This is a genomic window from Agromyces selenitireducens, from assembly GCF_052748465.2.
Map to the genome: position 1 here is coordinate 3164412 of NZ_CM188259.1, position 57081 is coordinate 3221492.

47 protein-coding genes and 1 pseudogene (2 of these 48 running past the window's edge) are annotated in these 57081 nt (G+C 68.8%); 22 read left to right on the top strand and 26 right to left on the bottom strand.

Translation table 11 applies throughout. From position 1 onward, the window contains the following. Both ACULK4_RS14865 and ACULK4_RS14870 read left to right on the top strand, forming a co-directional pair. Nucleotides 1–1144, top strand: partial view of a M14 family zinc carboxypeptidase gene (locus tag ACULK4_RS14865; protein ID WP_445966360.1) — the 3' portion only. 356 nt of this gene lie to the left of the window's left edge; the window shows 1144 of its 1500 coding nt (coding positions 357–1500); its start codon lies off the left edge, out of view; it ends in the stop codon at nucleotides 1142–1144. 128 nt (nucleotides 1145–1272) lie between these two features. Continuing rightward, on the top strand, nucleotides 1273–1542 hold the full coding sequence (locus ACULK4_RS14870; RefSeq protein ID WP_445966361.1) for a DUF1876 domain-containing protein: 270 nt from the start codon (nucleotides 1273–1275) through the stop codon (nucleotides 1540–1542). Between the two features lie 33 nt (nucleotides 1543–1575). Here ACULK4_RS14870 and ACULK4_RS14875 read toward each other — a convergent pair whose 3' ends face one another. After that, nucleotides 1576–2307 carry a M23 family metallopeptidase gene (locus tag ACULK4_RS14875; RefSeq protein ID WP_445966362.1) on the bottom strand — a complete coding sequence of 244 codons (732 nt, stop codon included), beginning with the start codon at nucleotides 2305–2307 and terminating at the stop codon, nucleotides 1576–1578. Nucleotides 2308–2535: 228 nt separating this feature from the next. Here ACULK4_RS14875 and ACULK4_RS14880 point away from each other — a divergent pair, with 228 nt between their 5' ends. Continuing rightward, complete coding sequence (locus ACULK4_RS14880) at nucleotides 2536–3558, top strand: zinc-dependent alcohol dehydrogenase (RefSeq protein ID WP_445966363.1); 1023 nt, start codon at nucleotides 2536–2538, stop codon at nucleotides 3556–3558. Between the two features lie 63 nt (nucleotides 3559–3621). Here ACULK4_RS14880 and ACULK4_RS14885 read toward each other — a convergent pair whose 3' ends face one another. The 6 genes from ACULK4_RS14885 to ACULK4_RS14910 all read right to left on the bottom strand — a co-directional run bounded on the left by ACULK4_RS14885 (nucleotide 3622) and on the right by ACULK4_RS14910 (nucleotide 16919). Next, a complete protein-coding gene (locus ACULK4_RS14885) occupies nucleotides 3622–5262 on the bottom strand; it encodes a S8 family peptidase (RefSeq protein WP_445966364.1) in 1641 nt (546 codons plus the stop codon). Nucleotides 5263–5543: 281 nt separating this feature from the next. Further along, on the bottom strand, nucleotides 5544–7652 hold the full coding sequence (locus ACULK4_RS14890) for a GmrSD restriction endonuclease domain-containing protein (protein WP_445966365.1): 2109 nt from the start codon (nucleotides 7650–7652) through the stop codon (nucleotides 5544–5546). 54 nt (nucleotides 7653–7706) lie between these two features. Continuing rightward, nucleotides 7707–10862, bottom strand: coding sequence for a restriction endonuclease (locus ACULK4_RS14895; RefSeq protein WP_445966366.1), 3156 nt, complete (start codon nucleotides 10860–10862; stop codon nucleotides 7707–7709). Nucleotides 10863–10866: 4 nt separating this feature from the next. After that, on the bottom strand, nucleotides 10867–12966 hold the full coding sequence (locus tag ACULK4_RS14900; protein ID WP_445966367.1) for a site-specific DNA-methyltransferase: 2100 nt from the start codon (nucleotides 12964–12966) through the stop codon (nucleotides 10867–10869). A 9-nt stretch (nucleotides 12967–12975) separates the two neighbouring features. Next, nucleotides 12976–13641, bottom strand: a complete 666-nt coding sequence (locus tag ACULK4_RS14905; RefSeq protein ID WP_445966368.1) for a DUF4391 domain-containing protein — start codon at nucleotides 13639–13641, stop codon at nucleotides 12976–12978. Next, entirely contained in the window at nucleotides 13638–16919 is a 3282-nt protein-coding gene (locus tag ACULK4_RS14910) for a helicase-related protein (RefSeq protein ID WP_445966369.1), read from the bottom strand. The genes ACULK4_RS14905 and ACULK4_RS14910 overlap by 4 nt, the downstream gene beginning before the upstream one ends. 517 nt (nucleotides 16920–17436) lie before the next feature. Here ACULK4_RS14910 and ACULK4_RS14915 point away from each other — a divergent pair. From ACULK4_RS14915 to ACULK4_RS14930, 4 genes are all read left to right on the top strand, one after another. After that, nucleotides 17437–17871 (top strand): (deoxy)nucleoside triphosphate pyrophosphohydrolase, encoded by a 435-nt coding sequence (locus ACULK4_RS14915; RefSeq protein ID WP_445966370.1) that lies wholly within the window; start codon nucleotides 17437–17439, stop codon nucleotides 17869–17871. A 94-nt stretch (nucleotides 17872–17965) separates the two neighbouring features. Then, a complete protein-coding gene (locus tag ACULK4_RS14920; protein ID WP_445966371.1) occupies nucleotides 17966–18838 on the top strand; it encodes a YDG/SRA domain-containing protein in 873 nt (290 codons plus the stop codon). 57 nt (nucleotides 18839–18895) lie between these two features. After that, entirely contained in the window at nucleotides 18896–20044 is a 1149-nt protein-coding gene (locus ACULK4_RS14925; RefSeq protein WP_445966372.1) for an NERD domain-containing protein, read from the top strand. Nucleotides 20045–20085: 41 nt separating this feature from the next. Then, nucleotides 20086–20820 (top strand): hypothetical protein, encoded by a 735-nt coding sequence (locus ACULK4_RS14930; RefSeq protein WP_445966373.1) that lies wholly within the window; start codon nucleotides 20086–20088, stop codon nucleotides 20818–20820. 134 nt (nucleotides 20821–20954) lie between these two features. Here ACULK4_RS14930 and ACULK4_RS14935 read toward each other — a convergent pair. Then, nucleotides 20955–21620: pseudogene (locus ACULK4_RS14935) on the bottom strand (RtcB family protein); the annotation flags it as partial. Between the two features lie 55 nt (nucleotides 21621–21675). Between ACULK4_RS14935 and ACULK4_RS14940 the strand changes: the two are divergent. From ACULK4_RS14940 to ACULK4_RS14950, 3 genes are all read left to right on the top strand, one after another. Beyond that, the gene (locus ACULK4_RS14940) at nucleotides 21676–22584 is read left to right on the top strand and encodes a restriction endonuclease (RefSeq protein ID WP_445966374.1); all 909 of its coding nucleotides are present in this window, start codon (nucleotides 21676–21678) and stop codon (nucleotides 22582–22584) included. Nucleotides 22585–22709: 125 nt separating this feature from the next. Next, a complete protein-coding gene (locus tag ACULK4_RS14945) occupies nucleotides 22710–23519 on the top strand; it encodes a nuclease-related domain-containing protein (RefSeq protein WP_445966375.1) in 810 nt (269 codons plus the stop codon). Nucleotides 23520–23691: 172 nt separating this feature from the next. Beyond that, nucleotides 23692–25362: an exonuclease domain-containing protein gene (locus tag ACULK4_RS14950; protein ID WP_445966376.1), complete on the top strand. Its 1671-nt coding sequence runs from the start codon at nucleotides 23692–23694 to the stop codon at nucleotides 25360–25362. Between the two features lie 176 nt (nucleotides 25363–25538). Here ACULK4_RS14950 and ACULK4_RS14955 read toward each other — a convergent pair whose 3' ends face one another. Further along, entirely contained in the window at nucleotides 25539–26012 is a 474-nt protein-coding gene (locus ACULK4_RS14955) for a hypothetical protein (RefSeq protein ID WP_445966377.1), read from the bottom strand. A 271-nt stretch (nucleotides 26013–26283) separates the two neighbouring features. Between ACULK4_RS14955 and ACULK4_RS14960 the strand changes: the two genes are divergently transcribed. After that, nucleotides 26284–27342, top strand: a complete 1059-nt coding sequence (locus ACULK4_RS14960; protein ID WP_445966378.1) for an NAD(P)H-dependent flavin oxidoreductase — start codon at nucleotides 26284–26286, stop codon at nucleotides 27340–27342. A gap of 39 nt (nucleotides 27343–27381) precedes the next feature. On the opposite strand, the gene ACULK4_RS14965 is transcribed toward ACULK4_RS14960, so the two are convergent. Together ACULK4_RS14965 and ACULK4_RS14970 are read right to left on the bottom strand one after the other, a co-directional pair. After that, nucleotides 27382–28113, bottom strand: coding sequence for a hypothetical protein (locus ACULK4_RS14965; protein WP_445966379.1), 732 nt, complete (start codon nucleotides 28111–28113; stop codon nucleotides 27382–27384). Further along, nucleotides 28110–28763, bottom strand: coding sequence for a helix-turn-helix domain-containing protein (locus ACULK4_RS14970; protein ID WP_445966380.1), 654 nt, complete (start codon nucleotides 28761–28763; stop codon nucleotides 28110–28112). Before ACULK4_RS14970 ends, ACULK4_RS14965 begins: the two co-directional genes overlap by 4 nt. Nucleotides 28764–28863: 100 nt before the next feature. Between ACULK4_RS14970 and ACULK4_RS14975 the strand changes: the two genes are divergently transcribed. The 4 genes from ACULK4_RS14975 to ACULK4_RS14990 all read left to right on the top strand — a co-directional run bounded on the left by ACULK4_RS14975 (nucleotide 28864) and on the right by ACULK4_RS14990 (nucleotide 33433). Continuing rightward, nucleotides 28864–29976 carry an epoxide hydrolase family protein gene (locus ACULK4_RS14975; protein ID WP_445966381.1) on the top strand — a complete coding sequence of 371 codons (1113 nt, stop codon included), beginning with the start codon at nucleotides 28864–28866 and terminating at the stop codon, nucleotides 29974–29976. Between the two features lie 24 nt (nucleotides 29977–30000). Next, entirely contained in the window at nucleotides 30001–31593 is a 1593-nt protein-coding gene (locus ACULK4_RS14980) for an SLC13 family permease (protein ID WP_445966382.1), read from the top strand. Beyond that, nucleotides 31566–32162: a nucleotidyltransferase domain-containing protein gene (locus ACULK4_RS14985; protein ID WP_501043323.1), complete on the top strand. Its 597-nt coding sequence runs from the start codon at nucleotides 31566–31568 to the stop codon at nucleotides 32160–32162. The genes ACULK4_RS14980 and ACULK4_RS14985 overlap by 28 nt, the downstream gene beginning before the upstream one ends. An 86-nt stretch (nucleotides 32163–32248) precedes the next feature. After that, the gene (locus ACULK4_RS14990; RefSeq protein ID WP_445966384.1) at nucleotides 32249–33433 is read left to right on the top strand and encodes a DUF2510 domain-containing protein; all 1185 of its coding nucleotides are present in this window, start codon (nucleotides 32249–32251) and stop codon (nucleotides 33431–33433) included. A gap of 63 nt (nucleotides 33434–33496) precedes the next feature. Here ACULK4_RS14990 and ACULK4_RS14995 read toward each other — a convergent pair whose 3' ends face one another. Then, the gene (locus tag ACULK4_RS14995) at nucleotides 33497–34864 is read right to left on the bottom strand and encodes a hypothetical protein (protein ID WP_445966385.1); all 1368 of its coding nucleotides are present in this window, start codon (nucleotides 34862–34864) and stop codon (nucleotides 33497–33499) included. 58 nt (nucleotides 34865–34922) lie between these two features. Here ACULK4_RS14995 and ACULK4_RS15000 point away from each other — a divergent pair, with 58 nt between their 5' ends. Further along, on the top strand, nucleotides 34923–35360 hold the full coding sequence (locus ACULK4_RS15000) for a hypothetical protein (RefSeq protein WP_445966386.1): 438 nt from the start codon (nucleotides 34923–34925) through the stop codon (nucleotides 35358–35360). Between the two features lie 3 nt (nucleotides 35361–35363). On the opposite strand, the gene ACULK4_RS15005 is transcribed toward ACULK4_RS15000, so the two are convergent. After that, nucleotides 35364–36731, bottom strand: a complete 1368-nt coding sequence (locus ACULK4_RS15005; protein ID WP_501043324.1) for an MFS transporter — start codon at nucleotides 36729–36731, stop codon at nucleotides 35364–35366. Nucleotides 36732–37053: 322 nt separating this feature from the next. Between ACULK4_RS15005 and ACULK4_RS15010 the strand changes: the two genes are divergently transcribed. Next, complete coding sequence (locus ACULK4_RS15010; protein ID WP_445966387.1) at nucleotides 37054–38445, top strand: HNH endonuclease signature motif containing protein; 1392 nt, start codon at nucleotides 37054–37056, stop codon at nucleotides 38443–38445. Nucleotides 38446–38553: 108 nt separating this feature from the next. Here the strand turns inward: ACULK4_RS15010 and ACULK4_RS15015 are convergent, their stop codons facing one another. The 7 genes from ACULK4_RS15015 to ACULK4_RS15045 form a co-directional block, all read right to left on the bottom strand. Continuing rightward, nucleotides 38554–39555, bottom strand: a complete 1002-nt coding sequence (locus tag ACULK4_RS15015; protein WP_445966388.1) for a glycoside hydrolase family protein — start codon at nucleotides 39553–39555, stop codon at nucleotides 38554–38556. 80 nt (nucleotides 39556–39635) lie between these two features. Then, a complete protein-coding gene (locus ACULK4_RS15020) occupies nucleotides 39636–40697 on the bottom strand; it encodes a LacI family DNA-binding transcriptional regulator (RefSeq protein ID WP_445966389.1) in 1062 nt (353 codons plus the stop codon). Nucleotides 40698–40801: 104 nt separating this feature from the next. Beyond that, entirely contained in the window at nucleotides 40802–42217 is a 1416-nt protein-coding gene (locus tag ACULK4_RS15025) for a NosD domain-containing protein (RefSeq protein ID WP_445966546.1), read from the bottom strand. A gap of 26 nt (nucleotides 42218–42243) precedes the next feature. Further along, nucleotides 42244–43083, bottom strand: coding sequence for a carbohydrate ABC transporter permease (locus ACULK4_RS15030; RefSeq protein ID WP_445966390.1), 840 nt, complete (start codon nucleotides 43081–43083; stop codon nucleotides 42244–42246). Next, nucleotides 43080–43964: a carbohydrate ABC transporter permease gene (locus ACULK4_RS15035; protein WP_445966547.1), complete on the bottom strand. Its 885-nt coding sequence runs from the start codon at nucleotides 43962–43964 to the stop codon at nucleotides 43080–43082. The genes ACULK4_RS15030 and ACULK4_RS15035 overlap by 4 nt, the downstream gene beginning before the upstream one ends. Nucleotides 43965–44148: 184 nt before the next feature. After that, entirely contained in the window at nucleotides 44149–45471 is a 1323-nt protein-coding gene (locus ACULK4_RS15040; RefSeq protein ID WP_445966391.1) for an ABC transporter substrate-binding protein, read from the bottom strand. Nucleotides 45472–45797: 326 nt separating this feature from the next. Then, nucleotides 45798–47540 carry a hypothetical protein gene (locus ACULK4_RS15045; RefSeq protein WP_445966392.1) on the bottom strand — a complete coding sequence of 581 codons (1743 nt, stop codon included), beginning with the start codon at nucleotides 47538–47540 and terminating at the stop codon, nucleotides 45798–45800. Between the two features lie 414 nt (nucleotides 47541–47954). Here ACULK4_RS15045 and ACULK4_RS15050 point away from each other — a divergent pair, with 414 nt between their 5' ends. Together ACULK4_RS15050 and ACULK4_RS15055 are read left to right on the top strand one after the other, a co-directional pair. Beyond that, entirely contained in the window at nucleotides 47955–48461 is a 507-nt protein-coding gene (locus tag ACULK4_RS15050) for a hypothetical protein (RefSeq protein ID WP_445966393.1), read from the top strand. A 14-nt stretch (nucleotides 48462–48475) separates the two neighbouring features. After that, nucleotides 48476–48850 carry a hypothetical protein gene (locus ACULK4_RS15055; protein ID WP_445966394.1) on the top strand — a complete coding sequence of 125 codons (375 nt, stop codon included), beginning with the start codon at nucleotides 48476–48478 and terminating at the stop codon, nucleotides 48848–48850. A gap of 30 nt (nucleotides 48851–48880) precedes the next feature. On the opposite strand, the gene ACULK4_RS15060 is transcribed toward ACULK4_RS15055, so the two are convergent. Continuing rightward, complete coding sequence (locus ACULK4_RS15060) at nucleotides 48881–49312, bottom strand: DUF1761 domain-containing protein (RefSeq protein WP_445966395.1); 432 nt, start codon at nucleotides 49310–49312, stop codon at nucleotides 48881–48883. Between the two features lie 181 nt (nucleotides 49313–49493). Here ACULK4_RS15060 and ppk2 point away from each other — a divergent pair, with 181 nt between their 5' ends. Continuing rightward, a complete protein-coding gene (ppk2, locus tag ACULK4_RS15065) occupies nucleotides 49494–50309 on the top strand; it encodes a polyphosphate kinase 2 (protein WP_445966396.1) in 816 nt (271 codons plus the stop codon). On the opposite strand, the gene ACULK4_RS15070 is transcribed toward ppk2, so the two are convergent. Continuing rightward, on the bottom strand, nucleotides 50267–51622 hold the full coding sequence (locus ACULK4_RS15070; RefSeq protein WP_445966397.1) for an MFS transporter: 1356 nt from the start codon (nucleotides 51620–51622) through the stop codon (nucleotides 50267–50269). The two genes, ppk2 and ACULK4_RS15070, sit on opposite strands and share 43 nt — an antisense overlap. 55 nt (nucleotides 51623–51677) lie before the next feature. Here ACULK4_RS15070 and ACULK4_RS15075 point away from each other — a divergent pair, with 55 nt between their 5' ends. Beyond that, complete coding sequence (locus tag ACULK4_RS15075; protein WP_445966398.1) at nucleotides 51678–52082, top strand: MerR family transcriptional regulator; 405 nt, start codon at nucleotides 51678–51680, stop codon at nucleotides 52080–52082. A gap of 528 nt (nucleotides 52083–52610) precedes the next feature. On the opposite strand, the gene ACULK4_RS15080 is transcribed toward ACULK4_RS15075, so the two are convergent. Together ACULK4_RS15080 and ACULK4_RS15085 are read right to left on the bottom strand one after the other, a co-directional pair. After that, nucleotides 52611–53240, bottom strand: a complete 630-nt coding sequence (locus ACULK4_RS15080) for a response regulator transcription factor (protein WP_445966399.1) — start codon at nucleotides 53238–53240, stop codon at nucleotides 52611–52613. Continuing rightward, nucleotides 53237–54502 (bottom strand): sensor histidine kinase, encoded by a 1266-nt coding sequence (locus tag ACULK4_RS15085; protein WP_445966400.1) that lies wholly within the window; start codon nucleotides 54500–54502, stop codon nucleotides 53237–53239. The genes ACULK4_RS15080 and ACULK4_RS15085 overlap by 4 nt, the downstream gene beginning before the upstream one ends. 145 nt (nucleotides 54503–54647) lie before the next feature. Between ACULK4_RS15085 and ACULK4_RS15090 the strand changes: the two genes are divergently transcribed. Further along, entirely contained in the window at nucleotides 54648–55142 is a 495-nt protein-coding gene (locus ACULK4_RS15090; RefSeq protein ID WP_445966401.1) for a hypothetical protein, read from the top strand. Between the two features lie 10 nt (nucleotides 55143–55152). Here ACULK4_RS15090 and ACULK4_RS15095 read toward each other — a convergent pair whose 3' ends face one another. Together ACULK4_RS15095 and ACULK4_RS15100 are read right to left on the bottom strand one after the other, a co-directional pair. Then, nucleotides 55153–56250 carry a LacI family DNA-binding transcriptional regulator gene (locus ACULK4_RS15095; RefSeq protein WP_445966402.1) on the bottom strand — a complete coding sequence of 366 codons (1098 nt, stop codon included), beginning with the start codon at nucleotides 56248–56250 and terminating at the stop codon, nucleotides 55153–55155. 34 nt (nucleotides 56251–56284) lie between these two features. Beyond that, nucleotides 56285–57081, bottom strand: the 3' portion of a protein-coding gene (locus ACULK4_RS15100; RefSeq protein ID WP_445966403.1) for a PfkB family carbohydrate kinase. 94 nt of this gene lie beyond the right edge of the window; the window shows 797 of its 891 coding nt (coding positions 95–891); its start codon lies beyond the right edge, outside the window — the gene reads right to left on this strand; the stop codon is at nucleotides 56285–56287.

Consider the following 57081-nt stretch of genomic DNA (forward strand, 5'->3'; position numbering starts at 1 on the left):
GCGCGTGCACGTGATGACGGTCGACGACATGTGGCGCAAGAACCGGGCGACGAACGCCGGCACTTCGTGCATTGGCGTCGACCTCAACCGCAACGCCGACTTCATGTGGGGCGTGACCGAGGGCCAGACGTCGTGTTCGCCGTGCACCGATATCTACGCCGGGCCGAGCGCGTTCAGCGAGCCGGAGACCCGCAACGTGAAGCACCTGCTCGACACGCACCGGATCGCGACGTTCGTCGACGTGCACTCGTTCTCGGAGCTCATCCTCTGGCCCTGGGGGCACGCCCCAACCCAGACGACCGACCCGAAGAAGCGGTTCACCACGCTGCCGCAGCCGAAGTGCAAGCCGATCCAGGTCACCGGCTATCAGGAGTACATGCCGCCGCGCGACCTGCAGCGGTTCCAGACGGTCGGCGCCCGCATCCGCGACGCGATCGCGGCCGTTCGCGGTCGCACGTACACGAGCGAGGCGGGCATCGGCCTCTACCCGACCACCGGCACGTGGAGCGATTACGTGTACAGCCGTCACATCGCGAGCTCGGCGCTCGAGAAGACCTACGGCTTCACGTTCGAGACCGGGCCACGCGTGGAGACCGTCGAGGACTCCTTCCATCCCGCCGATCCTCGGCCCGTCATCCGCGACGCGAAGTCGGGCATGGTCGCGCTGCTGCAGCAGAGCATCTGCGCGATCGAGCTCATCGGCGCGCAGTTCTTCCGCGCGCAGACCGAGGTCAGGGCGCTCCAGAAGGTGCGCGACAAGCTCCTGTCGACGACGGATGCCGGGCGGGAGTGGATCGCACTGTTCGAGCGCATCGAGGCGCCGGCGGTCGTGGCGATGCTCGGCGACCGCGAGCTGCTGTCGGACACGGCAGAGCTCGTGAAACGCGCGTCGGCGCTGTCGAAGGATGACACGACGAAGCTCACGGACGACGAGGTGGATGCCGGCCTGAAGGTCGTGCGCCGCCTGCGTTCGCGCGTCGAGGATGCGGACCTTCGGAAGGACCTTCGGGCGATCGAGGTGCAGCTCGACGGCCTGCGCGGGACGGGCATGTCGAAGGCGGTGGAACGGCTGATGACGACGCCGCCGGGTGCGAAGGCGCCGGCCCGCTCGGGGTCGAAGGGGAAGGCGCGCGCTCGGGGCTGAGCCTTGCCGCCGATGGCCGTTGCGCGTGCGCCGGCGGCGTGCGCCCAGCCGTCCCGCGACCCTCGCCGCCCCTGCGGCAGGTCGGTACCCTGAAGGTTGGAACCGAACCGGGGAGGGTGGTGGGTTCCATGGATGCAACGAAGCAGTGGAATGTCACCGTCGAGATCGACGAAGACGAGAACACCACGATGGCGAACGCCAGCCTGCGCACGCCCGCGGGCCTGGACGTGACCGGCGTCGGGAAGGCGGATCGCAACCCGCTCGATCCGAACGTGCCAGAGATCGGCGACGAGCTCGCGGTCGCGCGCGCCCTGCGCAACCTCTCCGAGCGGCTGCTGCACGCCACGGAGAAGGACATCACGAGCGTGACGGGTGAGCCGTCGCACGTGCATCGGTAGGGCAAGCGTCCACTCTGCCCCAGCCGGCCGCGATCAGGTGTCGGTCCAGCGGATCCGGTCGCGCCGGCCGGGAATGCCGTCCGCAACCGGCACCCACGCACCATCCGCCTGGACCTCGTAGGTGCGGAACGCGCACGGGATGGCCTTCGCCGTCATCAGGTCGGCGGAGTCCATGAGCTGGAAGTGCAGGTGCGGCGCGGTCGAGTTGCCGGTATGGCCCACGCGGCCGAGGATGTCACCGGATGCCACCTGCTGACCGGCGGCGACGGCCACGCTGCCGGGCACGAGGTGCGCGAACCCGGCGAAGACGTCGCCGGGCCAGGTGTCGCCTCCGGCCCGACGAGCGGCGCCGGCAAGGGCTCGGAGCACGACGTGGTTCCCCAGGATCTGCGGAATCTTCTCGGGCGAGAACGTCACCGCGTTCTTCACCGCCCGCGCGATCTCGCGGGCCGGGTGGATCCATTCGCGCTCGGGCATTTCGTCGGATGCCGCCACCACCTCGGCGTCGAACGGCGCGTGGATCGGCGCGCCCCACGCGTAGCACTCCCGCGTGCGCCCGCCGAGCAGCTCACCGCGCAGCGTGCTCGCGGGGTGGAAGTGCACACCGCGACGTCCATCGACCTTGAGCAGATCGTACGCGTAGCGCTGCCCGAGCAGGTCGGTGCCGTGGCTCGGCACGCGGTGGGCAGGCGTCGTGACGGCCATCCACCCCTCGCCGCGCAACGGGAAGTCCACCACCACGGGGTCGTCCAGTTCGCCGGCCATGCGCGGCAGCCTAGCGATTGGTGGCGACATCGGGGCGAGCGGATGCCGCGGGGCCGGCCGTCCCGGCGATCGCCTCGGCCCTGACCGCCCGTCCGGCCGGCAGCGCCTCGTGCCGCCCGACGCCCGAAGGGACCAAGTTCCCGCCGGGTCCGGCGCGCTCAGCGAAGACTGGGAGCCGGGCGCCCGCACGGCGGATGCGCCGACCACGGGACCCTCAGGAGGAACATCATGCGTGCAGCCGTCGTGACGGCGTTCGACCGGCCCGTTGCGCTGGAGGACCGGCCGATTCCGGAGCCGGGGCCGGGCCAGGTGCTGGTCCGGCTCGAGACCTGCGGACTCTGCCACACCGACATCCACGCCATGCGGGGCGACTGGCCGGTGAAGCCCGGCCTGCCGTTCGTGCCAGGTCACGAGGGCGTCGGCATCATCGAGAAGCTCGGCGAAGGCGTCACTTCCCGGTCAGCCGGCGAGCGGGTCGCGATGCCGTGGCTCGGGCACGCGTGCGGCGAGTGCCGGTTCTGCGTCTCAGGCCGGGAGAACCTGTGCGAGCAGCAGCAGAACACCGGGTACTCGATCGACGGCGGCTTTGCCGAGTACCTCGTCGCCGACGCTCGGTTCGCGGCGCCCGTGCCGGAGGGCGTCTCGGCGATGGATGCCGCGCCGCTCACGTGCGCGGGCGTCACCACGTACGCAGCCGTGAAGAACGCGCGCGTCGTGCCCGGCGAGCGCGTCGCGGTGTGGGGCGTCGGCGGGCTCGGCCACCTCGCGGTGCAGTACGCGCGACTCGTCGGCGCCGAGGTGATCGGGGTCGACATCACGCCTGAGAAGCTCGATCTCGCGCGCGAGCTCGGAGCCGACCACGCCGTCGACGCGTCGGCCGGCGACCCTGTCGCGGCGATCGCCGAGCTCGGCGGTGCGGATGTCGCGATCGTCCTCGCCGTCGCGCCCCAGGTGTTCGACCAGGCGTTCGCGTCGCTGAACCGCGGCGGCCGGATGGTGCTCGTCTCGCTGCCCGCGGAGGGCTCGCTCACCGTGCCCGTGTTCGACACCGTGCTGAAGGGCATCTCGATCATCGGCTCGATCGTCGGAACCCGCCAGGACCTCGCCGAGGTCTTCGCCCTCCATGCCCTCGGCCGCACGCGAGTCGTCTCTATGCCGCGCGACCTCGGCGACGTCAACTCGGCGGTCGACGAGGTGCTGCACGGCGACGTGCCGGCGCGACTCGTGTTCGAATTCGGGTCGGCGGGGTAGCTCTTCACCCGCCGTTCGCCGTCGTCGGGTGCCCCTCCGGCGGCGAAGGCGGGCATTCGCCCCTCACCGCCCGAGCCGCCTGAACGCGTTCTCCGCGATCCGATCCAGCTGCTTCGCGGTCAGCCGCCCGTCGAACGCCCGCGCCTCGCGCGCGATTGCCGCGACCAGCTCCCGCCGTCCGCGCACCGCCTGCGACCGCCAGTCCGGATCCACCGGCACCGGACCCTTGCCCGGCACCCAGATGAGCCCAGGCGCATCGTTGAGGACGCCGAACAGGATGTACACCCAGTACACGAACCGGTCGTCGATCCTGAATCGCTCGTTCTTCTCGATGCGATCGAAGATCGCGCGCAGGTCCGGCATGACCCCGATGCGGTCGGACGCCGGGTCGGCGCTGTGCGTGTTGAGCGAGGATGACAGCCACGACCGCACGGTCGCCGGGTCGAACGGATGCCCCTTCCGCGCCTTCCGCCAGCTCTGCAGCAGCACCGCGGCGCCAGTGACGATCGGGGAGGCACCCGACGTTCCGCCGAACGACCCGGTGTACGCCGTGGGCGAGGTGCCGGTCCATCCGTCGCCCGTGGTGTCGACGTTCTGGCCCCAGGCGTAGCAGTCGATGCGGCTGCCGTGGTTCGAGAACGACAGCCGCGAGTGGGGCGCGGCGGATGACGCGGCGCCGACCATGATCGCCCCGGAGTCGCGGTAGTCGTCGTCGCCGACCTTCAGCAGGTGGCGGCCGGAGGCATCCGTCCAGTCGTCGAGGTCGTTGCCGCCGTTGCCGGCCGCCTCGACGACCACGATGCCGGCGTCGACCGCATCGCGGATGGCGTCGAACACCGCCTGCTCGACCTCGACCGGAAGGTACGTCGTCGACGACCCGGCCGCGGTGGTCTGCGCCTCGAGCAGCATCACGTCGCCGGGCGACATCGCGTCGGCCGCCGAGATGATGGCCGCCGCGGTGCTGTAGCTCGTCGACGTGCGGTACTGCGACACGACCCGAGCGGATGCCGCGGGCGCGATGCCCACGCCGCCCCTCGTGTTGTCGACCGAGACGACCTCGCCGAGCACCGCCGTGCCGTGCCCGTGGTACGCCTGGCTCACGCCCGAGATGATCGTGATGCCGGCCGCCGCGAGGTCCTCGTGGTTCAGCGTCCACCCCTGCTCGAGGTCGACGAACCCGATGCCCGCGCCATCCGTGGCACCCCACGCCCACCGCGCGTCGATGCCGTCGGGCGCGGCATCCAGGTACCCCTGGTTCCCGCTGCGCGGGTCGTCGCCCGCGTCCACCGGCGGCGGCGTCGGCCCGCCCTCGACGTAGGCGGTCTCGACGTCGTCGCGCGCGTCGAGTTCCTTCGCGAGTTCGGCAGCGGATGCCTCGTCCCGCACTGTGATCGCCGCATACCCGTCGAACCGGGCCCGCCGCCCCCGCCCGAGCCGCTCCCGCTCGTCGCCTCCGACCATCGGCTCGAGGTACGCCTCCCCGGCCACCCGCCGCTGGTACTCCGCGAGCACATCCCCGAGATACCCGACCGCATCGACCAGCTCGCGCCCGACGTCGTCCTCCTGCTCCCCCGCCCGTCGCTCACCCGGACGCTCCTTCAGCGCCCGCTCGCGCCGCGCCGCATCGGTGACCTTCACGACCACCCGCCGCTGCACCTCCGGCGCCTCGACCGGGTCGAGCTCCTTGCCGTCGATCATGCCCATGATCCGCTCCCCTCCATTGCGGATGGCGGTCGTGCGCGCGCGTGCGCTGGGCGCCGCGCGCGGGCGGCCGGCCGGTTTCGATGGTTACGTGGGGATCATGCGCCGAGGTGGGGGCGGATGCATCGGGGTGGGCCCGGAGGCAATGCGTCGACTCATCAGCCGATCGAACCGCGGCCCGAGGCGTTCTGTTGAGCCGCCGGACAGCGCGTTCAGTCCCACGCGATCTCGGACGAACACTGCACCACCTAGATCGCTCAGCTGTCCCTCGCCGCCGAACTTCTCTACTCCTCACCGTCGCCGAGCTGGTATTCATACGCCTGGCGCACCAGGCCGAGGATGTAGCTGAAGTCAGAGTTGTCCTCGAACGGCACCTGAGTATCGCCAACTCCCCAATGGCCGATCTGACTCACGTCACGAGCGATCCCACGCTCGTCGCGGAGCGCCGAGATCGGGATGTTCAGAACGAGGACCAGACGTGCCGCCTGCGGAATGATGTCCAGGAAAGTCGTGTCCGCCTTGAACGACGCGCGAATCTTTAGGAACTCGATGGCCACCACCGGATCGAAGGCAAGCACTTCCTCGCTCAAGCGCTCGAACTGGGCCCTTCGTGCGGGACGCAACAGGTTCGGGTGGTCTTCGATGGTCCGCTCGGACTCGGCGCGCGGTGCCTGATACGTCGCCAGGGCATCCGCGGCAAGTGTCGGCCTTGCCCAGATGCTTAGCGCCTCACCGGCCAAGCGCGTGGCACGCGCCCGGATGGTCGACTCGTCCCACGCATCGAGCTGTCCGATGCCCTGGTTCAGTCGGAGCGGGCTCTCCCGGAACCCACCGATCATTTCTCGCTTCTCGGCGAACGGACGGTCCGAGTACTCGGAGTTGTACCCGGTGAGCGTGAGGTTTCCCAGGGTGTGGAGGTACTTGCCCTGGAGTTCCACCCAGTCCGCTCCGAGGTCCACCTGCCACTCGGGCCTGAGGTCTTCGTTCTGCGGAAGGATGTGCTCGATCGTGTACTGATCAGTCGGCACCGGCTCCTTCCGCCCGAAGTTCTCGAGCGAGCGGAAGAAGTACGAGCGACGCTTGAAGTGGTAGGCGTCGAAGGTCTTGAGCTTCTCCTCGAACTCGGCGTCGGTCGGGAACGCGCGGTACCCCTGCAGCCGGATGAACTGGGCCTTGACGCTCTCGAGGTAGCGGTCCTTGCGAATCGCGCGTGCGAAGGTCTGGAACGTGGTGTTGAGAGAGTTGGTCGCGTAGCCGGTGACGGCGCGGCGCACGATGTACGAGATGACGAGCCGCACGATCTGGAGCAGCTCATCGGCGGTGACCACCCCGAGTTCGTAGTCCGTGTACACCTCGAGGAGGAAGGGGTACACGACGTCGGCGCGAATCTGAGTGAGCTCGTCGAACGCGTGCTGGAGCGCCGAAAGCCGCTCGCCGCCAAGTGCGATCGCGTTGTAGCGCTTCGAATACTCGCGGAGTTCGACGACAATCGCGTCGATGCTCTCTCCGTGCTTCAGGCGACCCGCGGCGTAGTCCTTGAACGCGTCGTAGATGTCATGGACGCGAGGGATGCGCCCCGTGACGACGGTCAAGTAGTGGCGGACGAACTCGTCAAACACGCCGTCTCGTCCGGCCCCTGCGAAGTCCTCCTCCATCGGTCGCCAGTAGCTCTTCCAGAGTTTCGCCTGTTCGGAAGCGGGAAGGTCCATCAGTACGAAGTTGCGAATTAGGTCCGCCTGGGAAAGCTTCTTGCCGGTCGAGTTCATCGCCTCGAAGACGAGCTGTGGGTGATCTATCCCGAGCTGCAGGTGCACGTCGACGACCTGGAGCTTGTCGAGACCCCGACAGATGACAGCCAACTCGGTCTTCGAGTCGTTCAGCTTCTCCTGGAAGTAGGCGAAGTTCACGAGTACCTTGCTGGTCGAGTCGCGAGGCGCGTCCGTGCCATCGAGCACCGAGAACAACGCTTCGCGGTCGCCTTGCGAGAGCAGGAGACGGTAGCGCCGCTCGTCGGTCTTGAACCGGTTGAGGAGATACGACTCGCGGATCTCCTCCGGCGAAAACCCTTCAATCGGCTCTCGCTGCTCGCCCGATTCGCCGTCGAGGCGCGCGGCGAGCGCGGCGAGGATGAGGCTGACCGTCGTGACACGCTGCTGGCCATCGATAATGAGGTTCGGCGACTGGCTCGTTTGCGTACCGGCGGCCTTCTCGACGTAGACGACGGAGCCGGTGAAGTGCGCACCGAGCGAGCTGTTCTCGCCGGCGCGCACGATGTCTTTCCAGAGCTGCTTGCATTCGGCCTCACCCCAGGCATACGCGCGCTGGTAGATCGGCACTTCGAACTGGCTCGTGACTTTGAGCAGGTCAAGCAGGTTGGTATCGACGGCCTTCACGGCCACCTCCTCGTGGACACCGACGTGTCGTCGTATGCGTCGGACTTCTCGGGATCAGGCCGAGACGAGCTGTAGCAGATGGTCGTAGCCGGTCACGCCGTTGAATCGAATGCCTGAGGCACCCGCCACCTCGTTGAGTTTCTCGAAGAGCTTGTTGGCGCAATCGATCTTCGACTTCTCGGCGCCGCGAAGTTCCAGCGACGAGAGCGAATACTTGGTCTCGGCGACGAAGTAGACGTGCTTGACGGCGCCTTCCTGGAAGGCAATCGCCCAGTCCGGGTTGTAGTCATCGAGCGGCGTGGGGATCTTGAAGCCACGTGGCAGCTTCGTGAAGACGGACACCTCGTCACTGACATCGAGCGCAGCGCCGAACTCACGCTCGACCTGTGAGTCATCGAGGACGAACTCGTAGACGCCTTTGTTCGGGGTATGGACGGCCTTTGAAAGGTCCTGCGCGGTCTGGTTCTCGGTGAAGATGGCGGCGTCGTAGCGGTCTTCGAGGATGTTGTACTCGATGTGTTCGACCATTGTTGCGGCGGCTTGCTCGCGGATGAGGCGGGCCGCCTCCGTGATGAACTGCTCCGGGTTCTGCTTAAACTTCGCGAACGTCCCGGGAGAAACGCCACTGAGAATGGTGGCAACGGTGCGTCTGGTCAGCTTGGTCTTCTCGGCGATCTCGCCGAGAAGGTCGTACGGCACCGTGGAGCTTGCACTCAAGGTGGACTCCGACGACTTCGTCCGGGTCACGTTGAAGCTCTCCCCGGACTCCAGGTGCTCTGCCTCGATGAGATCCCGTTGTACCCCTTCGGTGACGACGTACTGGAGCCTGGCAACTTCAAGCGAGGTGTCGAGGACCCGAATGCAGTTATCGATGAGCTCTTGCGAATCGAACTCGACCTGGTACACGACACGGTGGTTGATCCGCGCCCAGAGTTCCTGGAACTCCTTCTTGTTGAAGTTTGCCTTGTTCATGGGCACGACCTTCGTCTTGCGCCCGTCGTCGACCTTCGGCGCCGCGACGTGGAGCGAGTCGATCAGCTCCGCAACTTGATAGAAGTACGGGTGGAGCGCAGGCGGCATAGCCGGCATCTCGGGCAGGTCAGCGCGTCGGATCCACTTGTCAGTAAGGTGCTGGTCGTAGTCAATGAAGTCATGCTTGATGAGCCAGTGCTGGAGCTGCTTCGCGTCGTCCAGCGTGACCTTGTGCTCGGCTCCGGCGATCGCGTCGCGGAAAGTCGCGCCAACGAAGAACTCCGGCGTTGCCTTTCGCGGCCGCGCGCTGAGCAGCCCCAGCGTTTCCTTCTGGAACCCTGCGACGAAGTCTACGTAGGACTCTTCGGTCACGACTGTGAGAACGTTGATGTCGTGGACCGTCACGGGGTTGTCGGCCCGGTCGCCGTTGTGGTCAACTGCGAGGCGAAGGCCGCGTCCGACTTCCTGACGACGAGAGTCTCCAGCGGTTGCCTTCTTCAGAAACCCGAGCGTGAAGACGTTCGGGTTATCCCATCCCTCGCGCAGCGCGGAGTGACTGAAGATGAAGCGGAGCGGATAATCACGGTCAAGGAGCTTCTCTTTGTCGCGGAGGATCGCGTCGTACGCTTCGGCGTCCTTCGAAAGGCCTTTTCCCTTCTCGTCAGAGGCATCCGAAGCATCGCTATCGACCCAGCGCCCGGTCTTGTCGACGGAGAAGTAGCCGTTGTGGATGTCGCGAACGTCATCTCGCTGCAGGAATGTCCGATACGCTGCCGCTGACTCGTCAAGGTCGAGTTCGCTGAGTCGCTCAGCCTTGAGCGCTTCGTACTCCTGCTCGAACACGCGGGCGTACTCGCCCCGTCGGTCCGGCTGGTCGTAGTCACGGTACTTCAGCACTTCGTCGATGAAGAAGAGCGAGAGCGCCTTGATGCCGTACCCAAAGAGTTGCCGCTCCTTGTCGAGGTGGGCGCGGATGACCTCTCGAATCTGGAGCCGTCGCTTTTGCTCGTCAGTCACGTCGTTGGTGACCTGACCGCCCTGGAGCACCTGACCGTCAATGAGCGTGACGGTGTTGGTGATCGCGTCGATATCGTCGATGACGAGGCCGTTGTATGCTTCGATGCCGCCGGAGATGTCATGGAGCCGATCGCGCTTCTTGACCTTGACGGTCTTGAGGGTGATGTTCCCGTTCTTCGGCTGGTGTTGGATCTCGATGCGTGCTTTCGGAAAATCTGCACCCTTCCCGAGTTCGATGCCGTCGACGTACAGGTATGCGCTGCTGCCGGCAAGGCCTTTTACGCTGATGCCGCGCGCGGAGATCTTCTTGACGAGCTTCTTGTTGTACGCGTCGAGGGCATCCAGGCGGTGAACCTTGTTGTGCTCGATGGCGTGGGTAGCTGAGTAGCGAAGGGCGAAGAGCGCGTTGAACCGTCCGAGCGCTTTGAGGGTCTCGCTGGGCCTTGCAGCGTTGCTTCCGAGGCGCTGTGGCTCGTCGATAATTAGAATCGGGCGGTTCGCAGCGATTACATCGATGGGGCGACGAGACTTGAAGCCGTCGAGCGTCTTGAACATCTTCAGTCCGGATGACTTGCCAGTCTGGCCGAGATCTTGGTCGGCTTTCTTCGCATCGCGGTTGAAGTTCTGCGCGTTGATGATCATCACCTGAATGCCTGTGTCCGACGAAAAGGTTTCGACATCTTCGAGATGGTCGGAGTCATACACGAACGCCCGGGCCTGGGTTTCGTATTCGGCGAGGAAGTGGTCGGCAGTAATCTCGAAAGATTTCTTCACGCCTTCGCGGATCGCAACGCTCGGGACCACGACGACGAACTTCGACCAGCCGAATTGTCGGTGAAGCTCCATGATCGTCTTGATGTAGACATAGGTCTTGCCGGTGCCGGTCTCCATCTCGACGTCGAGGTTCAGCCCGGCCGCGGGGCTGGCGATCAGTTCTCCGGACAGCGGGAGTCCGCTCGTGCGTCGTTGAACGGCATGAAGGTTGTCGAGAACTTGGGAGGGTGTCAGGAGCAGGGTGCTGTTGCCATAGCCGGTTTGCACACCGGCGTCATCGACACCGTGGGCAAGTTCGGGTTGTCCGCGCCGACCAGCAGTACGCCCAGGGTCGATCTTGTAGATGACGTTATCTGCGAACGGCTGGCGGTGCTTCACACGGAAGCAGTCCACAACGGCGTCGACGGCAGCGGTTTGGTAATCCTGAACCTTGAAGTGCAACTTCATCGAATTAGATCACCTTCAGCGTGGTGTCGGGCGAAAGCTGCTCGAACACCTGGTGTGCGTTGATCGCTGCGTCATCCGAGCCGAAGCCGGTGTCTTTGACGACGACCCTCTGTGTCGCATCCGCCGCCGCACGCTGCGCGAGTGCTCGGATCAATTCGTCGTCGAGCTGGTCATCGAAGCAAGCAAGCAGGAACCCGTCATCGACGGAGTAGACCTGATGACCCTCGATGGTCTCGAGGCCTATCGGCGCGGACAGGTCCAGCCCTGAGGCGATGAAGGTTTCGAACAACACGTCCAGGCCGGTTCGGTCGCTCTTGATACTCTCAACCAGGTCAAACATCGTCTCCTGGTCGGCACCATCTGGGGTCGTCGTGACATCGGTGAAGTTGCTCGTATCAACCGCGAACGCGCGGAATCCAACGTCCCCGTTCCAGTCTGAAGGCTTTCGGTTCGCCAGGATCTGAGCGCCTGCCTTCTGGATACGGATTTTGGTCAGCTCAGCGATGTTCAACGGCTTGTCGAGCTGCTGCAGGAGTTTGATCGCATTCTGGATGGTCGTCTTCGCTGAGCCTGTTGCCGACTTGAGGTTGTCCTCCAGCAACTCAGGGAGTTGCACAAGAATCACCGGGCAGTTCAGGCCGGTGCGGGCGCAGAGATCAAAGGCGGCTTCGGCAGTGGTACCGGAACCGGCAAAGAAGTCCATGACGATGCCTCCCTTACCGCCGAGGACATACTCGAACAGACGGGACAATACGTCGTGATCTTTCGGGTTGTTGAACACTTGAACCCCCATAAGGGCCCGCAAGTGCTTCACCGAGGTCTGTGACTGGCGGTAGAAGTAGGTACCTCGAACCTGGACGGCGAGTTCAACCTCGTCTCCCACACTCTGATCGTAATCCTCGGCATCCTCCTCACCTGCGACCGGACGTAGATGCGACTTCCTGAGCGGTGGCTCCGTGTGGTCATCCCGGAACACAACGATTCCGAGGCGGATCTTCTCTTTCATCGTCTCCGGATCGGGCCAAATCCATCCGCGCTCAGGCACCTTGCACGGCTGGCCCGTAACTGGATGAATCACGTCGTATCGAGGTCCGCCGCCGCCCGGCCAGGAGATATTGTCGTCACGCCACGGCCCATTGGCATCAACACGCTTGTACCTAGCCCACTTCTTCGACGGATCCGTCCGAGGCAGGGCAGAGAACCACGCTGATAGGTCGCCTTCGATTGCCGCGTCGTCGTCACCGTGCAGCCCGCGCAGACGGACATACTCGTCCCATATCTCACGCGCGCCCGGCTTTTCCTCACGCCAAACTGTCTTGAGCTCCTTAAGCGCCGACTTCGATTTCGCATAAACCATGACGTACTCATGGCCGATCGAGAAGAGCTTCGCATCGTTTTTGCGCCCCTTCTCCCACACAAGCTGCGCGATGAAGTTCTGCTCGCCGAAGACCTCATCCATGAGCCGGCGGAGCGATGCTTGCTCAGCATCATCGATGCTGACCATGATCACGCCGTCCTGAGCGAGGAACCGCTTGGCGAGCCGGAGGCGCGGGTAGATCATGCTCAGCCAGTCCGAATGGAAACGTCCGTTCGCCTCGGTGTTCGATCTCAGCTTCTCGCCAGCGTCGTTGATCTGACCCGACTTCCAGAGAAACTCCTGCGTCGACGAAGAAAAATCGTCACGGTAGACCAGATCGCCGCCGGTGTTGTAGGGAGGGTCGATGTAGATGAGACGAACTTTGCCGAGGTACGACTCCTGGAGCAGTTTCAGCGCTTCGAGGTTGTCGCCTTCGACGAACAGGTTCTGCGTGGTGTCGAAGTCGACCGAGTCTGCACGGTTGGGGCGCAGGGTCTTTGAGATTGGCGCGTTTGAGGCGAACTCGGCAGCGAGCTTGCCCGGCCAGTCGATCTGGTAGACCTCTTTGCCATCTGCGACATAGTCGCTCAACTCCTGCCGGAGCGCCTCGAAGTCGACCGCATGGACAAGGGTGCCATCTTCCGCTCGATCTTCAGTGACGATGTGCGGAAACAACGCGGCCAGGGCCTCAACGTTCTTGCGCGTCACGTCGGCCGACTGCAGTTCCAGTTTGTCCGGCTTCGTCATCTCTCCCTTTCACAACAATGCCGCGAGCGCGGCTTGGCGTACTTTCAGTTCTCGGCGCAGCTCGATTTTGCGGTTGAGCTGGGGCTCTGTGCGGAGCTTGCGCTGCAGCGCACTGATCTCACGTTCAAGCCTTCTCGCCCGGTCTATCCTCTCGGTTGCTTCCGACACCGTTTCTCCGGGCCTCGACGTGCCAGGCAGCATCGTGGAGCGCAACGCGTCGTACAGTGCAGGCAAGTCCAATGCGCTCGGCAGCGGCAGGCGCTCCGTGTCCGAAGGCAACCATTCGGATCTGAGGTATGTGCCGATCTTCGGGGCACTACCGGAGAGAGACTTCTGCGCTGCCGTCATCCGGAGCTCGCCGTGCATGCCGTCCCCACGTCGGATCTCGAAAAGGATCGGATAAGGCACGGCGCGGTCGATCGCGGTAAATACCGAGCCATCCACGTCAGTTGCCTTTGCAACAATCGTGAAGACCTGGAACTCGGGCACCTGCGGAGAGCCGTCCAGCCGGATGGTCGACGGCGAAAGTTTGGCCGTCCACGACATCGACTCCACGTCATCCACGAAGTGCGCGCGCACCGCCGAGCTGACGTCGGCATTGCGGTAGAAGTCGACCTTCTTCAGCGGGCGATCAACCCGCGCGCTGGCGGGCCACTCGAACAGCGCGCCCGTCATGCGGCCGGCTCCGCGACGACCGCGAGGAACGCGATGAGCTCGAAGTCGTCGAGGCCCGCGATGGTCTGCTCCAGGGCCGTCGTTCCGCCCGGGCTGAAGAGACTGTCGATGTCGCGCTCCTCGGTGACATCGATCATCGAGCGGATCGCGTCGGTGAGTAGACCGCTGTAGCGGCCCATCTCGGCGCCGTCCTTCGTCATCGCGTTGAAGACGCGGCAGACCTCCCATGCCGGTTCGCTCCGCGTGCGGCAGCCCGCTCGGATGAGGTCGAGGAGCCGCTTGACCTCGGTGTGGTCGGCGATGACGTCGCCATGTTCGTCGAGATAGACGAGATAGTGCGGGTGCAGGCGGTTGCCGCGGTTGATGTGCTCGTCGGCGTTGACGTTGCGCAGAGCGAAGAGCACTCCGGGCACGAGTCCCTTCTCAGGCTGCGCCGGAACGACCGCGTGCAATCCCTTCGGGGCATAGGCGAGGTCACCGTACTCCTTGACGTACCCGAGCAGGTCCATGCGGAAGTCGTTGAGTCCGAGATCGGTAATGGACACACCAGTGCGCACGTCTTCGAGCTCGATGACTTCCGACTGGAGCTTCCGCAGCTGCTCCTTTCGGAACTGCGCGTCGCTCGATTCGAGGGTCAACACGTTGTCGTCGGCCGTTCCTGCAAGGTCGGCGATGACCATCCGGCTCTCGACGCGGTCCTTGAGGTTGATGTACTCATCAAGCGAGATGTCCGGCCAGAAGTTGACGAGCTGGATCTGCGCGTTGGTTGAGCCGATGCGGTCGACTCGACCGAACCGCTGGATGATGCGAACCGGATTCCAGTGAATGTCGTAGTTCACGAGGAAGTCGCAGTCCTGAAGGTTCTGTCCCTCGCTGATGCAGTCTGTACCGATCAGCACGTCGATTTCGGATGACTCCGTCGGCATCACGAGGTGACGCTGCTTCGATCGCGGGGAAAACAACGTCAGCGTCTGCTGGAACCCGTAGCCACGGCCCAGGGTCGTCGACGGATTGCCCTTGCCGGTGACGAGCGCCGAATCAATGCTGCGCTGCTTGAGCCACGGAGCAAGCTCACGGTACAGGTAGGCCGCGGTGTCGGCGAACGCCGAGAACAGCAACACCTTGCTGTTGTTCGGGTTGATCGGGTACTCGATCTTGTTCGTAATGAGCGACTTCAACTCACGGAGCTTGAGGTCGTGCTCCGGCGTGATGTGACGTACCCCGTCAAGCAGACCGCGGATGATCTGGCGGTCGGCGCTGAGCGCGGCGAGCCATGCCTCGACGTCCATGTCGGCGAGCGCGATCTGCACCTTCGTACCAACCGTCCCGGAGCCGCCGGTTCCTGGGATCTCGAAGTCATCGTCGTCCGCGTCGATGTCACCGAACTGTGAGCTGAGATCTCCGATGCTGCCTGCGTGCTGTTCGACCGTGTCAATGGCGGTCTGCACCGTCGCTTCGAGCTTGCCGAGCGTCAGCCGGAAGGCCTCAATCGAGCTCTCAAGCCGCTTCAGCAGGTTGACCGTCATGAGCTTCTGAATGCCCTTTTCGCGGCTTGCCTGTCCCAGGTTCGACGTTGCGCCGCCGAGTGCGTTCAGCCCACCGCCGACGTTGCCGTAGAGCTCTTCGTACTTTGGGAGACGGCTCGGGAAGACGTACGACAGCGGCGCGTAAACCGCGAGGTTCAGCGACGAGAGCGCGTCAAACATCTCGTTGAAACTCGGTGCGCCGGGCAGATCGGTGAGCGCCGGCCGCAGTGACACCGGCCGGAGGCGCTCTGGGAACGCACCGATGTCGCTCGTGTCGTAGAAGGCCTGAATGTGCTTGCGGGACCGCGCGATCGTCACCGAGTCGAGCAGCTCGAAGAAGTCGAAGTCGAGACGCCGAAGGATCGCGTCAGTCGTTCGCTGCTCGGCCGGCAGCTTCGACCACTCGTTGAACACGCGCTGTGCCTGTCGGAAGATCTCCTCGACAGAGCTCGAGAGGTTGAGCTTGCTCGAGAGCTGCTCCGACTCCCCCTCGTAGGCGAGCTGCAGCTGGTTCTTCAGGTCGTTGAATCGGTTGTTCACCGGCGTCGCCGAAAGCATCAGCACCTTGGTCTTCACGCCCTCGCGGATGACCTTGCGCATGAGGCGCTGGTAGCGCGTCTCCTTCTCTTCCGCGAAATCGGCGTTGCGGAAGTTGTGCGACTCGTCGATCACCACGAGGTCGTAGTTGCCCCAGTTCACGCGGTCAAGCGGGATGCCCAGCGACTCACCTCGGTCGCGCGACAGGTCGGTGTGAGCCAGCACGTCATAGTTGAAGCGGTCATCTGCCAGGACGTTCGTTGTCAGGTTCGCGTTGTAGTTAGTCCAGTTCTCGGCGAGTTTCTTCGGCGCAAGTACGAGCACCGATTTGTTGCGCAACTCGTAGTACTTAATCACCGCGAGCGCCGTGAACGTCTTCCCCAGGCCGACGCTGTCGGCGAGGATGCAGCCGTTGTAGGTCTCGAGCTTGTTGATCACGCCCGTCGCGGCGTCACGCTGGAAGTTGTAGAGCGACTGCCAGATTTTCGATTCCTGGTACCCAGTGCGGTCGTTCGGTAGCACGTCGTCATTGATGTCATCGAGGAAGTCGGCGAAGAGGTTGTACAGGACCAGGAAGTAGACGCGTTCGGGAGAGTTCTCGGCGTAGACGCTCGCGATGTGGTCATGCACGGCTTGAGTGACGTCTTCGAGTCGTTCGGAGTCGTGCCAGAGTTGCTCGAAGAGCTGCACGTACTGGCTCGCCATGGGGGCGTCATCGATCTTGTGCACGAAGTTCGAAGCTGCAGGCCCCCGCTCAAACCCAAGATCGGAGGTAGTGAAGCCCTGAAGAGGTGCGTATGCCGCGCTTTCGTCGACGACCGCGAACGACTGCATCGGGGCGCCGGTCCGGTTGGAACGGAACGTGACCTTCTGGCGTATCCACTCGGCGCACTCGCGAGCGATAGCCCGCTGCGTGAGCTTGTTGCGGAGTCGAATCTCGAACTCCGACCCGTACAACGTGGCGTCGCGCTGAGGGTCGTTCGGAATGAAGAACTGTCGGCGTTCCGGTGTCGGCTTGTCCGTGGCCATTGCTGCGGTGAACGATGGCGCGGTAAAGACGAACTCAAGCTCCTCGAGCTGCGACAGCTCGTCCTTCAGCACTTCGAAGGCGAAGATCGAGAACGTCGATGCCGCAATGCGCAGCTTCGAGCCTGCCTTGAGTTCAGCTTTCAGGTCATCCCCGAGCAGTTCGTTCAGGTTGTCGATAATGCGCATCAGCGAATAGCACCGCTTTGCCGCACTGCCATTCGGAACTCCAGATCGATCGCGAGGTGAGGGCTCGGACGTACGTAGCCTAGTCGGCGGGCTTCATGTCCCCACAGAGAGCGCATGACCCCCGTTTGGGGCCAGCGAGCGCGCTGCGGGAGTCGGTCGCGGGATGCCCGCTCGCCCTTGCGGTCGAGGCGTGGCATGCCCCGCAGTGTCGTTCTACACGCTGCAGGGTGCGCTCCACGCGAGAGCCACGGCGAAGGATCTCAATCGCGCCCGTGTCGCCGCGTTGCTCGCAACGTTTGCCGATTCAGCTCACCACGCAGGTCGTGTTGGTGGGCAAGGGACGAGGGGCGAGGCTCTGGTCTCAGTAGAAGATGCTCCGACACTCGGTGATCTCGATTTCGAGGCGATTTCGAGACCAGCGCCCGCGTGAAGTGCTCCAGGCAGCGTTCTCGGGGGCGCGAAGCTTCGTGAGCGCGGTCGCCACTCTGAGCTTGTCCAGGACCTGTAGATTCCACGCATGGGACCAGTGATTCACGTCGTCGCGGCCGCAATTCGGGACCACGACCTCGTGTTCGCGTGCCGCCGCGCGCCAGGCAAAGCTGCTGCGGGTCAGTGGGAGTTTCCAGGTGGCAAGGTAGAGGACCGCGAGGACCCGGTGTCGGCGCTGCATCGAGAGCTCGACGAGGAACTGAGTCTTCGCGTGACGATTTCCGGTCTCCTCGACAGATCGCGCACCCAGGTCGGAGACGTCGTCATCGATCTCGCGACCTATGAGGCTGTGCTTGTGGGAGAGCGCCCGGTCACCAGCACGGATCATGATCGGCTCGGCTGGTTCGAAATCAGAGAACTCGGCGAACTGAATTGGGCTCTGCCCGACCTCCCTGCACTCGCGGCCGTTATTCGGCGGCGCGAGGAGGAAGCGCTGAGCGACGACCCGGACCGAAATCGGTAGTCCCGACCTACCTCGTCGCCGGAATGCTGCAGCAACTGAGCGTCGACCGCGCGGCGCGAGAGATGCTCAAGGAGATGCTCCCTATCGTTGCGGCGTGGCACGATTCTTCGGGACCCCAGACGGCGTACATCCAGGGCAGTTCTTCATCGATCGCCGAGAGCTGCATGATGCTTTCGTACATCGACCGCTCCAGGCGGGCATCAGCGGAACTGCGGCAGAGGGAGCGGACTCGATCGTCGTGTCTGGCGGATACGTCGATGACGAAGATCACGGCTCCTACCTGATATACACCGGCCACGGTGGGAACGACCCAAATACCCGTCGACAGATTGCTGATCAGTCACCTGATGCTCCCGGCAACGCGGGCTTGATCACCAGCATGATTCGAGGTCTTCCTGTCCGCGTCGTTCGAGGACAGCACAAGGGATCACCATTCGCCCCAGCACGGGGGTATGTGTATTCCGGCCTCTACAGTGTGGTCTCGTGGTGGACGCGTAAGGGCCGCGACGGATACCGGGTCGTCATGTTCCGCCTCGACGCCATTGAAGACCAGGCACACGTCGAGCCTGCGCCCGCGATCACGCCGGACCCAGAGTTCCGAACCGCAGTCGTCTCACGCCGGGTTCGAGACACCGCCATGGCGCGCACAATCAAGGAGCTCTACGAGTATACGTGCCAGGTCTGCGGCACCCAGATTGACGCGTTTGAAGGGCGGCTCTACGCAGAGGGTGCCCACGTCCGCCCATTGGGCCGGCCACACCTCGGAGAGGATGCCGCAGCGAACCTGCTCTGCCTCTGCCCCAACCACCACACGCAGCTCGACGTGGGCGGAATGGTCATTACCGACGACATGGTGGCGCTGAACGCCGGCTCGGATGCCCCCATCGCGCAGCTGCGATGGCGAAAGAGTCACCGACTGGATCTGGCAAACGCCGCCTACCATCGCACTCTTTGGCTTGCCGGGTAGGGACTGCGAGATTTCACCGTCCGCGGCTCGGCGGTCGCGACGAACTTTGCGGTTCGCGTGACCGACGTGCGGCGCCGCCCGCCCGAATGCGCCGTGATCTGGGGACAGCGAGACCCGCCTCACGGCGGCTACCGTGACCGAATGTCCCCTACGACACCGGACGCTAAGCGATCGCGCCGAGCCGTCACACCTCCGCCTGCACCGAAAGGCTGGTACGTCGACTGGGAAGCGGAGCAGTGGCGTTGGTGGTCCGGGACGTCGTGGACCGAGCACGTACACCCACGTCATCCCGATGCGCTCGAGATGTACCTTCCAGAAGGTGCGACTGAGACCCGGCTGATGACCGACCTGCGCGGCCGACTCCCGGCACAATCCCTGCTCGAACACCTCGCCTCGTCGGACGCCGTCGCTGCCGGTGCTGCCTCACCCGTCGAGGAACTCCGCTCCTGGTACACCGGTGCGGTCGGTGAGCGGCATGTCGGATGGCTGCTCCAACAGCTCGGCGCGGAGTGGACCGTGCTCCATTCCGTACCGGTGGGCACGGAGGGGAGCGACATCGATCACGTGATCGTCGGTCCGCCGGGGGCGTTCACGATCAACGCGAAGCACCACGCCGGCAAGTCGATCTGGGTGGCGGGCAATGTTCTACAGGTCGACGGCCAGTACCAGCCCTATATCCGCAACGCCATTCACGAGGCTCGGCGCGCCCAACAACTCCTCTCTCGGGAGAGCGGGCTGACCGTGGAGGTGACCGGACTCATCGTGCTCGTCGGCGCACGTCAGGTCACCATCAAGCAGGAGCCTGACCCGAGCAACGTGCGGATCCGGGTCGTTCGCGACTCTGAACTCCTCAGTGCACTGCAGCAGCGCAGGGCGTACAGCGACGCTCAGGTGCAGCGCATCGTCGAAGCTGCAGTCCGGCCGCACACGTGGAGCCCTCGCCGGCTCGTCGCATCCGACCATGCCACGCTGCTCACCGCGTTCTCCTCGCTCGAGCAGCGTCTGAAGCAGAGCCACGCGACCAGCGGATCGCGGCTCCGTACCAGGCCGGTTGCAGCTGCTCGCCCGTCGCGCGCCGCACCGTCCGCCCGCAAGATCAACCGACGCAGGAAGCTCTGGGTCGAACTCGTTCGAACCGCGCTGCTCGTCAGCGCCGCGATCGTCGGGCTGAACCTCGTCTTGGGCCATCTCGGAGGCGGGCAGTGACAACCGAAGCCGATGTTCCGAGCCCCGAGGAGTCGATCGCGGTGCTGCACCGTCTGCTCGGCATCTGGCACGCACGTGACGGCGGCGCGAGCATTCCATGGCTCGATGGGACTCCGATGCCCGGCATGGCGATCCACGTGCAGGTCGAGCACATCGCCGAGCTGACCGCCTCCGTCATCGAGCTGATCCGCAGCAACATCTACCTGTCTACCGCGCCCCTCATCAGGCTCAGCCTCGAGTGCGCGGTCAACGCCGTGTGGTGGGCGTCGGACCCGACCGGAGTTCGCGCTTCGGTCCATGAGGCTGCCCGCCAAAGCCGCCATCTTGCGAGTGCGATGGCGCGCCTCCGACCGGACGCTCACGCGGACACCGCCTCGATCGATGGGATCCTCAGCGCCAACGCGGACTTTGTGAAGACAGAGGCTCGCGTGTTCGAGCGTCGATGCAGGGCGATTCCTGATGGTCAGCGCCTGTACACGTACTACCGGATTCTCTCCGAGGCGTCCCATGGCGGCGTGCCACTCCTGAACGAGTACTCCAGACAGGTCCCGGCGACGGCATCCAACCCTGAGGGCATCGCGCTCGTCCAGCGGCCGCACTACGACCACCTCGAGTTCGCGCTCGGAACGCAGGTGATCAGCTTCGCGCTGGCGCTCGCTGCATGGGATTCCGTGCTCCCGTCGCATCCGGATGAGGCTGAGATCTACGAACTCGCCGACTCGATTGGGCTCGGTGAGATGTTGCGTAGAGCGACCGGGAGAGCCGCGACCGCGTAGCGAGCCGGCGAGCAGTTCTGCTCGCCCACGTTCCGCTGCGGTGGGCGACGGAACGCCGCGGCTCGCGCCCGCCCGTCTCCGAGCGGGCGCGAGCCGCGGCATCCGTCACCATCTGTTGAGCGGCGTACGGCGCCTCAGTCCCCCTTCACGTTCACCACCTGCCGCAGCGTGTGCCGCACCCGCACGAGCGACGCGGCATCCGCCATCACCCGATCGATCGGCTTGTACGCCGCCGGGATCTCATCGATGAACGCGTCGGCGTCGCGGAACTCGATGCCGGCCATCGCCTCCCGCAGCTGATCCTGCGTGAAGGTGCGCCGGGCGGCGGAGCGCGAGTACGTCCGGCCCGCGCCGTGCGGCGAGGAGTTCAGCGACATCCGATCACCCAGGCCCTCGACCACGTACGACGCGGTACCCATCGAACCCGGGATCAGGCCCGGCCGGCCGGCATCGGCCTGGATCGCGCCCTTGCGCGACACCCACACCCGCTTGCCGAAGTGCTCCTCGCTCTCGGTGAAGTTGTGGTGGCAGTTGATCCGCTCCCGCTCCTCCACCGGCGCGCCGACCCACTCCGAGACCTGTCGGATGACCCGGTCCATCATCTCCTCCCGGTTGAGCAGCGCGAAGTGCTGCGCCCACCGCAGCTCCGCGATGTACCGCGAGAACTCCGGCGTGCCCTCGACGAGGTACGCGAGGTCCCGGTCGGGCAGGTCGATACACCACTTCCGGCAGAGCTCCTGCGCGACCCGGATGTGGTGCTGCGCGATCTTGTTGCCCACGCCCCGGCTTCCGGAGTGCAGGTGAGACACGGCGAGCAGGTGACCGGCTGAACGTTCGATCTGCCAGAATTCGTCGATGAGGTCCGTCAATTCGGCCAGGGACGCCGGCACGAGAATTGGTCGCTCTTACCCTGATGTGTGGGTCCCGGACGAGATCCTAATGCAGGTTGTCCGCTCGCATATCGGACCGCAGATCAAGCTTCAAAGAAGCGCCCAAGACCGCGCGGCCGAGGGATGGTCGACGACCTTCACGACGATGCTGGCCTTAGCTCTTCTCACCGGTTCCCTGCTGGTACTTTCGCTGCTGCCCGAGTCGGTGCTCTCCCCGTTTCCAGAATCGATTCAAAGTGTCATTCGTGCTCTGGACCCTTGGAGCCCGTTGCTCACTCTCGTCTCCATCGCACTGGTATTGCTGAGTGTCGGTACTGGTCTCGCTCTACGACGCGCGCGGCAAGCCGCCCGGGACCGCCGCAGGGCGTCGGTCAGGGCCCTGATCCAATCTGGATTCCAGGGCGCTAAGGTCGCTCTCGAGAGGCGCAGGGCGAAACAGGGAATGCCGCTCGATCGCGATATGGCGCGCGACATGACGAGGAACTCGCTCAGACCGGACCCGGCGCGTCTTGGGGTTACGCCGCGGGGTGCCGAGGAGCTTGTCGCCCAGTGGATGCGACATCTTGGCGAGACCGACGCGGAGGTCACGAGTTACCGAGGTGATGGAGGAGTCGACGTGGGCGGGCGCAAGTACATAGCCCAGGTCAAGCACTATGCGGCCAACGTCGGCGTCGCTCCGATCCGTGAGCTCGCCGGAGTTGCATCCGCTGACGGGCGCAGTCCACTGTTCTTCACGAGCACAGGCTATGCGCCCGGTGCAATCGAGTTCGCGGACCGCTCCGGCATCGCGCTATTCATGTACAGCGCCGAACTGGGCGAGCTCCACGGTATGAACGGGCGAGCGAAGACGCTCATGATCCACGGCCTCAACTAGGCGTCGGGTTCAACGCTGATGACTAAACCCCACCGCGCGAAACGACCCCGCGTTCGGGGACTCGCCTCCAGCACCGGCCCGCTGGCAGGATCGAGCGACCCTACCGCCCGAACGAGGACCCGCCCGTGAGCACTGCGCATGCCCCTGCCGAACCGCTCGGTCACCGCCGCCCCGCGGCATCCGTCATCGCCGAATGCGTGCGCGTGCAGGCGACCGTTCCGCCGAACACCGCAGTTCAGCGGTTCTTCGGGGTCTCGCCGCTCGGACGCGACGCCGAGCCCTGGTACCTCGGCGCCCTCGGCGAGCTCGAGGTCGCGCGACGGCTCGCCGCGCTCGGGCCCAACTGGTACGTCCTGCACTCGGTGCCGGTCGGCGCCGGCTCGAGCGACCTCGACCACGTCGCCATCGGACCGGCGGGCGTGTTCACGATCAACACCAAGCACCACCGCGGCCAGCACGTATGGGTGGGCGCGAAGCGCATCCTCGTGGGCGGGCAGCGCACCGACCACCTCCGCAATGCGCGGTACGAGGCCAAGCGCACCTCGAAGCTGCTGTCGGGCGCCGCGCGCACGCTCGTCGACGTCACCCCGATCATCGCGGTCGTCGGGGCGAAGCGTATGACGGTACGCGAGCGACCTGCGGACCTCGTCGTGTTACGCGAGTTCGAGCTCGTGCGGTGGTTGCGGCGGCGCCCGGTGACACTCTCACCCGAGCAGGTGCGGCACCTCGCGGCCGTCGCCGCGCAGCCCACAGCCTGGCAGCGGATGCCGGAGGCTGAGCCCATCGACCAGGCCGCGTTCGACCGGCTGCATATCGCGGTCTGCAGGGCGAGGCGCCGGCGTCAGGGATGGGTGATCCTTGTGATCGCCGCCATGCCGTTTGGATTCGTCGCGCTCTGGTCATCGCTCGTCACGGCGCTCATGGTCGTTCGCTGAGCCAGGGCCATCCGCCGCTCGCCGAGCTACCCGCCATCACGCGGGACAGAGCAGGCCGGGTCGATCGCGGACGTCACCCGAACGGGTGGCGTGTCGGACTGCGGCGATCGATTCGTGGATCGAGAGCATTGGGGTTCATTCACCTGAGCCTTTACCCCTACGAAAGGGCAGCATGAGCTTCTTCGACCGACTGTTCGGCCGAGCCGACCGCCGTAAGTCGGCACCGTCCCTTCCGACCGCTGGCGATCTTCTCGAGCACGCTGGCGACCGACCCCGGCAGGCGAGCAACGCCCTCCAGCAGGCCGTTCCCTCATTCGCCGTCATCGACGTCGAGACGACGGGCCTCTCCCCGAAGGCCGGCCGCGTTCTTGAGCTGGCGGTCGTGCGAGTCGACATGCGTGGTGCGGTCATCGACGAGTGGACCAGCCGCTTCAATCCCGAGGGTCCGGTCGGTGCGACGCACATCCATGGGATCACCGATGCGGATGTCGCCGACGCACCGCTCTTCCATGAGGTCGCGGGATCCATCGCTCGTCGTCTGGACGGGCTTCCGGTGGCAGCACACAACGCGAAGTTTGACCTCGCATTCCTCCGGTCGGAGTTCACCCTCGCGGGCTGGGAAATGCCATGGCTGCCGTCGTTCTGCACCCTCCAGGGCAGCCACCACTACCTCCCCGACATGCACCGTCGGCGGCTGGTGGACTGCTGCTGGGCAACGGGGGTCCCCCTGAGCGATGCGCACTCGGCGCTTGGAGATGCGCGAGCGACTGCCGGTCTCTTGCGCTACTACCTCGATCGTGCCGCTGCACGCGATGTCCACCGCGACCTGGTCGGAATCGTCGAGCATGCCCGCACCGTTTCCTGGCCGGAAGGACCCGTCCGGACCCCGCGTTCCCGACCTGCGCCAGCGCAACCGGTCAACAGCCGTCCAATCCGGATCAGTGCGCCTCGGCCGGCACAGCCACCGCTTCTGCAACAGTTGACCGGGCTCAGCCTGCTCGAGGTGCTGGACGAGGGCGCGCCCGAGGGCACGATGACCTACCTGGAAGCGCTCCTGGAAGCCCTCGAAGACGGGGAGGTCTCGCACGCCGAGGCGGTCATCCTCAACGACTACGCCGCGATCTACCAACTGGATGTCGCGGATATCCGCGCCGCGAATCGGGCATTCGTGCTCGCGCTCGCACACCGAGCCGTCGACGACGGGCACGTGTCACGTGAGGAACGAGCGCAACTGAACTCGGTCGCCGAGCTGCTCGACGTCGACCAGGAGTCCGTGCTCGAGATCATCAAGCACGCGGACAAGGCGCGCTCCGCGCGGCTGGCACAGGAGCTGCAGCCGCTCACGGAGGAATGGGCGCATGGAGAACCGCTCCGCGTGGGTGACAAGGTCGCGTTCACCGGATGCGACGGCGCCGTGCGGGACCGCCTGGAACGCCGAGCCGCGGCGCTCGGCATTCGAGTCATGGGGAACGTTTCGCGGTTCACGGCCATGCTGGTTACGGACGGCTCGTTCGTCGGCGGCAAGCTGCAGAGGGCACTCGAGCTGAACACGAGACTCGTCGACCCGACGACGTTCGAGGTGATGCTGAACCACGTGCAGCCGGCCCTCGCTCCGTCTCCTGCAGCGAGCCGTCTCGAGCGCGCTGAGACCCCGACGCCCTCCCAGAGAGATTGGGAACTCGCCCCCTCGACCGTCGTCGCCACGACCGCCGCCTACAGTGGACCTTCGCCCGCGGTCATCCGGCAGTGGGCGCTCGAGAACGGGTACTCGGTCGGGGTCCGCGGACGTCTCCCGCGGGAGGTGCTCGAGGCGTACAACGCAACCGCCAGCACCGCGAGCTGAGCGGCGACGCGGAGACGCGGAACCGCGCCCTCGCGTGCAGGGCTCCGCGGCCGGCTTGCCCTAGCTCGTCGCCTTGGACGACGACGGCAGCCCCGTCGGCATCCGGTACGACCTCTGCTGGGCGGTGCTCGAGGGCATGCGGGACCACGCCCCGCGCCTCGGCGCGGTCGGCTGACCTACCCGCAGGGCACCTCGGTGCCGTCCGCGAGAACCTCGCAGATCGTGTGCGGCTGCGCGCCGGGGTCGGGCCCGGTGTACGGAGGCGTGGATGGCTCGGGCTCGATGTCGTCCCACGACCACCCGGGCTCGTCGGAGACGGGCTCGGGGTCCGCCGCCTCCTCCGCGGCAGCGAGGCGTGCGGCCTCCTCCGCGGCTGCCTGCTCGGCGGCGAGCCGGGCAGCTTCCTCCGCGGCGATGCGCTCCGCCTCGACGCGTTCGCGCTCCGCCTTCTCGGCCTGCGCGCCGAGCACGAGTGACGGGTCGTGGTTCTCGGTGCCGAAGTCGCCGAGCTGCACCACTTCGCCGACGTGGTCGGGGGCCGCGGCCTGCACGACCTGAACGTACCCGAACGCAATGGCGCCGGCAGCGGCGAGCGCCACGATGCCGCCGACGAGCCGGACGTCCTTCAGCATTGCACTCACCCTGCTCACGCAGCACAGCATACGGAGAACTCCACCCCCATCCGGTACGTGCTGCACTCGGTGCCAGTCCGTTCCGGCGTGAGCGACCTCGAACACATCGTCATCGGTCCGCCGGGCGTGCTCCCGGTCAGTACCAACACCGAGGATCGCGACCGGGTGACTGCCCGATCCGGTGGAGGAATCCGCCGACCGCGCACGCGTTGCGCTCATCGAGGGGAAGTCCGGCCGAACGGGCACCGGCGCTCGACGCAGCGGCAGCAGCCCCGCGAGACTGAGGAGCATGACGACCGACGCACGCACCCAGCTGACCGAGCTGCTCGGCATCCGCCACCCGATCGTGCTGGGTCCGTTCGGCGGGCTGTCGTCCGTCGAGCTCACCGCGACCGTGAGCGAGCTCGGCGGCCTGGGCTCGTACGGGCTCTACGGGTACGACGCCGACCGCATCCGCGAGACGGGTGCGGCGATCAGGGCGGCGACTGGCGGCCCGTTCGCGCTCAACCTCTGGCTGCCAATGACGACGGATGCCGCGCCCGAGCCTGGCGCGTTCGAGCGGGCCGTGGCATCCGCTCGCCCGTTCTTCGACGAGCTCGGGGTGCCGGTGCCGACGTCGCCGCCGGAGCGGTTCCTGCCGCCGTTCGAGGAGCAATGGGCTGCGGTGCTCGAGGTGCGGCCCGCCGTCGCGAGCTTCGTGTTCGGGGTGCCGCCGGCGAGCGTGGTCGAGAGCGCTCGCGAGCGCGGCATCCGCCTGGTGGGCACGGCCACGACGGTCGACGAGGCGGTCGCGCTGCAGGACGGCGGCATCGACGCGGTCGTCGCGACCGGGCTCGAGGCGGGCGGGCACCGGGTCGCGTTCCTGCGCGAGCCCGAGCAGGGCCTCGTCGGGTCGATCTCGCTCATCCCGCAGGTCGTCGACGCGGTCGAGGTGCCCGTGATCGCCGCGGGTGGGATCGCCGAACGGCGCGGCGTCGCGGCCGCGCTCGCGCTCGGCGCAGCGGGCGTTCAGGTGGGGACGGCGTTCCTTCGCACCCGGCAGTCGGCGACGACGGATGCGCACCGGGACGCGATCGTCGCGACGGCCGCCGAGGACACGGTGCTGACGCGGGTCATGAGCGGACGACTCGCGCGCGGCGCGGAGAACCGGGCGGTGCGCGAACTGACCGCGGCCGGCGGCAGGGCGCCGTTCCCGATGCAGAACTGGATCACGGGACGCTTCCGCGCCGAGGCCGTGCGGGTCGGACGCGGCGACCTGCAGTCGCTGTGGATGGGGCAGTCAGGGCGGCTCGCAGTGCGCGAGGATGCGGGCGAGGTGTTCGCGGAGTTGCTGGGTGGGGTGGGGTGAGGGGCGACGGCGGCTGACGCGCCTTCGATTCACCGCCTTCTACTCGACGGCAAGCGCAATGCGCCTCAGCCCGTCCGCGGCACCGTCGACCGTCACGACGATCTCCGGGTGCGCGTCGGCCTTGGCCACCATGAGCCGGAGGCGTTGTCGGTCCTTCGGCGTCAGTCCGGTCAGATCTCGACGGCCGACCAGCGGTGCGAGGTTGCAGAAGTCGACGATGTGTCGCTGACCCCGCACGCCGTCGGCGATCGACAACGCCGCCGCCTTGGCCACGAGCGCGCCGACGAGATTCGGGCGCTGGATCGTGCCGATCCGCTCTCCGTGCCGCACGTGAACCTGCTCGGCTCGGAGTAGAGCCTGCGTCGACCCGGGCGCCTGAAGCGTCGTCGCGCCGCCGACGCCGATCGCGCGCCCTGCCCGTTCACCGATGCCGTCCGGCGTCAGGATGTCGATCACCGCGTCACCACGCTTCCATCGGTGCTGGTGTCCGTCAGCCGTGATGCCGTCCGCGTGGAACCCCACGCGAACGAGTCCGGCGGTCACGTCGTGGAGCATCGTCTGGCGCGCACGGACGTCCACGACTGCATCGCCGTCGTCGGTCGGCCGCGTCGGAACTGCACCGCGCTCGAGGCAGTGCAGCATCACCATGAACCCGCCGATGAGGCACCACCCGTCCGGCACCTCCTCGGCGAGATCCAGGAGTCCGTGCCACGATTCGCCGGCCGCACCACCCAGAACCGGAAGCTCGACAAGCGGCACGCCGTCGCTCATCCGGCGTGCTCCGCGAGCAGCTCGGCCGCCCGCCCGAGCTCACGAGGACCGCCGTGATCGAGGAGATCCGCGATCACGAAGCCGATCGGCACCTCCGCCGACGCGTCATCCGGGATGTCGGCGACGTGCAGCCACACGTTGGGCCGCTCGCTCTCGACGAGGAGGTAGTCGCGCACCAGCGCATCGACGTCGGCCGGTGAGACATACCCTTCGGCGACACCGGATGCCGCGATCCCGGCTCGCGCGTCGGAAAGCCCCGAGCGCGCCAGCCGCGGGTCCCGGAGGAGGTCGGCGAGGTCGGCGGCGTTGGCGCTCAGCTCGAGTCGCGGCGCGCGGGAGCGAACCCAGCTCCAGAGGCGCTGGAGGTCCGCGTCCTCGCTTCGCAGCGCGCCGAGCTTCTCGGCGATCCTGCGCCGCGCGACCGGCTCGGGCATCTCGATCTCCACGCCCGAGAACCGGCTGAGCAGGCGCACCGCATTCTCCGGCGACATCGGGCGCGACGACGCTCGCGGCGCCGCGATCGCCACCTTCGGCACGACCCACTGCGAACCGGCTCGGTAGGCCCCGACCTGACCGCTCCGCACCCGCTTGTACGCCGCGGCTCGAGAGACTCCGAGCCGCTCGGCATACTCGCTGACGCTCCAGACCATGACACTAGGGTAACAGTATCGATACCCTAGTGTCAGGCTCCGCCGCGGACGGCACTCCGACCCGGAAACCGATGTCGGTCGCCCTGCCTAGCCTCGGACCATGACCGCTCCGGAGCCTTTCGAGATCCATGTCCCCGACGAGGTCCTCGACGACCTGCGCGATCGGCTCGAGCGCACCCGACTGCTCGACGACTCGCCGCGGCGGCCGCTGTCCGGGATGGACGCCGCGTACCTCCGCGAGCTCGTCGACGCGTGGCGGCACTGGGACTGGCGCGCCCGCGAGGCGTGGCTGAACCGGCATCCGCAGTTCATCGCGCAGATCGACGACGCGAGCGTGCACTTCGTGCACCTCCGGTCCGACCGGCCCGACGCGCCGGCGCTGCTCGTCATGCACGGCTGGCCGCACACGTTCGCGCTGCAGCTGGACTTCGCCGACCTCCTCCCCGACGTGCACGTCGTGGTCGCGAGCCTTCCCGGATTCGCCTTCTCGTCACCGTATGCCGAGGGGCCGATGACCGAGCGCCGACTGGCGGCCACCATGCACCGGCTGATGACCGACGTGCTCGGGTACGAGCGGTACGTCACCTACGGCGAGGATGTCACCGCGAACGTCAGCGACCTCATCGCCGCGAGCTACCCCGAGCAGGTCGCGGGCATCGTCGCGACGCACGCGCACTTCCCCACCGGCGCCGAGCGCGAGGCCCTCACCGACCCGGTCGAGCTCGCGTTCTTCGCCGCCCTCGCAGACAAGCACGGCACGGATGGCGCCTACGGCCACGTGCAGGCGACGAGGCCCGACACGCTCGCGGTCGCCCTCAACGACTCCCCCGCGGGCCTGCTCGCCTGGACCACCGAGAAGCTCGTGGAGTGGAGCGACACCCCGCCTGGAGACCCGGCAGCCGTCGAGCGACGGATCTCCCGGGACCGGATCCTCACGGAAGCGACGATCTACTGGGTCACCCAGTCGATCCAGTCGTCGTTCCGGCCGTACTACGAGGGCGCCGACGCGCCGGACCCGATCCCGCCCACGAGCGTCCCCGCGGCTGTCTGGATCCAGCGACACGAAGCCGACTACCCCGAGTCGCTCGCCAGGTCGCATTACCGCGACCTGCGCTGGTTCGACCGGCTCGAGGAGGGCGGGCACTTCGCCGCGGCCGAGGTGCCGGAGGAGATGGCCGTGCGAATGCGGCGGTTCCTCGGCATGCTCGACTGACCGGGTACGGACTAACGTCGAGTCATGGTCGACCCGATCGTCGCGACGTTCGTCATCCTGGCGCTCGCGATGGTCGGGTTCGTGAGCGGCCGCGTCCCCATCGCGCTCGTCGCCGTCGGCGTAGCGCTCGCGCTGTGGGCGACCGGCGTGATCACCCTCCCCCAGGCGCTCGCCGGCTTCGGCGATCCGACGGTCATCTTCATCGCGTCGCTGTTCGTCGTGAGCGAGGCACTCGACGCGACGGGCGTGACGGCATGGGCGGGCCAGCAGGTGATCGGCCGGGCCGGCACCGGCCGACGGCAGCTCACCGTCGTCATCGCACTGATGGTGGCGGTGCTCAGCGCGTTCATCGGCCTGAACGGCGCCGTCGCCGCGCTGCTGCCCGTGGTCGTCGTGGTCGCCCTCAACGCGGGCATCGCCCCGTCGCGACTGCTCATCCCGCTCGCCTTCTCGTCGCACGCCGGATCCCTGCTCGCGCTGACCGGCACCCCGGTGAACGTGCTCGTGTCGGATGCCGCAGCCAACGCCGGCGGCAGGGCGTTCGGGTACTTCGAGTTCGCGTTGGCCGGCCTCCCGCTGCTCGCGCTCAGCATCGCGATCCTCGTCGCATTCGGCGACCGGCTGCTGCCCGACCGGAAGGCCGACCAGCTCACCGACACCGCTCCCGCCGATCCCGACGCCATGGCTCGGGAGTTCCGCCGCAGCTACGACGTGAGCCTCGACACCGGCACCTTCTACACGCCCGACGAGGGGGTCGCCGAGGTGATGATCACCCCGCGCTCGGTGTACATCGGCCGCAAGGTGTTCCCGGGCATGACCACGCTGCGCGAGAACCTCGTGATCATCGCCATCCGGCGGAACGGCGAACGCCAAGCGACGGCAACCGAGACGGACGACCCAGAAGCGCTGCGCGCCGGCGACTCGCTGCTCGTGCGCGGCCCGTGGGATGCCCTCGAGCGGTACGTGCGACTCCCCGGCGTCATCCCGGTCACCGCGCCGCAGTCGTTGCGCCGGGCCGTGCCGCTCGGTCGCGGCGCACGACGCGCCATCGCCGTCCTCGGTGCCATGGTGGTGCTGCTCGCGTCGGGAGTCGTGCCGCCCGTCGTGGCAGGCCTGCTCGCGGCGGGCGCGCTCGTGCTCCTGCGCGTGCTCGACCTGCCGCAGGTGTGGCGGTCGATCCAGTGGAGCACGGTGGTGCTCATCGCCGGGTTGATCCCCCTGTCGACCGCGTTCATCGAGACCGGCGCCGCAGAACTGGTGGCCGGCGGACTGCTCGGCATCGTCGGCACGGCGAGTCCGCATCTCGCCCTGCTGGCGATCTGCCTGCTCACGCTCGCGCTCGGACAGGTGATCAGCAACACGGCGACGGTGCTCGTCATGATCCCCATCGCCGTCTCGGTCGCCGCCACCCTGGACGCCTCCGTGCAGCCGTTCATGATGGCGCTCACCGTCGTCGGCGCGGCCGCCTTCTTCACCCCGATCGCCACGCCCGTGAACCTCATGGTGATGGAGCCCGGAGGATACCGATTCGGCGACTACTGGCGCCTCGGGATCCCGCTCGCGCTGACCTACGTGGTCATTGCGGTGCTGTGGGTTCCGCTCATCTGGCCGTTCTGACCCGGGGCACCGCCGCCCGCGTCGCCTTCGTCGGGTACCAGATGGTACTTTGGTACCGAGGAGTCAACATGGCGCCATTCACCCCGATCAAGATCGATCCGGCGACGGACCGGCTCGTCTCCGACGCCGCGCACGTCCTCGGTCGCACCAAGAAGGACATCGTCACGGCAGCGGTGCGCGAGTTCATCGATTCGCATCGGCAGGAACTCAGCGCCGGGGTCACGGCGACGGCCGAGCGCCTGTCCACCTCTTCGGCCCCACGGAGCCGCACCCGCGTCGGTCCCCTTCGCGCTCGCCTCAACTCGAACCGGGAGGAGCTCCTGAGCGCGCTGGCGGAGCTGGGCGCCTCGAACGTGCGCGTGTTCGGCAGCGTCGCTCGCGGAGACGAGTCCGAGACGAGTGACATCGACCTGCTGGTCGACCTCACCGACGACGTCGGCATGTTCGCGCTCGGCGGGATGCGCAGCGCCGCCGAACGGATCCTGGACGCGCCGGTCGACATCGTGCCCGCGTCGAGCCTGAAGGACGACGTCGCCGAATCCGTGCTTCGCGAAGCGAGACCCGTATGAGGCGCCGCTTGCGACGCGACCTCGGTCGCCCGCCCCGAGCGTGATCGACCGGTGCGATGGCGCGCCGGCTCTGTCACCATCGAGGTATGAGCGACCCGACGAGGGCGCCCGCCGGGTGGTACGAAGACGGGTCCGGCGGACGGCGATATTGGGACGGCGACGCCTGGACGCAGTACGTGGCGCCCGGCGTCGAGACCCTGCCGCCGACGCAGGTCTTGCCCGAGTCGTCGACCGCCGCGGTGTCGTCGACGGGGGATGACAGCCCGACCATCCCCTTCGTCTGGGGATCCCGGGGCTCAGGCGGGTCGGATGCCGCGGCATCCGGTTACGGTGACGACCCGACCGTGTCGGCGGGTTGGAACGACCGGTCCGAGCCGTACGCGGCCGTCGACGCCGGGCGCGACGCGAGCCGCGATGCGCCGACGGAGGACTACGGCGCCACGATGGTGCTGCCGCGGCATCCGCTCGCCGAACCGTCGTTCACCGAGCCGTCGTTCGCCGAGCCGTCGAACCGCGCCCTGAACGTAGTGGGCATCATCGCACTCGGGGTCGCGATCGTGGGGCTCGTGTTCGCGTTCATCCCCGCCCTGAGCGGATTCGCGTGGATCCTGGTGCCCGTCGCCGTCGTGCTCTCGATCATCGGGCTGTCCCTGCGCGGCCCGAAATGGCCGGCGGTCACGGGACTCGTCGTGTCGCTCATCGCCGCGGTCGTCGGCGTCGTGATGCTCGTCACGTCCGTCATCGGGTCGATCGGCACCGCGTTGGACGAGATCGACGAGGCGATTCCCGACGTGCCCGGGCTTCCGCTGCCGGGTCAGGACGACCCGGGTGCCGATCCCGCGCCCGAGCAACCCCAGGCCCCCGACGTCGGCAGCCTCGCGTTCGGCGAGACGATGACCTGGGACGACGGCGTCGCGCTCACGGTCTCCGCGCCCGAGCCGTACACGCCGAGCGACTTCGCGGTCGGCGCGACGCGCGCGAATCACGTCGTGTTCACGCTGACGCTCACCAACGACTCGGCGGAGGACCTGCAGCCACTCCCGCTGCCGACGCTGTCGTCGGGCGATCAGGAGGTCAGCCAGGTCGTCGACCTCGGCACCGACCTCCTCGACCCCGGAGACGATGTCGGCATTCCCCCGACCGCCACGATCGAGCCGGGCGAATCGATCAGCTGGCGGGTCGCCTGGTCGGTCGACGACCCCGGTTCCCTCACGGTGCAGGTGGCGCCGAACTTCCTGTACCCGAGCGCGAGCTTCACGAACGTGCCGTAGGCGCGACGCGGCATCCGCTCTGCGCGTCGCGCGCGGGCCGCGCGCCGCCTGCCGCCTGCCGCCTCAGTCGAAGATGCCGTCGAGGATGCTGCCGATGACGAGGCCGCCGAGGATGCCGCCCATCATGTCGCCGCCGCCGCCGCGTCGCCCGCCGCCGCCCCAGCCCGGGCCGCCGGGGCCGCCCCACTGGTCGGGACCCTGCGGCCGCGACGAGTCGATGTCGCGCTTCGCGAGCTGCAGGGCCTCGGCGGCGAGGTAGGCCGCACGGCGGGCCATGCCCATCGCCTGCTCGCGGTGGTCTTCGTCGATCATGGTCGCGGTCGCCGCGGGCATGCCGAGGAAGTGATCGAGGTCGAGCCGGATGCGCTCGGCCTCTGCGAGGCGGGTGCGCGCGTCGGCGCCGATCCAGCCGCGGTGGCCGGCGATGACGTCGCGGGCGACGGCGAGCTGCCGGTCGGCGTCGTCGATCGCGTGGTGCACGTGGTCGAGCGGCGGGATCGGACGCGTCGCGCGTTCGCGAGCTGCTGCGATCGCGGCATCCAGCCCCGCATTCGCCTCGCGCAGCCGGTCGAGGTGGGTGAACGGGTCGGTGTTGACCCCGGCCGGCGGGAGGGCGGCGAGCGCCGCCTGCAGGTCGGTCATCGCCTTCGCGACGCCGGGCGAGTGCGGCTCCTTGCGTGCGACGACGAGGTCGCCGCGGGAGTCCTCGATGATCGCCGCCAGCGTCGACTCGGCGCGCAGCGCCTCGACCTCGAAGGTCTCCACCGCATCGAGCAGCGTCGCGGCTCGGCGTACCGATTCAGCGGATGCCTCCAGCGCGAGGTTCGCCTGCTCGCGCTGGCCGGCCTCACGCCGGCGCTCGGCCACGCCGACGCCGTGCTCGGCGAATCCGAGCAGCTGCTCGGCCTCCGCGGGGTTGGCTTCGACCTGGGCGAGGGCCTCCGGCGCGTAGCGGACGGCGAGCCGGTCGACGGTCTGGCGGGCGTCGGGGATGCGGGTCCGCAGGAGTTCGACGTCACCGCGGATGCCGGCGATGATCTCGGGCGCCCGCCGCGCCCGCGCGATGCGCTCGGCGAGCGCGGAGGTGTGCTGCTCGAGCAGGTCCTCGGCCCAGTCGCACAGCTGCACGATGCGCGCGTTGCGGGTCCGCAGCTCCTCGCGGGTGTCGGGGATGTGGTCGTGGTTCAGCTGGTGCAGGCGGAACGCGTCGCCCATGTGGACCCGCACCACGGCGAGCGCCTCGCTCAGCCCCTTGGTCGCGTCGGATCCGAGCTCGGCCTCGGCGAACCCGAGTTCGTCGGAGGTCACGCGGATGCGCTCATCGGCGGCGACGAGCGCCTCCCGCGCGCGCTTCGCCAGGTCGAGGTCGTGCGCGTCGAGTTCCTGCTGCTGCTGCTCGTCGCGTTTGCGCTTGCCCCAGAACCCGGCCATGCGTCCGATCCTATGGGCGGTGGGTGGGGAGCGGGCTGGCAGGTCCTACGCTGACGGCATGACGACCGAGATGGCCGAGACGCCGCGCTTCCGCATCCGGTGGGGTTGGTTCGTGGGATGCATCGTGCTCGGCCTCGCGAGCATCCTCGTCGGCCTGCTCGTGGCGCCGGTCGCCGACCGCACGGCCTACCTCGCGGGCGTCCTCGGTGCGGTCGGCACGACGCTGCTGCTCGTCGGCGTCGTGGTCCTCCTGGAGCGCCGCATCGTGGACACCGCCGTGCGGGCGGTGCGCGACGCCGCCGAAGCAGCGCGTATCCGTACGGATGACGCGGTCCGCGCGCAGGTCCGCGAGCTGGAGGATCGGCTGGCCGATCTCTGGACTTCGACCGAGACTGCCGAGGAGGCCGCTCGGAAGGAACGGGAGACCCGCCGCATGACCGACGAGTTCGCCAGGCGGGTCGCGGATGAGTACGAGGGCCACGACGGGACGCCGTAGGCGCTACGCCGCAGCGAGCTCGGGGGCCGGCGACGCCGCCGGCCCCGCGGCATCCGCTTCGGCCTCGGCCTCTGACTCGTCGACGTCGATCGGGTTCGCCGCCTCGTCCCGTGTCATCCGCGCCGCCACGATCGCGACCGCCGCGATCACCAGCGGTGCCACGCCCGCGATGAGGAACACCACCGGCAGCCCCACCGCCTCGCCCGCCGGTCCGGCGATCGCCATCGACACGGGCATGAACGCGAGCGAGACGAAGAAGTCGAGGCTCGAGACCCGGCCGAGCATCTCCGCGGGAACCCGGCGCTGCAGGAGCGTGCCCCAGATCACCACCCCGCCGTTGAACGCCGCACCGACCAGGAACGCCGCGACCACCATGATCCAGACCTGGTCGGTCAAGCCGAACACGGCGAGGGGCAGGCAGCCGAACGCCCACAGCAGGTTCATCACGGTGAGGTAGCGCCGCGGCATCCGCATCGAGGCGATCACCGCCGAGCCGACCGCGCCGCCGATGCCGAACGCGGCCAGGATCAGCGCGTGCTCCGCGGGGCCGCCGCCGGCGACGTCCTTGACCACGAACGGCACGAGCACCTCGAACGGCCCCATGATCAACAGGATCAACAGCGACGCGAACACCAGCGTGCCCAGCAGCCACGGCGTGCGTACCATGAAGGCGAAGCCGTCTCGCACGTCGAGGAGCAGGGCGAGAGCCGGATGCCGCGTCCCGCTCGGCTGCGCCATCCGCTCTGCCTGCTCGGCGCCGCCGTCGCTGTCGTGGCGCCGGGCGCGCGTGGGCACTCGCAGCAGGCACGCCGCCGCGACGACACCGGTGAGGGCGGTCACGGCGAGCGCGGCGCCCGGCGACGTGACCGCGATGAGCCCGCTCGCGAGCGCCGGGCCGCCGGCCTGCATGAGCACGGGCCGCGCCATGCCCTCGAAGCCGTTGGCGGCCATGAGCTCGTCCTCGGGCACGACGGTCGGCAGCAGCGCCGAGTACGCCGGGTAGTACAGCCCGGCCATCACGCCGCCGACGAACGCGACCGCCGCGAGCTGCCACACCACGAGCCCGCCGGCCAGCGAGAGCAGTGCGACCACGCCGACGCTCGCGGCCCGCACGACCTCGACGACGAGCAGGATGCGGCGCTGCGACATCCGGTCGGCGAGCGCACCGCCGAGCAGGGTCGTCAGCAGCATCCCGACGGCCGACGCGCCGGCGACCATCGAGAGCTCGGCCGCGCCGCCGCCGATCGCGACGATCTGCCAGACGAGCGCGACCATCCAGATGCCGGCGCCGACCATCGACGCGACGAGCGCCGCCGCCAGCCAGCGGTACGCCGGGTTGCGCAGTGGCCGAAGGGCCCGGGGCGTTGCCATGATCTTCTCCTTGCGGTTCTCGTCGAGCGAGCGGATGCCTCGGGGTTGATGCCTCGAAGCTGGTGCCTCGCGGCGGATGCCTCGCGGCGGGTGCCTCGCGGCGGGTGCTCCTACTCACACGTCGAACGACGGTGGCCGAGATCGACATGGGCCGGGCTCAGCGGATCTCGATCGCTGCCGACCGTTGTCCCGCCCGGGCAACGGTGCGATCACTCGTCCTCCACAGGGCGCGCCGGTGTCGTCTTTTCCACAGGCAAAATGGCTGATCACGTCGCTTTTCTGTGCCCACTCGGATGTCGGTGGGTCGGTGCAGAATCGAAGCATGGAACAGCCGCTGCACACCCTCGACCGAGACGTCGAGGCGCTGCGTGCGGTATGGAGCGATGCCATGCGGCCGTTCGGCGCGCTCAGCGGCGCGACGCAGGTCGAGGTCGCGCAGATGAGCGACGACGGACTGGTGCGCGTGACCGACGCGCTCGCCCGCGTGCGACGAGACGCCGAGGCCCTTCTTGCGCGTGTCGCTGCCGAGGTGTCGAAGCGGTCGAACACCGAGCGTGGCGAGTCCAGCCTCGCCAGGGCACATGGCTTCCACAATCCGGTGCGGCTCATCGCCGCCTCGACCGGGGCGTCGCGAAGCGACGCGGCGAAGCTCATCGCGGTCGGCACCGCCACCGCCGAACGGCAGACGTTCGGCGGTGAACGGCTGCCCTCGCGGCATCCGCACGTCGCCGCAGCGCTCGAATCCTCGACGATCGGCATCGACGCGGCGTCCGCGATCACCTCGATGCTCGACCGTGTTCGAGTCCGCGCCGATGCCGATCTCGTCGATACCGCCGAGGCGGTGCTGGTCGACCTCGCTGCGCGCGTGCCGCTCGACCTGCTCTCACGCGGCATCCGTGAGGCCGAGGCCAGGCTCGACCGCGACGGGATCGAGCCGCGTGAAGAACAGCTGCGCAGCGAGCGGTCCCTCACCATGCGCGAAGACGCCATGGGGATGATCCATGTGCATGCGCGCCTCGATCCGGAAACGGCGGCACCGGTCAAGACCGCGATCGAGGCGCTCGTCAGCGACGTGCTGCGGCGGCGCGAACCGGCGACCCCGAGTCCCGGTCCCGTCGTCGACGACACGCGCTCGATTCCCCAGATCCAGGCCGACGCGCTCGCCGCTCTCGCGCGCCACGCCCTCGGGTGCGGGCAGACCCTCGCTCCGCTCGCGAAGGCCACCGTCGTGGTGCGCCTCGACCACGACACCCTTGTCGAAGGTCTCGGTCACGCGCGCATCGACGGCATCGATCAGCCGATCTCCGCGACCACAGCGCGGCGGATGTCGGCCGACGCCGAGCTCATCCCCGCGGTCCTCGGTGGCGAGGGGCTCCCTCTCGATCTCGGCCGCTCGGCCCGGCTCTTCAGCCGCGCACAGAGGCTGGCACTCGCCGAGCGCGACGGCGGATGCGCCTCCTGCGGCCAGAACATCGCCTACGTCGACGCCCACCACATCAGATGGTGGGAACGCGACGCGGGCCCGACCGACCTGCGCAACGGAGTCATGCTCTGCTCCTTCTGCCACCACCGCATCCACCGCGAAGGATGGGGCATACACGCAGACCGAACCGAGGTCTGGTTCATCCCACCCCCGCACGTCGATCCCGAACGAACACCCCGACTCGGCGGCCGGGCCCGCTTCGCGCTGACGGCATCCCGCGCCGCGGCGTGAAACCGGCACGCCTCTGCGGGCCCGGGCGTCGTGATCGTCGAGCAGTCGGCGCCGGGGCACTTGCGAACGTGCCGCGCGACCTTCCGCGATCGCCGCGCGCCCGACCGCTCAGGCATCGGCGATCATCCCGGCAGCCGGCGCGGCCGGGCCGAGCGCCCCCGCGGCATCCGTCGTCAGCGTCAACCGCCCGTCGACCCACGCGACCGGCATGGGGTCGGTGATCTCGCCGACCCAGACACCCTCCGGGGTCGTGTTGCGGAAGGCCATGAGCAGCCACCGACCGGCCCGGTCGCGCACGAGTCGACCGACGTAGAGCTCCTCGTCGGCGACCCGGTACGCGCCGGCGATGTCGAACGGCCCGGCCGGGTCGTCGACGTTCACCGCCCAGATTCCACCACGCTCCCCCGCCGCCCGGCGCTCGGCCGACAGCTCGGTGCCGAGGCACGAGAAGAGCAGCACCCAGCGCCCGTCGACCTGCTCGAGCTGCAGCACCTCGAGCTGCCCGAACCCCGATCCGACCGTCGACCGCGGCGGCTCGACGCGCCACTCCTCGAGGTCGGGCGACCACGCCGTGCCCACGACACCCCGCGACGACGGCTCGCCCACGTTCGCGCGCGCGGTCAGCAGCATCCGCCACCCCTCGCCCGACGGGTCGCGGAACACCCACGGATCGCGCCACGCCTCGTCGGGCCACGCGCCGTCCGCGAGTCGCTCGTACCACCGCGAGTCGGGCTCGACGATCGCCCGGCCGGTCGTCGACCAGGTCATCAGGTCGTCGGATGCCGCGACGCCGATGCGCTGCACGAGACCACCGCCGGCCCGGTCGACACCCGTGTAGAACATGCGCCACGTGCCGTCGTCGGCGCGCACGACCGAGCCGGTCCACGTCGCGAGGTCGTCGAAGGCGGGGGGATCCGACGGGACGACCGCGTCGGCGACCTCCGTCCATTCGACGAGGTCGGTCGAGACGGCGTGCCCGATCGTCGCGCGCCAGTGGCGCCGGTCGGGATCGTGCAGCGCCCGCGAGGCCTTCAGGAAGAACAGGTGGAACCGGTCGCCGTCGTCGGCGAGCCAGAAGTCCCACACCCAGGATGCGGCGAGTCGAAGCATGAGCGGAAGGGCCTTTCGTGTGCAGGGAACGGCGACGAGCAGCGACGTTGCGCCTCGTCGGCGGCCGGAGGAGTTGCGGGTCAGCGAGCGGGTGGGGCGATCGAGCCGCGCTCGACGATCGGGCACCTGAGCAGGAGGGGCGTCGGCTCGAGCCGATCGTGGTGCTCGCGGCTCTCGCGGCCCTCGATCATGGCCGCCAGCGTCTCGACCGCCCACGCGCCCATCTCGTAATGCGGCAGGGCGACGGTCGACAGCGGCGGGAACAGGCTCCCGGGGATCGGATCCTGGTCGTCGAACCCGACGATCGAGACATCCGTCGGAATCGAGAGGCCGAGTTCGGCGGCCGCCCGGTAGGCGCCCATCGCCATGCGGTCGTTGTAGCAGAACACGGCCGTCGGGCGCTCACCGGGCGACTGCCCGTGGTCGAGCAGCGCCATCGTCGCCTCGTACCCGCCGGCTGCCTCCGAGACCGCCTCGACGACGAACGCATCCGGGTCGAGGCCCGCCGCGGCCATGCCGTCGCGGTACCCTCGCAGGCGTCCGCGCGTGGCGGGCACGTCGACCGAGCTCGCGGCGAACGCGATCCGGCGGTGGCCGAGTCCCACCAGCAGGTCGATGACGGATGCCGCGCCGGCGCGTTCGTCGGGCATGACCGACGGCACCTCCCCGTCGCGGTCGCGAGCACCGATCAGCACGGAGGCGACCGCGTGCATCTGGTCGGGCGGCACGACCTCGTCGTGGAAGACGGTCGCGTAGATGATCCCGTCGACCTGCCGGTCGAGGAACGCCTGCACCTCGGACGGCTCGATGTCGGCGTCGTGCCGCAGGGTCGAGTTGATGATCGCGAGGGTGAGGTTGTGGCGGCTCGCCTCCTCCTGCGCACCGAGGATGATGCGACCCGCGTGCGGAGTGGTCGCGATCTCCTCGGTCAGCAGCCCGACCATTCCCGACGCCTGCGTGCGGAGGCCGCGTGCGAGCCGGTTCGGCTGGTAGCCGAGCCGGGACGCGGCCTCACGCACGCGCGACTTGGTCTCGTCGCTGGTGCGCGTGTGGGGCGTGTCGTTGAGCACGTGCGAGACGGTCGTGACCGAGACACCGGCGGCCGCCGCGACGTCGCGTATGCCGACCTTCTTGCGAGGCATCCGTCTCCCCGTCCTCATCTCACCGCCTCCCTTCGTACCATCTCGGACCGCCTCGGGCCCCGTCATCGCCGACGCCGCGCCGCGGACGGCGCTCGACGACGGGCTCACCCGTCACCGGCTGCGGTCCCGATTGCGTGCTGGACCCGAGAAGAGCGCGTATGCGTGTCGTCTCCCACGGATGGGGTCGCCCGGAAGGCGTTCAGCTCCGTGTCCACCACGACCTGGTCGTCGCGGCCGGAGTCGAGGATCGTGTTCCGTACCGCTGCGGCATCCACCATGACGGCGGTCACGTCCAGCGCCTGCGACGCCTCCGTCGCCAGGAGGGCATCGACCTGCGCCTCGAAGCACGAGTCACTGGACGTGGCGGTGACATCCATCGCCACCACGTGGTTGTTGGCGACGTGGTTGCCGTTGCCGGCGACCAGTCGGATGATCACTGGGGTCGCGCCGCTCGGCCGGATGCGGCGCGATTCGACGACCTCGGAGAAGTGGTTGCCGATCACGGAGTTGTTGCTGCCGCTGATGCTGAGCAGGCCGAAGCGGTCGTCCAGCCCGTTGTCGATCCCCAGGAAGGGCGTCCAGGGCTCATGGTCGCGGAGGAGGTGGTTCGATGCCACGAGGTTCTCCGAGCTGTTCGCCGCGAGGACCAGCATCCCCGGGTAGAACGAGTGCAGGCGGTTGTTGGTCACGCTCGAACGCGTGACCCCGTGCAGGTGGATGCTGCTCGCACCGCGGGGGAAGATGTTGTTCGCCGTGATGAGCAGACCGCCGTGGTGCTCGGCATAGATCGAGCGGCCGTGGGGGCCGGCTCCGATCAGGTTGTCGGTGATCTTCGACGCCTGACCCCAGCCTCGCAGCTCGATGCAGGACCCGCATTCCGCGATGAAGTTGTCGTGAACGGAGAGCGCGTCGGCGTTGTGGATCGTGAGCGCGTGCTCGAGGTAGACGAAGCCCATGCCGGTGATGCGCAGCGAGTCGTTCGCATCCGAGACGAAGATGCCGGTCTTGCCGTTCGCGTAGGAGTTCTCGGGGTTGCCCTCCGAGCCGTTGTCCTCCGAGCCGTCTGAGGTGAAATGCAGCCCGTCGATGCAGAAGTCGGCGAACTCCACCGAACTGATCCGAGGGCTGCCGGTGCGCGCCACGCGGAATGCGGCGCGCTCGGACTCGTCCTGGATCTCGCCGGCGGGAAGGTCGACGATGATGCGACTCCCCCCGGGCCACAACTCGTGCAGACCGGGCCATTCCGCTTCCGGCACGTTGAACCGGATGCTCGACGAGGCGAAACCGTGCCCGAAGCCCTGAATCCGCAGGAAGCTGATGTCGATCAGCACCTGCGTGCGAAGGCGGTAGTCCCCGGGCGGAATGTGGATCACGGCGCCCGGCTTTCCACCGCCGTTCGCGTCGGAACCGGCTTGGCGTGCCTTGACGTCCGCGATGATGCTGTTGATCACCTCGCCGACGTCCTCGTAGGGGTCGCCGTGGGGCCAGGTCGTGACGTCGTAGGTGTTGTTGCCGGGCATGGGGTTCTCCGTTCGGGTCACGTTCCTCACCCCTTGACGGCGCCGAGCGTGAGCCCGGCGACGATGTGCCGCTGGAGCAGCAGGGTGAGCAGGATGACGGGGACGGAGTAGACCGCGGCGAGCGCCGTCATCCCGCCCCAGTCGAGCCCGAACTGGGTCTGGAAGTTCGCGATGACGATCGGTGTGGTCTGCGCGCGGACGCTCGTGAGCAGCAGCGCGAACAGGAACTCGTTCCACGAGGCGAGGAAGGCGAAGATCGCCGTCACGGCCAGGCCGCCCGTGACGACGGGGATCACGACCCGCCAGAGCGCCTGCAGCCGGGAGCATCCGTCGACCTTGGCGGCCTCGTCGAGCTCGTCGGGCACCGCCTCGAAGAAGCTCGCCATGAGCCAGATCGACAGCGGCAGCGAGATCGTCGTGTGCGCGATGGCCAGCCCGAGGGACGTGTCGGTGAGGCCCAGATTGCGCATCACCTCGACGAGCGGGGCGCCGACCGCGATCGTCGGCACCATGCGGGTGACGAGCGCCGCGACGATGAACACGCGCCCGCTCGGGGTGCGGTACCGCGTGATGGCGTAGGCCGCCGGCACCGCGAGCACCAGCGAGAGCACGGTCGAGATCACCGCCGTGATGACGCTGTTGACGAGCGCCGCGGGCACGCCCTGGCGGCTGAGCGCCGAGACGTAGTTCTCGAGCGTCCACACGTCGGGCAGCACCGTGGGCGGCACGGCGATCGCGTCGAGCGGCGTCTTGAAGGAAGTGAGGAGGAGGTAGGCGAACGGGAAGCCGTAGAGCACGATCGCGAGGGCGAGCAGTGCCCAGAGGATGACGCGGCTCATGCGGCCGCGGGTCTCGAGGGGGTTCATCGTGCGTTCCCTCCGGGTCGCCAGATCAGGGCGATGGCGACGATCGAGACCGCCAGCATCGCGATGAGGTACACGGTGCCCATCGCGCTCGCGAGGCCCGGGTCGCCGAAGCGGGTGAGCGTTCGGTAGATGAGCAGGCTCAGCGTGGTGGTGGAGCCCTGCGGCCCGCCATCCGTCTGGATCAGGATGATGTCGAATGCGCGAGCCGCGTCGATGCCGCGCACGATGAGCGCGACGGCGATCACCGGGCGCAGCAGCGGGATGATGACGCTCGTGAGCAGGCGCCAGTAGTTCGCGCCGTCGATCCGCGCGGCCTCGACCACGTCGCCGGGGATGTTCTGCAGGCCGGCGAACAGCACGAGCGTGATGAACGACGTCGTCAGCCAGATGTCGGGCAGCGCGACTGAGAACAGCGCGATGTCGGGGTCGCTCAGCCACTGGATCTGCCCGGGGCTCGAGATGACGCCCCACTCGAAGAGCAGCTGGTTGACGATGCCGAAGTTGTCGATCAGCAGGAAGCGCCACAGCAGGCCCGCCACCACCGGCGCGATCATGAGCGGGTACATGAAGAGGGTGCGGAAGACGTTGGACCGGCGGCCCAGCGCGGTGAAGAGCAGTGCCACGGCGAGTCCGAGCACGAACTCGGCCGTGACCACGATCAGCGTGTAGACGACCGTGCGCCAGGCGGCACCCTGGAACGCCTCGGACCCGAACGCCGTCGCGTAGTTGTCGAAGCCGACGAACTCGCGCGGACCGCCGGCGATCGGCGAGATCTCGAAGAAGCTGTCGGCGACGAACTTCACGAGCGGCCAGCCGACGAACACTGCGAGGAAGATCGCGGCGGGGAGCATGAGTAGGAGCGCGAAGCGGCGGTCGCTCATCCCGGTCGGGCGACGGCGCGGTCGCAGGGCGGCGACCCTCGGCGGATCGTTGGGCGTCGTGCTTCCGGGCGGGGCGGTGGTGGCGGATGCCGCGGCATCCGTCGCACCCGGCGAACCCTGGCCCGGGGCCGGGGCGGCGTGCGCCGCCCCGGCCGATGAGGTGCTGATCGTGGTGCGCATCGGTCTACTCGACGATCGCCTCGATCTGGGCCTTCGCCTCGGCGAGGAGCGCAGCGTTGTCGGCGCCCGGCTCCACCGCCTTCTGCAGCATCGGCGTGAGCACGGTGTCGACGATCTCCTGCCACTTCGGCGTCGCCGGGCGGGCGAGCGTCTGCGGGGCGTTGAGCGTCTCGAGCAGGGCGGCGTAGTGCTCCTTGCCCTCCTCGCCCTGCTTGGACTCGAATGCGGAGATGCGTGCCGCCAGACCGAGCCACGAGTCCATCGAGAGCTCGTTGTTCTCGTAGGCGAAGGCGATGAAGTCCTTGGCCTCCTCCTGCTTGTCGGTCGCGGTCGGGACCGACAGGTACCAGGCGCCGGGCACCCCGGCGACACCGCCGGGTCCGCCGATCATCGGCGCGGCGCCGATGCTGTCCTTCACGACCGAGTCCTCGGGCGTTCCGGTGTAGGCGTGGCCCCAGAACCGCATCATGGCGAGCTGGCCCTGGTAGAAGAGGTTCTGCGCGCCGGCCCAGTCGAGCTGCGCGGCTCCTGAGGGAGCGTAGGGCAGCAGGCTCGTGTAGTAGTCGAGCGCCTCGAGGTGCTCGGCGTCGTCGATCGTCACCTCACCCGACTCGGCGTCGAGGACCATGTGCTCCTCGCCGGCCTGGGACACGGTCGCGAGCCACTCGGTCTCGACGGCGCCCTTCACGTCGGTGCCGTAGAGGTCGACCTGGCCGTCGCCGTCGGTGTCGCGGGTGAAGAACTCCGCCGCGTCGCGGTACTCCTCCCACGTGGTGGGCGGCGCGAGCTCGTATCCGTACTGCTCCTGGAATGCCGCCTGCTCGGCGGGGTCCTCGAAGAGGTCGGTGCGATAGAAGAGGATCTCGGAGTTGGTCCAGACCGGCATGCCCACGAAGGAGCCGTCGACCTGGGCCTCGCTGATCAGTCCGGGGAACAGGTCGGCCTGCACCTCATCGGTGAACAGGTCGTCGAGCGGCGTGACGCCGTCGGCGAAGGCGCTCAGCCAGATCGCGTCGAGCGCGGCGACGTCGAACGACACCTGGCCCGAGGAGAGCTCCGACGAGATGCGGTCGTAGAGACCGGCGTACGGCAGTTCGACGAGGGTCACGGTCGTGCCCGTCTCCTCCTCGTAGGCCTCGGCCACGGGCTCGAGCTCGGCGAGGCCGCCGCCCTCGACGAGGACCGTGAGCTCGTCGGCGCCCGACGGGGCCTCGCCGCCGCCGACGCCGCAGCCGGAGAGGACGAGGGCTGCGGCGCTCATGGCCGCGACCGAGAGGGTGAGACGAACGCGCGTGGCGGACGCAGTGGTGCGGGTGCGAAGCTCCATCACTTCGGCTCCATTCATGTCTGTGGTTCGTGGGTGGGGAATGTCGTGGAGGTGCCTAAACGTTTTGCCAAAACGTTTGACCAACACGGTACGGCGCGCAGATCCCATGCGTCAACCTTTCGCCGATGCCAAAATCCCGCACGGGGCGTTTGGCACATCCCGCGCGGCTTCGTGGGGCCGACAGGCCCGAACATGGGGCGCGAGCGTCTCGCCGCTGCCCCCAGCCAGGCCGTCCGCGCGTACCGGCGCACCGCATCCGCGCACCGGCACGCTCGAGAGCCGCTGGGTCATGGCCGCCTCCTCCCGCGGCGTTCGCCTGCACCCGCTCAGAACGCGAGGTCGAGATGGAAGTGGTTCACGAGCGGTCCGTGCCAGTTGATGTTCGTGACCGCGCCCGCGCGATTGCGGCTCGTGTTGGCGACCTCGATGATCCTCCGCTGTCCCAGCCGCTCGTTCACGGCTCGGGCGACTGAGAAGTCGTCGTACAGCACGCGCCATTCGGCGCCGACCGCTGACGCCGCCCGGTCGATCGCGAGGGCGAACGTGATCGCCTGGGCCGCGTCGAAGAACCCGTCGGCTCGACGCTGGGGAATCGTGAGGTCGAGGGAGCGACCGCGGCCGGCGAAGCTTCCGCCGCCATGACCGGCGTAGTTGCTCGCAGTGAAGCCGGTGCCGTACTGATCCATGAGCCACAGCACGAAGATCGCGGTGACCGGCATGACCCCGAGGCTCCTCGAGTTCCAGACCGGTCCCCACGCGGGCCGGCCGTTCGCGTCCGGCTCGTGCACGTCGACCCAATCGCCCTCCTCGATCCGGATCGCCGCGGCGCGCACGGCGGCCCCGACGGCCGCGCTTCCACCGAATCTCCGAGTCTCGGCATCCGCGATCGCCTTTTCCTGACCTGCCTCGTCGAGCGTCGCGTTCGGGTCGCGCGTTCGACGGCGCAGTGCCGACTGGGCCTGCGCGACCGCGCGTGCTCGCTCGGTATCCGTGAGCGACCGTCCGCGTGCAGCGAGCTGCTCGCGCACCAGCGTCACCGCGTCCACGTTCGGAAGCGCGCCCGGCGCGAACCCACGGAGGGCGCGCACCCCGCGCTGCTGGACGGTCACGAAGTCGAGGTGCTCCCGCCGCTCGGTCATCCAGCCCCACGCGCCCTCGGTGAGGTGCGCGACCATGCGGTCGACGAGGAACGTGCGGAACACCACCAGCTCGGCCTCGACGTGGGCGGGGCGCTCCGCGGCCGTGAGCTGACGCCGGCGGCCGTTCTCGACGATCCGCTTGCGCGCGACGGCACGCGTGATCCGCGCGCGCTCGCGGTTCAGTTGTCGGAGGGCCGCCGCTTCGACGCCCGACCACGGCACACCGAAGCTGCTGCGCGCGAACCAGCCCTGCATCGTCTCATCGAAGTCGGTGACGAACGAGGCACGTGTGGCCGCGACGTCGATGGGCTGCCCCTGCGCGGCGAGGCGCGTGCGCCATCCGTCGACGAGTTGGTCGACGTATGGGGCGACTCCGGCGACGCCCCAGAACTCGACCGTCGTGTCGATGCCATGGACGGGCGCGGTCTCGGCTGCGGGCGGTGCGGCGCCCGGCACGACCACGGGCGTGCCGCGGGTGACCTGGATGCTGGGCCGCACGGGCGGATACGGCACGTCTGCGGTGTCGACGTCGACGGGAGCGGTGACGAGCTGCCCTTGAGCCGGCGCCCCGCCGGCGGTTGCCGGCTGCGTCGCGGGTGCCTGTGCGGTCTGCTGGGCAGGGGCTTGAACGGGTGCGGGGACCGGCGCCGGTGCCGGGACCGGTGCCGGCGCCGGCTGCGGCGGTGCTGCCGCGGGCGCCTGGCGCTGCACGGGCACGAGTCCCAGTGGAGCATCGGATGCGACCAAAGCGGCGGCCGCCCGGTTGCCGGCCAGACGCTGCACCTCGACGAGCGTCAACGGCATGCCCGCTCGGGTCGGGTCGCCCGCGTCCGCGTGCCTCGCCGGCCCCCGCGGTCCGCCGCTCCCGATGCGCTGCAGTCCGTCGTCGTCCTGCGCCGCTTCGCCGATCGTCCGATGCCGCATCGTCATGCGGTCGGCCGACTCCGGTGCACCGGCGAACGCGCGGTGGCCTCGACCGACCTCCTCGGTCGACGCTACGGCACGCCCTCCGGAGGGGCGCGGACCCTGCCCGATCGGGCACGGAACCCTGCACGGCCCGGCGCCCGAGCCCGCCGCGGGGTGGGCGGTATCGCGCGGCGAACCGTCGCAATGGGCACGTGACGGATCGCGACGCGCCATCCGGAACCGGTTGAGATCAGGATGGTGCGAGCGGCGACGTCTCTGCCGGGTCGCCGCGATCTGCGCCGAATGGGGCGCGGTCGTCGAGGACATCCCGTGCGGGCGGCTCGCGCTCCTCGCGGCCCGCGGGCATCCGCCGACGCCATTGTCGGGCGGGAGGGCGCGCTGGCAGAATGGCCGCATCGATCCCGATGGGGGGCCACGATGTGGGATCGCAGACGCAACGAGCGCGATCGTCGTGCGCGCATCGCGCTGCTGAGCGATGAGGCCGACAAGCAGCGCGAGATCGCCGCCGGACGGCTCAATTCGACGATGACGAAAGCCTCGCTGCTGCTCGTCGGCGCCGGGCTCATCGCCGGCAGCTGGGCGGTCGACCTGATCGGGCAACCCTTCGGCGTGCTGCCGGCCGCCGCCCTGGTGCTCGCGCTGGGCGCCGTCGCCGCCGCCGTCGTCTCCCTGTTCCCCCGGTCGAGCCTGAAGCTCAAGGTCCGCGACCTCGTCGAACGGTCCCTCGCCACGAACGTGCCGGCGCAGACCGTGCCGGACCTCGAGGATCTCCTCCTGGAGACGAAGGCCGCCGTCACCGAGAGCATCGACCGCGAGAACTCGTCGCGCGACCTCTGGGTGCGCATCGGGTACGCGCTCCTCCTCGCCGCCATCGCCGGCGGTGCCGCGAGCCTCGTGGCCGCCCTCCTCATCCCGTCGACCTGATTCGGAGCCGCGTGATGCCGCACGATCCCCGCAACGCGTACTGCCACCACCCACCGCGGCCCTGCATCTGCGACGTCATCGGCGTCCGGCCCGGTGCACCGGGCGACCCGTCGATCGCGCCGGCGCTGCTCGAGTGGTGGGATGCCGCGTCCATCGACGAGTCGCTCGACGCGCGGACGGCATGGCGGGACGCCCGACCCTACTTCGAGGTGCTCGGCGTCGACCACGAGTTCCCGCGGACCCCGGAGGGCTTTGCAGACCTGCTGGACTACGCCGAGCCGCTGTTCAGGGCCCGCCGCTCCGTGACCTTCGACATCTCGCACGCCGGCGCGGACGGCACCATCGACGTCGTGGACACCGACGGGACGGACGAGATCCGGCCGTCGTGACGCCAGTTCACGACCTGCGTGGAGCCGCGGTCAGACCGTGCCGGCCGGCGGCCACACGCCGATGATGATGGCCATGACGACGACCGTCACGAGCTCGTGCGCGATGTTGATGATCGTGAGCGTCGACGGGCGTCCCTCGAACGCGTCGTGGGTGATGAACCGCGCCGCCGTGAAGCCCGCCCACAGGATCAGCGCCGTGAAGAGCGCCGCGAACAGGTAGCCGCCGCCGTAGAAGTGCCACGCGATCGTCGAGGCGCCTGCGAGCACCCACGCCGTGACGAAGCTCACGAGCACCGTCACGATGATCGGTCCCACCGCGCTCGCGGCCGGGCGATCCATGTCGACGTTCGCGAGCTTCGACCACCGGGTGCCGAACACCTTCGGCGTGTACCAGATCGTGCCGACGAGCATGCTCGACAACGTCGCCAGCAGCACCGCCCAGTAGTTGATCTCGGGGACCATCTCCGCCTCCTCACCGCGTCCGCGGCCGCCCGCCACGGGGCGATGCCGCTGCGCGCGAGCGTACTCCTGCCGTGGTGCGCGCGGCGAGCACCGCGCACGGCATCCGACGATGACGGATGCCGCGGTGCGATGAAGCCCCGCACGCGGCATCCGTTCTCTAGGCTCGGTGCAGGGGTGCCGGATGAGCAAACGGATGCCGAAGGCGCTGTACGAGCGCGAACTCAAGGCACTGCAGGCGAGCCTCGTGGACATGCAGGCCTGGGTGCAGCAGTCGGGCGCGCGGCTCGTGGTGATCTTCGAGGGGCGGGATGCCGCGGGCAAGGGATCCGCGATCAAGCGGGTGATGGAGTACCTGAACCCGCGCGTCACGCGCATCGTCGCGCTGCCGACGCCGAGCGCGCGCGACAAGACGCGCTGGTACTTCCAGCGGTACGCGTCCCACCTGCCGGCGGCGGGCGAGATCGTGCTCATGGACCGCTCCTGGTACAACCGCGCCGGGGTCGAACGGGTCATGGGGTACTGCACGAACGAGGAGTACCAGCGGTTCCTGCACCAAGCGCCGATCTTCGAGCGGATGCTCGTGGAGGACGGGATCATCCTGCTGAAGTACTGGTTCAGCGTGTCGGACGTCGTGCAGGAGGAGCGCTTCAGGTCGCGGCTCGAGGACCCGATGCGGCGGTGGAAGCTCAGCGGCACCGACCTGAGCTCCATCACGAAGTGGGAGGAGTACTCGCGGGCGAAGGACACGATGATGCTGCACACCGACATCGCCGAGGCACCCTGGTACGAGGTCGAGAGCGACGACAAGCGGGCGTCGCGGATCAACATGATCGCCCACCTGCTGTCGAAGGTGCCCTGGGAGAAGGTGCCGTGGGATCGGATCGAGATCCCGCCCCGGCCGCCCGCCGGCGGGTACGAGCGGCCGCCGCGGGCGTGGACGAACTCGGTGCCGGACTATGCGGCGGAGGTGGTGCGGCGGGAAGGCGCGTCGGACTGAACACCCCGCCGACGCGACCGAACACCGAACCACAGCCCGACCCCCGCCGCCCCGATGACCGCCGCGGCGAGCGGCGGCAGCGCCGCAACGCCCGCCCCACCGACGACGAGCGACGCGAGCGCCGCGCCGACCGCGATGCCGAGGTTGAACAGCACCGGGATGAGCGCGCCCGCGAAGCCGCGATGCGCCGGCCCCGCCAGCCGGAGGATCAGGGTCTGGGCGAGCGCCGGCACGGCGCCCGACGCGACCGCCCACGCCACGAGCACGGTGACGCCGAGCGCGGGATGCACGTCGACGAACGAGAGTGCGAGCACCGCCGCGCCGGTCATGACCGCGCTCACCAGCAGCGCCGGTTCGGTGCGGTCGCCGAACCGCCCCGCGAGCACGACGCCCGCCGCCGAGGCGAGGCCGAACACGAACAGCATCGTGCCCACCCCGCCCGGAACGGCACCGGCGGGCGACTCGACGAGGCGCGTGATGAACGTGAACGTTCCGAAATGGCCGACGAGCAGCAGCGCGACGAGCATCGTCACGACGATCAGTCGGCGGATGCCGCGCCCCGCCGCCGTGCGTGCGCCAGCGTCAGCGTCAGCGGCATCCGTTTCACCCGACCGCACCGGCGAGGCACCACTCGCAGCACCCGCAGCACCCGCACCACTCACGCCGCCCGAACCGCCCGCGCCGGGCGTCCGCACGACGACGCGCACGAGCACCGCCGCGACGAGCGCGAGCGCCGCGAGCCCGCCGAAGGCCGCCCGCCAGCCGATCGCGTCCGCGACGACGCTGCCCGCGGGGATGCCGAGCACGGTGCCGAGCGTGGCACCGCCGAGCACCACGGCGACGGCGCGCGCGAGGTTGCGGTCCGAGACGAGATCCGCCGTGAACGCGTTCGTCGTCGCCCACAGCAGGCCGACCGCGAGCGCACCGAGCAGGCGCGCGGCGACAGCGGCGGGGTAATCGGGCGCGATGGCGGTCAGCGCGGCCGAGGCGGCGAGCAGGACGAGGCTCCCGGCGATGACGGCGCGGCGATCGAAGCGCCGCGTCAGTCGCACGAGCGGGAAGCTGCCGATCACGACGACCGCGGCCCACACCGACACGAGCAGGCCGACCTGCGGCTCGCTCACGCCGAGCCCCGCGCTCATCTGCGGGAGCACGGCGGCCGGCAGCATCTCCGCGGTGACCATGGTGAAGGTGGCGCCGCCGAGCACGAGGAGGGAGAGCCACGGCAGGCGGCCGGTCGCGTCCGCCGGGACGCCGGCGCTGCCGGCCGAACCGGTTCGGAGAGTCGTCGTCCGAGGGGTGGTGTCGCTCATGATCTCGACGCTAGACTCTGACATTGATGTCAATGTCAAGCCTTGTCATAAACGGATGCCGGAGGCACCCGTGAAGATCGGCGAACTCGCGAACCGCGCGGGCGTCTCGCCCCGCCTCGTCCGGTACTACGAGCAGCAGTCACTGCTCGCCTCGAGCCGGCAGGCGAACGGCTACCGCAGCTACGGCGAGGAGCACGTCGAGCGCGTACGGCGCATCGCCGGACTCGTGCAGTCGGGGCTGCCGACGCGCCTGGTCAAGGAGCTGCTCGACCTCGAGGACGCCGCCGCCGAGCAGCGCCCGAGTTGCCCGCGCACCGTCGCCGACATGCTCGCGCACGAGCTCGACGGCATCGAGGACCGGATCGCCTGCCTCACCCGCAGCCGCGACACCATCCGCGACTACCTCGCACGCACCGAGCACGCCGCCGTGCTCTCCGAGCGCACGGCCGCGCGCGAATGAGTCGCCGGGCCGGCGAGCAGGATGGACGGGGCGACGAACACCGCGCGGCATCCGCAACCGACCCGCAGCCGGAACGCGACCACGACGCGGCGACCGGCGACGTGTGCTGGCTCGCCGCCACCTGCTCCCAGTGCGGGGCGCTCGTCGAGGGCGGCACGTGCTGGCACTGCGGGGCACGCCGCGCGGAGTGAGCGTCGGCTTCATGGAGCCGCATGCGTGCCGACAAAGTGCCCCTGTCGGGGAACGCCCGGTGCCTGATCGAAGGACCTCTCGCTCACGATGCCGACCGCGCCGAGCTGGGATTACGAGGACACGATCTTCACCAACGTGCAAGTAGCGGGGCTGCGAACCGCTCGGGCAGATGCGGGGGAAAGCACCCGCGACGAGCAGCGTCCGACGCCGGGACGGCGGCTCGGGACGGCGCGAGGCCACCGCGGCAGCGCGGCGCCGGCGCCGGCCGCGCACGGCCTCCCGCGCGGCGCCCAGCCCGAGGCAGAGCACCGCGGTCACCAGGCCCGCCCCGGACCCTCAGATCCACCCCTGCTGCCACGCCTTCTCGGCGGCGTCGTGGCGCGAGGTCGCGTCCAGCTTCGTCATCGCCGACGAGAGGTAGTTGCGCACGGTACCAGGCGCGAGGTGCAGGCGTTCGGCGATCTGCTGCACGCTCATCGTCGAGCGGCTGAAGCGCAGCGCGTCGAGCTCGCGGTCGGTGAGCGGGCTGCGCTCGGCGGTCAGCGCCGTCGCGGCGATCTCCGGGTCGATGTAGCGGCGGCCGGCGGCGACGTCGCGGATCACGTGCGCGAGCTCCTGAGCCGGCGTCGACTTCGGCACGAACCCCGACACGCGGGCGGCGAGCGCCCGCCGCAGCACGCCCGGCCGCGCATGCCGGGTCACGATCACGACCCGCGTCGGCACGCTCGCGAGGATCCGCGACGCCGCCTCGATCCCGTCCACCTCGGGCATCTCGAGGTCGAGCAGGCACACGTCCGGCCGCGTCGCCGCCGCCTGCTCGATCGCGGACACGCCGTTGTCGACGCTCGCGACCACCTCGATGTCCGGCTCCAGGCCGAGCAACGCCACGAGCGCCCCGCGAATCAGGTGCTCGTCATCGGCGATCAGCAGACGGATGCCGCCGCCCCGCGCCTCGACGGCCGTCATCCGTTCACCCCTGCCGGCGCCGCCGAACCCGGCGCCCGCACCGGCACCGGCACCCACGCCCGCAACTCGAACCGGTCCCCCGGCGGCACGAGCTCCGCCTCGAGCCGGCCGCCGACCGCGGCGAGCCGGTCGCGCAACCCGGCGAGGCCGCTGCCGGGCACGCGCCCCGCGGCATCCGTCGCGCCCGCGGCATCCGTCGGCCCCGCAGCATCCGTCGGGTCGGTCACGCCGTCGTTCACGATCTCGAGCGTGACCACGTCGGCGGAGGTCGCGAGCGCGATCCGCACGTGGGCCGCCTCGCTGTGCCGCAGGATGTTCGTCGTCGCCTCGCGCACCACCGACGCGAGCACGCTCCGCGTCGCGGCATCCGTCGGCAGCTCGCCCACCTGCAGGTCGCAGCGGGCACCCGCGGCGGCGAGCACCTCGCGGGCGTTCTCGAGCTCGTCGTCGAGCGCGACCTCGCGGTAGCCGGCCACGAGGCGGCGGGTCTCCTCGAGCGCCTGCTTCGCGATCAGGCGCACCTCGTGCAGGTGCTCGCGCGCCGCATCCGGGTCGATCGCCAACAGCCGCTCGGCCAGCTCGGACTTCAGTGAGATCACCTGCAGGTGGTGCCCCTGGATGTCGTGCAGGTCCGACGCGAACCGCAGCCGCTCCTGGGTGACCGCGAGCTCCGCCGCAGTGCGCCGGTGCCGGTCGAGCTCGACCACGATCTGCCACCACCACAGGCTCGTGAGGATCATGAACGGCAGCGTCGCCGAATAGAACACGAGCAGGCCGGCGCCCGGCGGGCGAATGAGGTCGACCGGCTGCCCGAACACCGCACCGGCGAGCAGCGGATGGCACACGAGGAGCACCGCACCGACCGCGAGCAGCGCCCACTGCGGGCCCTTCGCCAGGAGCGGGGCGACGACGCAGATCGCCATCCACAGCGGCAACGCCCCGAGGAGCGCCCCGCCGGGTGCGACCAGGCCGAGCAGCCATGCGATCGCCGCGGGGGCGACCAGCGCGATCGTCCACCCGGTCGCGGGCAGGCCGCCGCCGCGACCGGCGCGGAGGAACCAGCAGTACCGCAACTGCGTCGCCACCGCGGCAAGCACCGCCACGGCGAGGGCCGCGGTGAGCGGGTCGGCGCCGTCCGCGGCCCGCTCCGCGAGGCCCAGGACCAGGAACGCGTCGAGCACGATCAGAACGAAGACGATCGAGCCGAGGGTGTACAGCCAGGTGGCGTGGACGCCGCGGGCGGAGTCGCGTGCTGCAGCCATGCCCCCGAGCGTAGGGCAGTGACATTTGTCACGGTCGGCGGTGCGCGAACGCCCGCCGAGACGTGACGCTGCGGCACTGGGCCGCGACGGCGCGCGTCGAAAGGATCGAAGCACCCGCCCGACCCCGAACTCGAAAGGCCGCACCATGATCGACGCGCTTCAGGACTTCACCGCCTCACTGCCCCCGTTCCTCCAGTGGTTCGGGGTGATGCTCGCGTCGGCCATCCCGTTCGTCGAGTCGTACTTCGGATCGGTGATCGGCGTGCTCGCCGGCCTCGACCCGGTCCTCGCGATCGTCGCCGCGATCGTCGGCAACGTCGTCTCGATGGTGGTCGTCGTGCTGAGCGCGCACGGGGTGCGCTCGCGGGTCGGCGCCGCCCGGGCAACGAGCGCCGGCGAGGACCCCGTCGCCGAGGAGTCGCCGCGCCGCCGGCGGCTGCGGGCCCAGTTCGACCGGTACGGCGTGCCCGGCGTGAGCCTGCTCGGCCAGACGATCCTGCCCAGCCAGATCACGTCGGCCGCCATGGTCGGGTTCGGGGCGTCCCGCAACGCGGTGATCCTCTGGCAGGTGATCTCGATCATCCTGTGGGGCGTCACGTTCGGCGTGCTCGCGTCGCTCGGGGTGCGATTCCTCGGGTGAGCGGGCGGGCTCAGGCGGGCGGCCCCGCGACCGACGCTCGCGAGATGAGCTTCGTCTCGAGCGTGTGCCGGGAGCGGGGCGTCGACTTGCCGTCGATGAGCGAAAGCAACGTCGCCGCCGCCGTCTCGCCGAGCTCGTGCATGGGCTGCTCGATCATCGTCAGCGGCGGGTCCATGACCGCCGCCCACGAGCTGTCGTCGAAGCCGATGAGCGAGACGTCCGCCGGGTAGGCGAGCCCCGCGGCGCGCACCGCGCGCAGCGAGCCGGTCATCGCGTCGGTCTCCGTGCAGAACACCGCGGTCGCCCGATCGGGCAGCGCGAGCATGCGCGAGACCTCGTCGGTCGCACGCGCCTCGGTCTTGTCGCCGACCATCACCAGGTCGGGGTCGAAGGGGATGCCGGCGTCGTCGAGTGCGTCGAGGTATCCGCGCAGGCGCTCGGCATCCGTCCACAGGTTCTTCGACGCCGCGGCGAGCAGCTCGCGGCGCGTCGTCGGACGGGTGTCGGTCGACGGGCCCCACACGAATCCGATGCGGGTGTGACCCGCGCGGATCAGCGAGTCCACCGCCTCGCGTGCGGCCTCACGGTTGTCGATCACGACCGCGTCGAGGTCGAGGTGCGACACCTCGCGGTCGACGAGCACCACGGGGATCCCGTGCTCGATCGCGGCCGTCAGGTGCGCGACATCCGCTCGCTCGACCGCCGCCGAGGCGACGATCACGCCGTCGACGCGCTTGTCGATGAGCACGTTCATGGCCGCGATCTCCTCCGTGAGCGACTCATGCGTGCTCAGCACGATCGTGTCGAAACCACGTTCGCGCGAGGTGTCGGAGATGCCGCGAACGACTCCGGCGAAGAACGGGTTGCCGATGTCGGCGACGATCACGCCGAGCGTGTGCGTGATGCCCGTCGACATGCTGCGGGCCAGCGCGTTCGCGCGGTAGCCGAGCTGCTCCGCGGCCGCGAGCACGCGTTCGCGCAGCTCGGGGCTCACGTAGCCGTAGCCGCCGAGGGTTCGTGCCGCCGTCGCGCGACCCACCCCCGCGGTCGCCGCGACCTCGGAGATGGTGGGAGGGCTCGAGGCCGCCCGCTCGCGCTCAGTCGCCATACCGCCGTGCCGACCCTTCACCGTACGCCTCGACTCACCACATGCTAGCGGCGACGGCCTCGCCCGACGGTCGGGCACGGCCGAACGCGCCCTCGACGAAGCACTGGTCGTACGCGGCGCCGGCACCCGCGTCGAGGGCGACGGCGAGCTGCTCGCGCGACGGCGGCGAGGCCCGGCTCCACCCGGAACCCAGCAGCGACACCGCGAAGCCGGCGAGGAACGCATCGCCGCAACCCATCGTGTCGACGATCGTCGCCGGATCCTCGACCAGGCGGGCCGGCGCCGCCACGGTGACGGTGCCGTCGGTCACGATGGCCCCGTCGGTTCCGCGGGTCGCGAGGGCGACGGATGCCCCGTGGCCGATCGCCTCGGCGAGCAGCGCCTCGGTCGCGCGCCCGTCGAGGTGCGAGCACGACAGCAGCACGAGATCGGCGTACGGTGCGACGCGTGCGAGGTAGGCGGGTGCGCGGAACTCGTCCTCGCTCGACAGGTCGAACGAGACGAGCGCGCCGGTGCCCGCGAGCTTCGGCAGCTGCGGCTCGCTGCGCGAGTACACGCTCGAGTGCACGAGGTCGAAACCCGCCGCGTACGCGAGCAGGTCGTCGTCGAGCTCGAGCGGCGATCGCACCGTGACGCCGCCGCCGTTCCAGCCGAGGAACGTGCGCTCGCCGTCCTCGACGCGCAGCGTCGAGACCCCGCTCTCGCCCGCGCGCACGACGCTGCGCGAGACGTCGACCCCCTCGGCGGCGACCGCGTCGCGCAGCAGCTCACCGGCCGCGTCGTCGCCGAAGACGCCGAGGTAGCCGGCGTCGGCGCCGAGCCGATGGGCGA

What these genes read in the sequence shown, in the direction of transcription:
- ACULK4_RS15020 (WP_445966389.1), bottom strand. Translation starts at nt 40,697, where the DNA reads ATGCCTCGCAAGAAGGTCGGCATACGCGACGTCGCGGCGGCCGCCGGT.
- ACULK4_RS15060 (WP_445966395.1), bottom strand. Translation starts at nt 49,312, where the DNA reads ATGGTCCCCGAGATCAACTACTGGGCGGTGCTGCTGGCGACGTTGTCG.
- ACULK4_RS15025 (WP_445966546.1), bottom strand. Translation starts at nt 42,217, where the DNA reads ATGCCCGGCAACAACACCTACGACGTCACGACCTGGCCCCACGGCGAC.
- ACULK4_RS15090 (WP_445966401.1), top strand. Translation starts at nt 54,648, where the DNA reads ATGATCGACGCGCTTCAGGACTTCACCGCCTCACTGCCCCCGTTCCTC.
- ACULK4_RS15015 (WP_445966388.1), bottom strand. Translation starts at nt 39,555, where the DNA reads ATGCTTCGACTCGCCGCATCCTGGGTGTGGGACTTCTGGCTCGCCGAC.
- ACULK4_RS15005 (WP_501043324.1), bottom strand. Translation starts at nt 36,731, where the DNA reads ATGGCAACGCCCCGGGCCCTTCGGCCACTGCGCAACCCGGCGTACCGC.
- ACULK4_RS15070 (WP_445966397.1), bottom strand. Translation starts at nt 51,622, where the DNA reads ATGAGCGACACCACCCCTCGGACGACGACTCTCCGAACCGGTTCGGCC.
- ACULK4_RS14900 (WP_445966367.1), bottom strand. Translation starts at nt 12,966, where the DNA reads ATGACGAAGCCGGACAAACTGGAACTGCAGTCGGCCGACGTGACGCGC.
- ACULK4_RS14960 (WP_445966378.1), top strand. Translation starts at nt 26,284, where the DNA reads ATGACGACCGACGCACGCACCCAGCTGACCGAGCTGCTCGGCATCCGC.
- ppk2 (WP_445966396.1), top strand. Translation starts at nt 49,494, where the DNA reads ATGAGCAAACGGATGCCGAAGGCGCTGTACGAGCGCGAACTCAAGGCA.
- ACULK4_RS15035 (WP_445966547.1), bottom strand. Translation starts at nt 43,964, where the DNA reads ATGAGCGACCGCCGCTTCGCGCTCCTACTCATGCTCCCCGCCGCGATC.
- ACULK4_RS14910 (WP_445966369.1), bottom strand. Translation starts at nt 16,919, where the DNA reads ATGCGCATTATCGACAACCTGAACGAACTGCTCGGGGATGACCTGAAA.
- ACULK4_RS14970 (WP_445966380.1), bottom strand. Translation starts at nt 28,763, where the DNA reads ATGGTCTGGAGCGTCAGCGAGTATGCCGAGCGGCTCGGAGTCTCTCGA.
- ACULK4_RS15085 (WP_445966400.1), bottom strand. Translation starts at nt 54,502, where the DNA reads ATGGCTGCAGCACGCGACTCCGCCCGCGGCGTCCACGCCACCTGGCTG.
- ACULK4_RS14915 (WP_445966370.1), top strand. Translation starts at nt 17,437, where the DNA reads ATGGGACCAGTGATTCACGTCGTCGCGGCCGCAATTCGGGACCACGAC.
- ACULK4_RS14980 (WP_445966382.1), top strand. Translation starts at nt 30,001, where the DNA reads ATGGTCGACCCGATCGTCGCGACGTTCGTCATCCTGGCGCTCGCGATG.
- ACULK4_RS14990 (WP_445966384.1), top strand. Translation starts at nt 32,249, where the DNA reads ATGAGCGACCCGACGAGGGCGCCCGCCGGGTGGTACGAAGACGGGTCC.
- ACULK4_RS14885 (WP_445966364.1), bottom strand. Translation starts at nt 5,262, where the DNA reads ATGGGCATGATCGACGGCAAGGAGCTCGACCCGGTCGAGGCGCCGGAG.
- ACULK4_RS14880 (WP_445966363.1), top strand. Translation starts at nt 2,536, where the DNA reads ATGCGTGCAGCCGTCGTGACGGCGTTCGACCGGCCCGTTGCGCTGGAG.
- ACULK4_RS15045 (WP_445966392.1), bottom strand. Translation starts at nt 47,540, where the DNA reads ATGACGATGCGGCATCGGACGATCGGCGAAGCGGCGCAGGACGACGAC.
- ACULK4_RS14940 (WP_445966374.1), top strand. Translation starts at nt 21,676, where the DNA reads ATGAGGTCCGTCAATTCGGCCAGGGACGCCGGCACGAGAATTGGTCGC.
- ACULK4_RS15000 (WP_445966386.1), top strand. Translation starts at nt 34,923, where the DNA reads ATGACGACCGAGATGGCCGAGACGCCGCGCTTCCGCATCCGGTGGGGT.
- ACULK4_RS14875 (WP_445966362.1), bottom strand. Translation starts at nt 2,307, where the DNA reads ATGGCCGGCGAACTGGACGACCCCGTGGTGGTGGACTTCCCGTTGCGC.
- ACULK4_RS15095 (WP_445966402.1), bottom strand. Translation starts at nt 56,250, where the DNA reads ATGGCGACTGAGCGCGAGCGGGCGGCCTCGAGCCCTCCCACCATCTCC.
- ACULK4_RS14975 (WP_445966381.1), top strand. Translation starts at nt 28,864, where the DNA reads ATGACCGCTCCGGAGCCTTTCGAGATCCATGTCCCCGACGAGGTCCTC.
- ACULK4_RS15080 (WP_445966399.1), bottom strand. Translation starts at nt 53,240, where the DNA reads ATGACGGCCGTCGAGGCGCGGGGCGGCGGCATCCGTCTGCTGATCGCC.
- ACULK4_RS15075 (WP_445966398.1), top strand. Translation starts at nt 51,678, where the DNA reads ATGCCGGAGGCACCCGTGAAGATCGGCGAACTCGCGAACCGCGCGGGC.
- ACULK4_RS15040 (WP_445966391.1), bottom strand. Translation starts at nt 45,471, where the DNA reads ATGGAGCTTCGCACCCGCACCACTGCGTCCGCCACGCGCGTTCGTCTC.
- ACULK4_RS14995 (WP_445966385.1), bottom strand. Translation starts at nt 34,864, where the DNA reads ATGGCCGGGTTCTGGGGCAAGCGCAAACGCGACGAGCAGCAGCAGCAG.
- ACULK4_RS14905 (WP_445966368.1), bottom strand. Translation starts at nt 13,641, where the DNA reads ATGACGGGCGCGCTGTTCGAGTGGCCCGCCAGCGCGCGGGTTGATCGC.
- ACULK4_RS14895 (WP_445966366.1), bottom strand. Translation starts at nt 10,862, where the DNA reads ATGAAGTTGCACTTCAAGGTTCAGGATTACCAAACCGCTGCCGTCGAC.
- ACULK4_RS14965 (WP_445966379.1), bottom strand. Translation starts at nt 28,113, where the DNA reads ATGAGCGACGGCGTGCCGCTTGTCGAGCTTCCGGTTCTGGGTGGTGCG.
- ACULK4_RS14870 (WP_445966361.1), top strand. Translation starts at nt 1,273, where the DNA reads ATGGATGCAACGAAGCAGTGGAATGTCACCGTCGAGATCGACGAAGAC.
- ACULK4_RS15050 (WP_445966393.1), top strand. Translation starts at nt 47,955, where the DNA reads ATGTGGGATCGCAGACGCAACGAGCGCGATCGTCGTGCGCGCATCGCG.
- ACULK4_RS15030 (WP_445966390.1), bottom strand. Translation starts at nt 43,083, where the DNA reads ATGAACCCCCTCGAGACCCGCGGCCGCATGAGCCGCGTCATCCTCTGG.
- ACULK4_RS14950 (WP_445966376.1), top strand. Translation starts at nt 23,692, where the DNA reads ATGAGCTTCTTCGACCGACTGTTCGGCCGAGCCGACCGCCGTAAGTCG.
- ACULK4_RS15055 (WP_445966394.1), top strand. Translation starts at nt 48,476, where the DNA reads ATGCCGCACGATCCCCGCAACGCGTACTGCCACCACCCACCGCGGCCC.
- ACULK4_RS15010 (WP_445966387.1), top strand. Translation starts at nt 37,054, where the DNA reads ATGGAACAGCCGCTGCACACCCTCGACCGAGACGTCGAGGCGCTGCGT.